General features: G+C 40.5%; 54 protein-coding genes (2 of these 54 only partly in view). 32 read left to right on the top strand and 22 right to left on the bottom strand.

The genetic code is table 11. The features are described 5' to 3' along the window. Positions 1–328 carry the final stretch of a M16 family metallopeptidase gene (locus BLR37_RS03500; protein ID WP_090764569.1) on the top strand. It extends 944 nt beyond the left edge of the window, so 328 of the gene's 1,272 nt are visible here — the last part of the coding sequence; its start codon lies off the left edge, out of view; it ends in the stop codon at positions 326–328. Positions 329–430: 102 nt separating this feature from the next. On the opposite strand, the gene ppnP is transcribed toward BLR37_RS03500, so the two are convergent. Next, positions 431–712, bottom strand: a complete 282-nt coding sequence (gene ppnP / locus BLR37_RS03495; protein WP_090764566.1) for a pyrimidine/purine nucleoside phosphorylase — start codon at positions 710–712, stop codon at positions 431–433. Between the two features lie 266 nt (positions 713–978). Here ppnP and guaB point away from each other — a divergent pair, with 266 nt between their 5' ends. The 6 genes from guaB to BLR37_RS03460 all read left to right on the top strand — a co-directional run bounded on the left by guaB (position 979) and on the right by BLR37_RS03460 (position 7,595). Then, a complete protein-coding gene (guaB, locus tag BLR37_RS03490; protein ID WP_039476114.1) occupies positions 979–2,448 on the top strand; it encodes an IMP dehydrogenase in 1,470 nt (489 codons plus the stop codon). 302 nt (positions 2,449–2,750) lie between these two features. Then, positions 2,751–5,336: a TonB-dependent receptor gene (locus tag BLR37_RS03480; protein ID WP_090764560.1), complete on the top strand. Its 2,586-nt coding sequence runs from the start codon at positions 2,751–2,753 to the stop codon at positions 5,334–5,336. Between the two features lie 211 nt (positions 5,337–5,547). After that, positions 5,548–6,141: an LOG family protein gene (locus tag BLR37_RS03475; RefSeq protein ID WP_090764557.1), complete on the top strand. Its 594-nt coding sequence runs from the start codon at positions 5,548–5,550 to the stop codon at positions 6,139–6,141. Positions 6,142–6,219: 78 nt separating this feature from the next. After that, positions 6,220–6,369, top strand: coding sequence for a hypothetical protein (locus BLR37_RS03470; protein ID WP_208599586.1), 150 nt, complete (start codon positions 6,220–6,222; stop codon positions 6,367–6,369). Positions 6,370–6,521: 152 nt separating this feature from the next. After that, positions 6,522–6,983, top strand: a complete 462-nt coding sequence (locus BLR37_RS03465; protein WP_090764553.1) for a MaoC family dehydratase — start codon at positions 6,522–6,524, stop codon at positions 6,981–6,983. 63 nt (positions 6,984–7,046) lie between these two features. Continuing rightward, complete coding sequence (locus tag BLR37_RS03460; RefSeq protein ID WP_090764551.1) at positions 7,047–7,595, top strand: hypothetical protein; 549 nt, start codon at positions 7,047–7,049, stop codon at positions 7,593–7,595. On the opposite strand, the gene BLR37_RS03455 is transcribed toward BLR37_RS03460, so the two are convergent. Then, the gene (locus BLR37_RS03455; protein ID WP_090764548.1) at positions 7,592–8,035 is read right to left on the bottom strand and encodes a DUF2721 domain-containing protein; all 444 of its coding nucleotides are present in this window, start codon (positions 8,033–8,035) and stop codon (positions 7,592–7,594) included. The two genes, BLR37_RS03460 and BLR37_RS03455, sit on opposite strands and share 4 nt — an antisense overlap. A gap of 162 nt (positions 8,036–8,197) precedes the next feature. Between BLR37_RS03455 and BLR37_RS03450 the strand changes: the two genes are divergently transcribed. From BLR37_RS03450 to BLR37_RS03430, 5 genes are all read left to right on the top strand, one after another. Then, positions 8,198–9,826 (top strand): acyl-CoA carboxylase subunit beta, encoded by a 1,629-nt coding sequence (locus tag BLR37_RS03450; protein ID WP_090764544.1) that lies wholly within the window; start codon positions 8,198–8,200, stop codon positions 9,824–9,826. A 192-nt stretch (positions 9,827–10,018) separates the two neighbouring features. Continuing rightward, positions 10,019–10,975, top strand: coding sequence for a thioredoxin-disulfide reductase (trxB, locus tag BLR37_RS03445; RefSeq protein WP_039476095.1), 957 nt, complete (start codon positions 10,019–10,021; stop codon positions 10,973–10,975). A 231-nt stretch (positions 10,976–11,206) separates the two neighbouring features. Continuing rightward, the gene (locus BLR37_RS03440; RefSeq protein ID WP_090764542.1) at positions 11,207–13,117 is read left to right on the top strand and encodes a beta-N-acetylhexosaminidase; all 1,911 of its coding nucleotides are present in this window, start codon (positions 11,207–11,209) and stop codon (positions 13,115–13,117) included. 64 nt (positions 13,118–13,181) lie between these two features. Then, positions 13,182–13,808, top strand: a complete 627-nt coding sequence (locus BLR37_RS03435; RefSeq protein ID WP_090764539.1) for a hypothetical protein — start codon at positions 13,182–13,184, stop codon at positions 13,806–13,808. A gap of 318 nt (positions 13,809–14,126) precedes the next feature. Beyond that, positions 14,127–14,498, top strand: a complete 372-nt coding sequence (locus BLR37_RS03430) for a diacylglycerol kinase family protein (RefSeq protein ID WP_090764536.1) — start codon at positions 14,127–14,129, stop codon at positions 14,496–14,498. Here the strand turns inward: BLR37_RS03430 and BLR37_RS03425 are convergent. The 3 genes from BLR37_RS03425 to BLR37_RS03415 all read right to left on the bottom strand — a co-directional run bounded on the left by BLR37_RS03425 (position 14,487) and on the right by BLR37_RS03415 (position 16,249). Then, on the bottom strand, positions 14,487–15,053 hold the full coding sequence (locus tag BLR37_RS03425; RefSeq protein ID WP_167356542.1) for a DUF922 domain-containing protein: 567 nt from the start codon (positions 15,051–15,053) through the stop codon (positions 14,487–14,489). The two genes, BLR37_RS03430 and BLR37_RS03425, sit on opposite strands and share 12 nt — an antisense overlap. A 112-nt stretch (positions 15,054–15,165) precedes the next feature. Continuing rightward, positions 15,166–15,765, bottom strand: a complete 600-nt coding sequence (locus BLR37_RS03420; RefSeq protein WP_090764530.1) for a hypothetical protein — start codon at positions 15,763–15,765, stop codon at positions 15,166–15,168. Beyond that, positions 15,752–16,249: an RNA polymerase sigma factor gene (locus BLR37_RS03415; RefSeq protein ID WP_039476083.1), complete on the bottom strand. Its 498-nt coding sequence runs from the start codon at positions 16,247–16,249 to the stop codon at positions 15,752–15,754. The genes BLR37_RS03420 and BLR37_RS03415 overlap by 14 nt, the downstream gene beginning before the upstream one ends. A gap of 326 nt (positions 16,250–16,575) precedes the next feature. Between BLR37_RS03415 and BLR37_RS03410 the strand changes: the two genes are divergently transcribed. The 4 genes from BLR37_RS03410 (at position 16,576) to BLR37_RS03395 (ending at position 20,520) form a co-directional block, all read left to right on the top strand. Continuing rightward, positions 16,576–17,961: a dicarboxylate/amino acid:cation symporter gene (locus BLR37_RS03410; protein WP_039476080.1), complete on the top strand. Its 1,386-nt coding sequence runs from the start codon at positions 16,576–16,578 to the stop codon at positions 17,959–17,961. A gap of 101 nt (positions 17,962–18,062) precedes the next feature. Continuing rightward, positions 18,063–18,563: a hypothetical protein gene (locus tag BLR37_RS03405; protein ID WP_090764527.1), complete on the top strand. Its 501-nt coding sequence runs from the start codon at positions 18,063–18,065 to the stop codon at positions 18,561–18,563. A 98-nt stretch (positions 18,564–18,661) separates the two neighbouring features. Next, complete coding sequence (locus BLR37_RS03400; RefSeq protein WP_039476366.1) at positions 18,662–19,024, top strand: BlaI/MecI/CopY family transcriptional regulator; 363 nt, start codon at positions 18,662–18,664, stop codon at positions 19,022–19,024. A 5-nt stretch (positions 19,025–19,029) separates the two neighbouring features. Continuing rightward, positions 19,030–20,520, top strand: a complete 1,491-nt coding sequence (locus BLR37_RS03395; RefSeq protein ID WP_090764524.1) for a M56 family metallopeptidase — start codon at positions 19,030–19,032, stop codon at positions 20,518–20,520. Positions 20,521–20,845: 325 nt separating this feature from the next. Here BLR37_RS03395 and BLR37_RS03390 read toward each other — a convergent pair whose 3' ends face one another. After that, on the bottom strand, positions 20,846–23,506 hold the full coding sequence (locus BLR37_RS03390; RefSeq protein ID WP_090764519.1) for a TonB-dependent receptor: 2,661 nt from the start codon (positions 23,504–23,506) through the stop codon (positions 20,846–20,848). Continuing rightward, positions 23,503–24,459 carry a GLPGLI family protein gene (locus BLR37_RS03385; protein WP_090764516.1) on the bottom strand — a complete coding sequence of 319 codons (957 nt, stop codon included), beginning with the start codon at positions 24,457–24,459 and terminating at the stop codon, positions 23,503–23,505. The genes BLR37_RS03390 and BLR37_RS03385 overlap by 4 nt, the downstream gene beginning before the upstream one ends. 416 nt (positions 24,460–24,875) lie before the next feature. Between BLR37_RS03385 and rplU the strand changes: the two genes are divergently transcribed. The 3 genes from rplU (at position 24,876) to BLR37_RS25235 (ending at position 26,900) form a co-directional block, all read left to right on the top strand. Continuing rightward, positions 24,876–25,187, top strand: coding sequence for a 50S ribosomal protein L21 (gene rplU / locus BLR37_RS03375; protein WP_039476071.1), 312 nt, complete (start codon positions 24,876–24,878; stop codon positions 25,185–25,187). A gap of 51 nt (positions 25,188–25,238) precedes the next feature. Further along, positions 25,239–25,655 carry a 50S ribosomal protein L27 gene (rpmA, locus tag BLR37_RS03370; protein WP_090764510.1) on the top strand — a complete coding sequence of 139 codons (417 nt, stop codon included), beginning with the start codon at positions 25,239–25,241 and terminating at the stop codon, positions 25,653–25,655. A gap of 393 nt (positions 25,656–26,048) precedes the next feature. Continuing rightward, positions 26,049–26,900, top strand: coding sequence for a DOMON domain-containing protein (locus tag BLR37_RS25235; protein WP_167356541.1), 852 nt, complete (start codon positions 26,049–26,051; stop codon positions 26,898–26,900). Positions 26,901–27,081: 181 nt separating this feature from the next. Here the strand turns inward: BLR37_RS25235 and BLR37_RS03365 are convergent, their stop codons facing one another. The 6 genes from BLR37_RS03365 to BLR37_RS03340 form a co-directional block, all read right to left on the bottom strand. Further along, positions 27,082–28,056 carry a polyprenyl synthetase family protein gene (locus BLR37_RS03365; protein ID WP_167356540.1) on the bottom strand — a complete coding sequence of 325 codons (975 nt, stop codon included), beginning with the start codon at positions 28,054–28,056 and terminating at the stop codon, positions 27,082–27,084. Between the two features lie 44 nt (positions 28,057–28,100). Further along, positions 28,101–30,233 (bottom strand): ribonuclease R, encoded by a 2,133-nt coding sequence (gene rnr / locus BLR37_RS03360; RefSeq protein ID WP_090764504.1) that lies wholly within the window; start codon positions 30,231–30,233, stop codon positions 28,101–28,103. 139 nt (positions 30,234–30,372) lie between these two features. Then, positions 30,373–31,407 carry a sialidase family protein gene (locus tag BLR37_RS03355; protein ID WP_090764501.1) on the bottom strand — a complete coding sequence of 345 codons (1,035 nt, stop codon included), beginning with the start codon at positions 31,405–31,407 and terminating at the stop codon, positions 30,373–30,375. Positions 31,408–31,410: 3 nt separating this feature from the next. Continuing rightward, positions 31,411–33,117, bottom strand: a complete 1,707-nt coding sequence (locus BLR37_RS03350) for an ABC transporter ATP-binding protein (RefSeq protein WP_090764498.1) — start codon at positions 33,115–33,117, stop codon at positions 31,411–31,413. Next, complete coding sequence (locus tag BLR37_RS03345) at positions 33,117–33,377, bottom strand: Imm32 family immunity protein (protein WP_090764492.1); 261 nt, start codon at positions 33,375–33,377, stop codon at positions 33,117–33,119. Before BLR37_RS03345 ends, BLR37_RS03350 begins: the two co-directional genes overlap by 1 nt. Continuing rightward, positions 33,377–34,090, bottom strand: coding sequence for a 3'-5' exonuclease (locus tag BLR37_RS03340; RefSeq protein ID WP_090764489.1), 714 nt, complete (start codon positions 34,088–34,090; stop codon positions 33,377–33,379). The genes BLR37_RS03345 and BLR37_RS03340 overlap by 1 nt, the downstream gene beginning before the upstream one ends. A gap of 81 nt (positions 34,091–34,171) precedes the next feature. Between BLR37_RS03340 and BLR37_RS03335 the strand changes: the two genes are divergently transcribed. Then, the gene (locus BLR37_RS03335) at positions 34,172–34,669 is read left to right on the top strand and encodes a DUF1579 domain-containing protein (RefSeq protein ID WP_090764486.1); all 498 of its coding nucleotides are present in this window, start codon (positions 34,172–34,174) and stop codon (positions 34,667–34,669) included. 182 nt (positions 34,670–34,851) lie between these two features. Here BLR37_RS03335 and BLR37_RS03330 read toward each other — a convergent pair whose 3' ends face one another. The 7 genes from BLR37_RS03330 to BLR37_RS03300 form a co-directional block, all read right to left on the bottom strand. Then, entirely contained in the window at positions 34,852–35,742 is an 891-nt protein-coding gene (locus BLR37_RS03330; RefSeq protein ID WP_090764483.1) for a DUF72 domain-containing protein, read from the bottom strand. A 7-nt stretch (positions 35,743–35,749) separates the two neighbouring features. Continuing rightward, a complete protein-coding gene (locus BLR37_RS03325) occupies positions 35,750–36,109 on the bottom strand; it encodes a DUF5615 family PIN-like protein (protein WP_090764480.1) in 360 nt (119 codons plus the stop codon). Further along, positions 36,090–36,326, bottom strand: a complete 237-nt coding sequence (locus BLR37_RS03320; RefSeq protein ID WP_090764477.1) for a DUF433 domain-containing protein — start codon at positions 36,324–36,326, stop codon at positions 36,090–36,092. The genes BLR37_RS03325 and BLR37_RS03320 overlap by 20 nt, the downstream gene beginning before the upstream one ends. Positions 36,327–36,454: 128 nt before the next feature. After that, positions 36,455–37,843 carry an arginine decarboxylase gene (locus BLR37_RS03315; RefSeq protein ID WP_090764474.1) on the bottom strand — a complete coding sequence of 463 codons (1,389 nt, stop codon included), beginning with the start codon at positions 37,841–37,843 and terminating at the stop codon, positions 36,455–36,457. A gap of 486 nt (positions 37,844–38,329) precedes the next feature. Beyond that, positions 38,330–38,908, bottom strand: coding sequence for a PhnA domain-containing protein (locus tag BLR37_RS03310; RefSeq protein WP_090764471.1), 579 nt, complete (start codon positions 38,906–38,908; stop codon positions 38,330–38,332). A gap of 57 nt (positions 38,909–38,965) precedes the next feature. Next, on the bottom strand, positions 38,966–39,877 hold the full coding sequence (ctlX, locus tag BLR37_RS03305; RefSeq protein WP_090764468.1) for a citrulline utilization hydrolase CtlX: 912 nt from the start codon (positions 39,875–39,877) through the stop codon (positions 38,966–38,968). Positions 39,878–40,002: 125 nt separating this feature from the next. Next, on the bottom strand, positions 40,003–41,448 hold the full coding sequence (locus BLR37_RS03300) for an arginine deiminase family protein (RefSeq protein ID WP_090764464.1): 1,446 nt from the start codon (positions 41,446–41,448) through the stop codon (positions 40,003–40,005). Positions 41,449–41,761: 313 nt separating this feature from the next. Here BLR37_RS03300 and argS point away from each other — a divergent pair, with 313 nt between their 5' ends. Then, positions 41,762–43,528 (top strand): arginine--tRNA ligase, encoded by a 1,767-nt coding sequence (gene argS, locus BLR37_RS03295; protein ID WP_090764461.1) that lies wholly within the window; start codon positions 41,762–41,764, stop codon positions 43,526–43,528. A 63-nt stretch (positions 43,529–43,591) separates the two neighbouring features. Next, entirely contained in the window at positions 43,592–44,362 is a 771-nt protein-coding gene (locus BLR37_RS03290) for a sulfite exporter TauE/SafE family protein (RefSeq protein ID WP_090764458.1), read from the top strand. A gap of 191 nt (positions 44,363–44,553) precedes the next feature. Here BLR37_RS03290 and BLR37_RS03285 read toward each other — a convergent pair whose 3' ends face one another. Continuing rightward, positions 44,554–45,678, bottom strand: coding sequence for an AI-2E family transporter (locus BLR37_RS03285; RefSeq protein ID WP_090764455.1), 1,125 nt, complete (start codon positions 45,676–45,678; stop codon positions 44,554–44,556). A gap of 301 nt (positions 45,679–45,979) precedes the next feature. Between BLR37_RS03285 and mnmE the strand changes: the two genes are divergently transcribed. The 9 genes from mnmE (at position 45,980) to BLR37_RS03230 (ending at position 57,060) form a co-directional block, all read left to right on the top strand. Continuing rightward, positions 45,980–47,338 (top strand): tRNA uridine-5-carboxymethylaminomethyl(34) synthesis GTPase MnmE, encoded by a 1,359-nt coding sequence (gene mnmE / locus BLR37_RS03280; RefSeq protein WP_090764451.1) that lies wholly within the window; start codon positions 45,980–45,982, stop codon positions 47,336–47,338. Between the two features lie 245 nt (positions 47,339–47,583). Next, complete coding sequence (locus BLR37_RS03275) at positions 47,584–48,396, top strand: helix-turn-helix domain-containing protein (RefSeq protein WP_090764448.1); 813 nt, start codon at positions 47,584–47,586, stop codon at positions 48,394–48,396. A 45-nt stretch (positions 48,397–48,441) separates the two neighbouring features. Next, positions 48,442–48,645 carry a helix-turn-helix domain-containing protein gene (locus BLR37_RS03270; RefSeq protein ID WP_090764445.1) on the top strand — a complete coding sequence of 68 codons (204 nt, stop codon included), beginning with the start codon at positions 48,442–48,444 and terminating at the stop codon, positions 48,643–48,645. Between the two features lie 350 nt (positions 48,646–48,995). Continuing rightward, entirely contained in the window at positions 48,996–50,216 is a 1,221-nt protein-coding gene (locus tag BLR37_RS03265) for a tyrosine-type recombinase/integrase (protein ID WP_090764442.1), read from the top strand. A gap of 358 nt (positions 50,217–50,574) precedes the next feature. Further along, on the top strand, positions 50,575–53,220 hold the full coding sequence (locus BLR37_RS03260) for a hypothetical protein (protein ID WP_090764439.1): 2,646 nt from the start codon (positions 50,575–50,577) through the stop codon (positions 53,218–53,220). Positions 53,221–53,710: 490 nt separating this feature from the next. Beyond that, positions 53,711–54,379 (top strand): hypothetical protein, encoded by a 669-nt coding sequence (locus tag BLR37_RS03255; protein WP_090764436.1) that lies wholly within the window; start codon positions 53,711–53,713, stop codon positions 54,377–54,379. Between the two features lie 6 nt (positions 54,380–54,385). Continuing rightward, complete coding sequence (locus BLR37_RS03250) at positions 54,386–55,309, top strand: hypothetical protein (protein WP_090764433.1); 924 nt, start codon at positions 54,386–54,388, stop codon at positions 55,307–55,309. Between the two features lie 460 nt (positions 55,310–55,769). Continuing rightward, a complete protein-coding gene (locus BLR37_RS03235) occupies positions 55,770–56,222 on the top strand; it encodes a DUF6088 family protein (RefSeq protein ID WP_143009526.1) in 453 nt (150 codons plus the stop codon). Between the two features lie 55 nt (positions 56,223–56,277). After that, positions 56,278–57,060: an NHL repeat-containing protein gene (locus BLR37_RS03230; RefSeq protein WP_090764423.1), complete on the top strand. Its 783-nt coding sequence runs from the start codon at positions 56,278–56,280 to the stop codon at positions 57,058–57,060. 204 nt (positions 57,061–57,264) lie between these two features. Here the strand turns inward: BLR37_RS03230 and BLR37_RS25710 are convergent, their stop codons facing one another. Next, on the bottom strand, positions 57,265–57,489 hold the full coding sequence (locus BLR37_RS25710; protein WP_425262010.1) for a helix-turn-helix domain-containing protein: 225 nt from the start codon (positions 57,487–57,489) through the stop codon (positions 57,265–57,267). Positions 57,490–57,657: 168 nt separating this feature from the next. Here BLR37_RS25710 and BLR37_RS03220 point away from each other — a divergent pair, with 168 nt between their 5' ends. Beyond that, positions 57,658–57,671: the 5' portion of a hypothetical protein gene (locus BLR37_RS03220; RefSeq protein WP_090764417.1), read on the top strand. It continues 175 nt past the right edge of the window; the window shows 14 of its 189 coding nt (coding positions 1–14); it begins with the start codon at positions 57,658–57,660; the stop codon falls past the right edge of the window.

Below are 57,671 nucleotides of genomic sequence, written 5' to 3'. Positions count from 1 at the left end.
TATAGCGACCGAGGTTGGTGCCGATGTTTGTGGCGCTGCTTTAACCGAAATTTACAAAGAGATCGAAATACTGAGAACTACACTGATCGAAGAGGAAGAGCTTAATTTAGTGCGTAATTATATGCTGGGCTCCATGTTGGGCAGTTTAGAAAATGTTTTCTCGCATGCCGATAAGTTTAAGAATATTTATTTCGCCGGATTGGATTACGATTATTATACAAAATATATTAATACCGTAAAAACCATTACCGCCCAGGAATTGCTGGCCCTGGCCAATAAATACCTCACTACCGAAAGCTTTACCGAAGTGGTAATCGGTAAGAAGTAAGGAGAAACATTTAAGTTAAGAAGTCAGGTTTTCCAGCCACGTAAGAGATACTGAAACAAGTTCAGTATGACGAGTGGGTAAAAACCTGACTTCTTTTTTTGATTACCTGTATTGGCAAAGGTAAGCGGTTTGTACAGTAGCTTTTACTTTGAACGAAGCGTTGGCAGGTACTTCAAAGTGGTTTCCGGCTGCTATGCTTATCCATTCGATAGCATCTGGTAAAAGTGCTTCCAATTCGCCTTCCACAACGTGCATAATTTCCTGCTGCGCGGTACCGAAGGTATATTCGCCTGGATTAATAACTCCAACGGTTGATTTGCCTTCAGCTGTTTCGTATCCTAAAGATTTAACGTTACCGTCAAAATATTGGTTTTCAGTAATCATAGTCTAATTATAAAGTTTTTGCTAAAATAGCTTTTTGCTTATCAGCCTGATCATTTTTTTTATAAAATGCTATGTATTCCGCATATTTTTCAGAGGCATATTGTTTATGGTTTGGATGTGGCTGTATACAACTTTAAAATTTTTATAAGCAGGAAAGTCCAATTGTCAACAAAGCTTAATATTTAAGCAAATTCGCATTTACATTTTTATTTTCCTGGTTTTTCCTTATCTTTGCCTGGCAAATAATAAATCCTAATTTATTTGCTATGCAACTCGATTCCACAAAATTTATTGCCACAGGTTTGACGTATGACGATGTACTTTTAGTACCCGCATATTCCGAAATTCTGCCACGTGAAGTAAATACATCCACTTTTTTAACGAAAAAAATTAAACTCAATGTTCCGTTGATTTCTGCCGCAATGGATACTGTAACAGAAGCCGAGCTTGCCATTGCCATTGCGCAAAATGGGGGGATAGGCATGTTACATAAAAACATGACGATTGAAAGACAAGCCAGCGAAGTACGCAAAGTAAAGCGTTCTGAAAGTGGTATGATCCAGGATCCGGTTACTTTATTGGAATCAGCAGTGGTTGCCGATGCTTTCAAAATTATGAAAGAACATAAAATTGGCGGCATTCCGGTAGTAAGCAGCGATAATAAATTGGTAGGGATTATTACCAACAGGGATCTGCGTTTTCAAAAAGACATGAAAAGACCGGTTTCTGAAGTAATGACTAAAGAAAACCTGATTACTGCACCCGAAGGCACTACCTTGGTTCAGGCAGAAGAAATTCTACAGAACCATAAAATCGAAAAATTGCCTGTAGTAAGCAAAGATGGCTACTTAAGCGGCTTAATTACCTTTAAAGATATTTCGAAAGTTAAAAATTACCCTGTAGCTTGTAAAGATGAACGCGGACGTTTACGCGTTGGTGCTGCAGTTGGTGTAACTGCCGATACTTTACAACGTGTTGATGCACTGGTACATGCAGGTGTTGATGTAATTACTATCGATACTGCCCATGGCCATACCAAAGGGGTAGTAGATAAATTAAAAGAAGTTAAAGCCAAATATCCTGATTTACAGGTTATTGTTGGTAATATTGCTACAGGTGCAGCTGCAAAGTTTCTTGCAGAAGCAGGAGCAGATGCTGTTAAAGTAGGTATTGGTCCGGGGTCTATTTGTACCACCAGGATTATTGCTGGTGTAGGTGTACCGCAATTATATGCAGTTTATGAGTGTGCCAAAGCTTTAAAAGGTACTGGTGTACCGGTTATTGCCGATGGTGGTATTAAACACACAGGCGATATTGCCAAAGCAATTGCATCGGGTGCAAGTACCGTAATGGCAGGTTCGTTATTTGCCGGGGTAGAAGAATCACCGGGCGAAACCATTATTTACGAAGGCCGTAAATTTAAATCGTACCGCGGAATGGGATCAATCGAAGCGATGGAACAGGGATCGAAAGACCGTTATTTCCAGGATGTGGAAGACGATATTAAGAAACTCGTTCCAGAGGGTATTGTTGGTCGTGTACCATTTAAAGGTACTTTAGCAGAAGTAATGTACCAGTACATTGGTGGTTTGCGTGCAAGTATGGGCTATTGTGGAGCGGCCAATATCGAAGCATTGCAGGAAGCACAATTTGTACAAATTACAGCTGCGGGTATGCGCGAAAGCCACCCACACGATATTACTATTACTAAAGAAGCACCTAATTATACTAGGTAAGCTAAATTAAATAGAGAAATTAAACGGGGCGTCAGTAATGATCGCCCCATTTTTTTGTACTCGAATTTGTGGTTTTTTGCAGCTCGCACGTTTAAAAAAAATAAAAATTGCAAAATAAAATTTGGCAGCTGTATTTTTTTAATATATTTGTCGACTAAATCTATAGATTTAATATAAATTAAAATGAAAACCAAACAAAAACCACGTTCGTACTGCTGTTGCAGCTATTTTTCAAGACCTGTAAAATACCGCCGAACGGATACCTAATCAACAATAATTAAAATAAATACGAATAACCAATCATGAAAAAAAGCTTACCAATAATCTTTTTCTTACTATTTATAACAGGAGCCATTTTTGCTCAGAGCCCGGTAACCGGGATTATAAAAGGAGCTAATGGAGCCAAAATACCACATGCAACAGTAAAAATCAGAGGTACAAACACAGCCGTTGTTGCCGACGAAAATGGTGCTTTCAGCATCAATGCCAAACAAGAACTTCCTTTTTACATCCAGGTGAGCTCAGTTGGCTATAAACCTCAGGATTTTCAAATTATAAAATTACAGGATACACCAATTGAACTGGTGCTGGTTGAAAGTGACCTGTTAGACGAAATTGTAGTAACCTCCAGAAGACGCTCGGAAGTGTTGCAGGATGTGCCGATCCCCATCACAGTTATTGGCGGGCAAGCTGCCGAAAATTCTGGTGCTTTTAACGTAAACCGCTTAAAAGAGCTGGTGCCTTCGGTTCAGTTATATGCTTCAAATGCCAGAAATACTACGCTTAATATCCGCGGATTGGGTTCAACATTTGGTTTAACCAACGATGGTATCGATCCGGGTGTAGGTTTTTATGTGGATGGGGTTTATCACGCCCGTCCGGCTGCTACTTCTACCGACTTTCTGGATATTGAACAGATAGAGGTAATTCGCGGTCCGCAAGGTACTTTATTTGGTAAAAACACCACTGCAGGTGCATTTAACATTACCACTACGAAGCCAACGCAAACGCCAAGTGCTAAAGTAGAACTCAGCGTAGGTAACTACAATTTCCTGCAGGCCAAAACTTCTGTTTCGGGTGGTTTGGCTAAAAACCTGGCGGCAAAAATCTCTATCTCAGGTACACAACGTGATGGTACCATCTGGAATACCAGAGAAGAACGCAAATACAGCGGACAAAACAACCTGGGTTTCAAAAGTCAGTTATACTACACGCCTTCAGACAGGTTAAAGATCTTATTAAGTGGCGATGTAAGTGTACAGCACCCTGCCGGTTATCCGTTGGTAATTGCAGGTGTGGCCACTACCGAAAGAAGTGCTTACCGCCAATATGCTAAAATTGTTTCCGATTTAGGTTATCAGCAACCTAAAATTGATCCTTTTTCAAGAGAAATTAATACCAACACCCCATGGAGACATAATCAGTCAATTGGTGGTATCTCTTTAAACGTTGATTATAAAATTGGTAACGGAACCCTGACATCGACCACTGCGTGGAGATTCTGGAACTGGGATCCAACCAACGATCGCGACTTCTCTGAATTAGCGGCATTAACTAAGTCGCAGGGTAACTCGCGCCACGATCAGTATTCGCAGGAGGTAAGATATGCCGGTAACATTACCGATAAATTAAGTGGTGTAGTTGGTGTATTTGCATTGGCCCAAAATTTAAAAGGTTTGGCGCAAACCGAAGAAGTTGGTAAAGATCAATGGCGTTTTGTTCAAACCAGCAATACCGGCAGTCAGGCTTTATATTCGACCCCAGGCTTGCTGGATGGTTACGGTATTAAAACCAATTCGACCATCAAATCGTTAAGTGCTGCAGTTTTTGCACAGGTTGACTGGGAGTTCTTAACGCATTTTCACGTATTACCTGGATTGAGATATACTTACGATAAGAAAGATGTAGACTATGATAGGGTAACTTATGGTGGTTTACAAACCAACGATGCTGCTTTATTGGCGCTAAAAGCTGCCGTTTACAGCAATCAGCAATTTACTACAAGTGTAGATAACAATAATTTATCAGGTAACTTAACCGTTTCTTATCGTCCTAATGCCAACCTGAATGTTTATGGTACTTTCTCTACCGCTTACAAACCAGTTGGCGTTAACGTAGGTGGTTTACCAACTACTTCAACCGGTGCGGCAGATTTATCTGTTGCTGTAGTTAAACCCGAATACGTTCAGCATTACGAATTGGGTTTAAAAACCCGTCCGGTTAGAGGTGGATTATTAAATGTTACTGCTTTCGATACCGATATTAAAGATTACCAAACAAACGTGCAATCGCCACAGTTGGGTGTAAACAGGGGCTACCTGGCCAATGCAGAAAAAGTTAATGTAAAAGGACTGGAAATTGATGGAACTTATCAGCTAGAAAGATTTTTAACGCTTAATGCTGCTGTAGCCTATTTAGACGGTAAATATGTGAAATTCACCAATGCACCACTACCTTTAGAAGAAACCGGTCATACCGAAATTATTAACGGTACGGCAACGCAGGTAGCTTTTAAAGATGCATCGGGCGGCAGATTACCAGGTATTTCTAAATGGAACATTTCAGGAGGTTCGGAATTTAGCCTTCCGGGAACTTTAGCTACTAAAGCAGGTAGGTTCTTTATTGCTGCCGATGCCAGCTACCGTTCAGATTATTCTTCAAACCCAACACCATCAAATGTGTTAGTGGTTAAAGGATATGGATTGTTTAATGCACGTTTAGGCTTTAAATCGGATAAATTCTCTGTATTTGTTTGGAGCAGAAACATTGGCAACAGAAATTACTTCGAGCAATTACAGGCTGCTGCAGGTAACTCTGGCTTGTATGCTGGTGTACTTGGCGATCCGAGAACTTTTGGCGCAACCTTACGTTACGCATTCTCAAATTAAATCTTTTCTCTCTTATATTTGGTTAAAGGCGTCGGTTTATCCGGCGCTTTTTTGTTTTATGCCTATATAATGCTGCATAATATTTTGCAAAGCGCAGCTTTTTATATATCATTGTTTTGATGGCTATAAAGCTTCTCCTAAAAGGATTTTGTGAAGAATTAAATTTTACAGGGCGTATAGAAAAACTTAACTTCGGTAAAATTTAAACTAAATGAATAAGCTTAAAGCGGTTTGCGTGTATTGTGGCTCCAATTTCAATGGCGATTTAGAAGTGCGCAATGCGATAAAACAATTGGCCGAAACACTTGTGAAACAGGAAATCAAGTTGGTTTACGGAGGAGGAAGTGTAGGAATAATGGGTGTGTTGGCTAACGATGTACTCGACGCAGGTGGCGAGGTTATTGGCGTAATTCCGCAGTTTTTAATGGATAAAGAGGTGGGGCATACCGGTGTAACCGAAATGATAGTAACTGAAAATATGCACCAGCGGAAACAAAAAATGGCCGATTTAAGCGATGGATTTGTGATTTTGCCCGGCGGTTTCGGCACCCTTGAAGAGTTTTTTGAAGTGCTTACCTGGTTACAGTTAGGCTTGCACAATAAACCAATAGGCGTTTTAAATGTTAATGGGTTTTACGATCCGTTATTTGCCCAAATGGAAATGATGGTGCAGCACAGATTTTTAAAACCCGCCAACCGCGATCTCGTTTTTAACGAAGCCGATGCTACAATTTTAATCGATAAGATGGATCATTTCTCTGCCATACCCGATGAAGTCTGGTTCAGGGATAGGAATTTGAGCTAACAGGTGGTTAATGGTTTATAGTCAATAGTTCATGGTCGATAGCAGGATTAACGATTGAGCCATTAACTATCAACCCAAATGGAAATGATGGTGCAGCACAGATTTTTAAAACCCGCCAACCGCGATCTCGTTTTTAACGAAGCCGATGCTACAATTTTAATCGATAAGATGGATCATTTCTCTGCCATACCCGATGAAGTCTGGTTCAGGGATAGGAATTTGAGCTAACAGGTGGTTAATGGTTTATAGTCAATAGTTCATGGTCGATAGCAGGATTAACGATTGAGCCATTAACTATCAACTATTAGCCAAACTATAAACCATCAACTAAGAAATAAAACATTACGAAATACCTTATTAAAGGAACTAAAACTATAACAATGCAAATTATTACATCACACGCAGAATTTGAGCAATACCTGGATAAGGAATTGGGCGTTTCTTCATGGCATACCATTACACAAGAGCAGATTAACAAATTTGCTGATGCTACTTTAGATCATCAATGGATACACGTTGATGAAGAGCGGGCGCAAAACGAAGGACCATTTAAAGCTATCATTGCCCATGGCTATTTAACACTATCCTTAATTCCTTTTTTATGGAAACAGATTGTCGAAATCCGTAACCTGAAGATGGAGATTAACTACGGTATTGAAAATTTAAGGTTTGCGCAGGCAGTTACCGTAAATAGCAAAGTAAGGTTAAAGGCTAAACTGGCTTCAATTATTAACTTACGTGGCGTAACCAAGGTAAATATGGGCATCGAAATGGAAATCGAAGGACAGAAAAAGCCTGCTTTTAATGGTGAGGTTGTTTTCTTGTACCACTTTGAAAGTTAAATATTTAGCCGCTGTAGCGTTTTAATACTGGCTTGCGTTTGTGTAAGAAAATAAACTCTTCTCATGAAAAAAACTTACCTAAGCGCAAGCCTGATCTTAGCCCTTGTTACTTTACTCTTTATCGGTGCCTGTAAGAAAAATAAAAGTGAACAAGCTCCATCCGATTCATTCTTGCCTATGCAGGTTGGTAATCTGTGGTACCTGAATGCCGAGAATTACACAGAAATTAAGGAGAAAGTGATAATTAACAATAAACCTTATTTTCAGTTTTATTCTTTAATCGGAGGCGATGCAATCGCAATAGCTTATTTAAGGATTGATGAAAAGAACCGGCTAATTGAGAGCTATCCCGATGCGCCATTGAAAATCTTTTTGAGAGCTGATTTTAATGCCAGTGTGGGTGATAAATTTTTCACAACAGGAGACAAAGACTACAACGATAATGAAGTTACCGTTATTCAAAAAAGCGATACGGAGATGACTTTTTCTTTCGATGCGGTTTATCATCCCAACTTAAAAGGACATCCCCATCCGGTAAAATATATAAAAGGTAGAGGCTTTCCCGGAAACTGGAAAAAAGTAGTGATTAACGGTGTGGTTTATCAGAACTAGTCTTTTTCAAATTTTTGCTTAATTCTACCCACAAATGAAGGATCGTCATGCGTTTCCAGGCTACTCAGTTCCAGCTCGAGCGCCCTGGTGCTAATCTGTATTTCGATTAATGAAATAATTAACGAAATCATAAAAAAGATAAGGCTTAAGGCAAAAAGTATTTCTGCAACTGTATTCCATTCCAGATAAATAAAAAACATGCAAAAAAGACAGCAGGCAAAGCTGATTACGCCAAAAGCCTGCATGTTTTTAATCAGTTTTAAGCGGTAACGCAGATTTTCGATCTGTCCGTGCAGTGCCTTGTTTTTATCGCCATCTTCGTATTTAGATTTTAAACTCCTTACCAGACTGGCTAAAGCCAGAAAGCGGTTGGTATAGGCCAGCATAATTAAACTGATGGCAGGAAAAAGTAATGCAGGGATATTGATGGTTAGTTCCATTTTTGGCGTTTAACCAAAAATATCATTTTAAATGGATAATTTAATCACAGTCTCCATGTGCTTTCTGTTTTCTACCGTTTTCTCTGTGGTAAAAAATATGCCGTATACCAGAAACCAATTTGGTCAATACTGTTTTTGTAAAATTAAATTTAAATTGCCTTCATGAATATCGAATTCAATAAAAATGAGGATGTAAACAAGCAATTGGTGTACGAGTTGAAAACCAGACTCAAAAAGATATACCAGGGAGGAGGCGAAAAAAATGCAGCCAAACAAAAAGAAAAAGGTAAGTTACTCGCCCGCGAGCGTATTGCTTACCTGATTGATAAAGACTCCGAGTTTTTAGAAGTTGGTGCTTTTACAGCTGATGGAATGTATAAAGAGCAAGGCGGTTGCCCGGCAGCAGGTGTGGTTTGTGGTATTGGTTATGTAAGCGGCCGCCAGTGCATGATTGTGGCTAACGATGCAACCGTAAAAGCAGGTGCCTGGTTCCCGATGACGGCGAAAAAGAACCTTCGTGCACAGGAAATCGCTATGGAAAACCGTTTGCCGGTAATTTACCTGGTTGATAGTGCCGGCGTTTATCTGCCCATGCAGGATGAGATTTTTCCCGATAAAGAACATTTCGGCAGGATGTTTCGTAACAATGCGATCATGTCGGGAGAGGGGATTGTACAGATCTCAGCCATTATGGGTGCTTGTGTTGCCGGAGGCGCTTATTTGCCCATTATGAGCGATGAAGCCATGATTGTAGATAAAACAGGCTCGGTGTTTTTAGCAGGTTCTTATCTGGTTAAATCGGCCATAGGCGAAGATGTGGATAACGAAACCCTGGGCGGTGCTACTACACATTGCGAAATTTCGGGTGTTACCGATTATAAACATCCTAATGATGAGGCTTGCCTGGATTCGATCCGCAACATCATGAGCATGTTAGGTGCACCGGAAAATGCAGGTTTTGATCGTATTGCACCAGTAAAACCCAAAGAAAAAGAAGAAGAATTGTACGGTATATTGCCCGAAAACAGGGATAAACCTTACGAGATAATGGATATCATTAACCGCCTGGTTGATGGCTCTGAATTTGAAGAATATAAAAAAGGTTACGGACAAAGCATTGTTTGTGGCTTAGGCCGCATTGATGGCTGGGCGGTTGGTATTGTGGCCAATCAGCGTAAAGTAGTTAAATCGAAAAAAGGGGAGATGCAGTTTGGTGGGGTAATTTATTCCGATAGTGCCGACAAGGCAAGCCGTTTCATCATGAATTGCAATCAGAAAAAAATCCCCTTGGTTTTTCTGCAGGATGTTACCGGTTTTATGGTAGGGAGTCGGTCTGAACATGGTGGTATTATTAAAGATGGCGCCAAGATGGTTAATGCGGTGGCTAATTCGGTAGTGCCGAAGTTTACCATTGTTTTGGGGAACTCTTATGGTGCCGGTAATTACGCCATGTGTGGTAAGGCTTATGATCCAAGATTAATTTATGCCTGGCCGACAGCCAAAATTGCGGTTATGGGTGGCTCGCAGGCCGCTAAAACCCTGTTACAAATTCAGGAAGCCTCCTTAAAAGCCAAAGGCGAGGTAATTACCCCTGAAAAAGAGGCGAAATTGCTGAAAGAGATTACCGATAAGTATGATAGTCAAACTACACCGTATTATGCTGCATCCCGGCTTTGGGTAGATGGGATTATCGATCCGCTCGAAACCCGAAAGGTAATTTCAATGGGAATTGAAGCCGCCAACCAATCGCCGATAACCAAAAAGTTTAATGTTGGGGTAATTCAGACTTAGGTGCTGTCAGATCTTTTTCGTGTTGTCAGGCGTTACCACTTGACAGACAAATCAATCAAAGGCCAGCCGCTTTTCGCCCATTACTCAGCCCCTCTGTTAATAAGTAAACTATGTTGACAATGTGCGCTTGTTAACAATTATTTAAAGCACTAGATTTGCGCTACAATTAATGAATTTCAAATACATCATATAATGTCACAAGAAAACGAACACGTTCAGTGTTTAATTATAGGTTCTGGTCCTGCTGGTTACACTGCTGCTATTTATGCGGCCAGAGCCGATTTAAAACCAGTTATGTATACAGGTATGCAAGCTGGTGGTCAGTTAACGCAAACTACTGATGTAGAAAACTTCCCGGGTTACCCACAGGGAATTATGGGGCCTGAAATGATGGAAGATTTCCGCAAGCAGGCCGAGCGTTTCGGAACTGATATCCGTTTCGGTTATGTAAGTTCGGTAGATTTTTCTTCAGCACCGCATAAAGTAGTGGTTGATGAAATTAAAACCATTACTGCCGATACCGTAATTATTGCAACTGGTGCTACAGCAAAATGGTTGGGCTTGCCAAGCGAGCAACAATACAATGGCTTTGGTGTTTCTGCCTGTGCAGTTTGCGATGGTTTCTTCTTCAAAGGTCAGGATGTAGCTATTGTAGGTGCTGGTGATACCGCTGCCGAAGAAGCTACTTATTTAGCCAAGCTTTGTAAAACAGTGCATTTGTTGGTTCGCCGCGACGAGTTCAGGGCTTCTAAAGCCATGGTTAGCCGTGTATTAGCAACTCCTAATATTGTAGTGCACTACAATACCGAAACACAAGAGATTTTGGGTAACGGTAAAAATGTAACAGCAGTAAAAGTAATCAATAACAAAACAGGTGTAGAGTCTGATATCGCTGTTGAAGGTTTCTTTGTAGCTATCGGGCATAAACCTAATACCGATATTTTTAAAGGACAGTTAGATATGGATGAAACGGGTTATTTAACCACTAAACCAGGTTCTACTTTAACCAATATCGAAGGTGTTTTTGCTTGTGGCGATGTGCAGGATATGTATTACCGTCAGGCAGTAACTGCTGCGGGTTCTGGTTGTATGGCTGCACTTGATGCCGAAAGATACCTGGCTGCAAAAGAGCATCCGGTAGAGGCTTAAGCAACTTAAATCTTATTTTAAAAGAGAAATCAGCAATGGTTTCTCTTTTTTTATGGGCTAATGTTTGATAAAGCATCGGACAGATCTTTTTACCCTTAAAATTTATATGCCCGGTGCAATAAAATCAAACGTTTGATCTGTATTGTAACAAGAATGTGGGATTAAGAATCTTGCTACAATCTTTATCTTGGTCATGCTAAAACAAAAAATTAACCTTAAACTAAAACACAAATGAACAAAACATTATCGGTTTTTATTGGCGTCTTAATGGGCACAAGTGCGTTTGCCCAGAGCGATACCAATTTAGGTATTATCCCAGCCCCGGTATCCATTACCAAAAATGCCGGAACCTTTATTTTAGACAAAACAGCTGTATTGGTGCATAACGATGCGGACGGCCAAAAGATGGGCGATCTTTTAAACGCATTTATTGTGAGTAAAGGGGGCTTTGCCTTAAGAGAAGTGAAAACTGCTCCAGCAGGTCAAAAAGCTATTGTATTAACTTCAGCAGGTGCCGATAAGTTGCCTAATGAAGGTTACAACATTAATATCTCAGCTAAACAAATCACCGTAGTAGGTAAAGGCGCAGGCTTATTTTACGCTGTTGAATCGCTGATGCAAATGATGCCGGACAAAACTGGCGATAAAATTACTTTACCGCTGGTATCAATTAAAGATTATCCACGTTTCTCTTACCGTGGAGCCATGCTGGATGTTTGCCGTCACTTTTTCCCGGTTTCCTTTATCAAAAAGTATATCGATCAGTTAGCCTATTACAAAATCAACACCTTTCACTGGCATTTAACTGATGATCAGGGCTGGAGAATGGAAATTAAAAAATATCCAAAGCTTACTGAAGTAGGTTCTTCACGTAATGGCTCTATTATCGGAAACTATCCAGGAAACGGCAATTATCTTACACCGGTAAAAGGTTTCTACACCCAGGAAGAGGCTAAAGAAGTAGTTCGTTATGCCGCTTCAAAATACATTACCGTAATTCCTGAAATCGAATTGCCTGGCCATGCTTCAGCGGCCATTGCAGCCTATCCGGAGTTAAGCTGTTTCCCTGATCGCGATACCTTTATCAGCGATAAAACTCCATGGGCAGGTAGCCGGAAAGGTAAGCAGGTACAACAAACCTGGGGCGTTTTTGACGATATTTTTGTGCCTTCGGCCAATACTTTTACGATGTTGAACAACATTTTGGATGAAGTTATTGCTATTTTCCCTTCAAAATATATCCATATCGGAGGAGATGAAGCGCCTAAAACCTATTGGAAAGAATCACCGTTTTGCCAGGCTTTAATGAAAGAAAAAGGCTTAAAAGATGAGCATGAGTTGCAAAGCTATTTTATCCAGACGATCGAGAAACATGTAAATGGCAAAGGCCGTTCTATTATTGGATGGGATGAGATTTTAGAAGGTGGTTTAGCGCCAAATGCTACCGTAATGAGCTGGAGAGGCGAAGATGGTGGTATTGCTGCCGCACAACAAAATCACGATGTAATTATGACTCCAGGTTCGATGGGTTTATATATCGATCACAAACAATCTAATTCTCCTGATGAGCCGGTTACTATTGGTGGTTTTGCCCCTTATCAGAAAATATATGCTTACGATCCGATTCCGAAGGTGTTAACTGCCGATCAGCGTAAGTATATTAAAGGTGTGCAGGCCAACATGTGGACTGAGTACATTAAAACCCCTGAAAAAGCAGAAAACCACGCTTACCCACGTATATTGGCTTTATCAGAAATTGCCTGGTCGCCGGTTGAACGTAAAGATTTGAAAAACTTTAGCGAAGAGCGTTTACCTGTGCATTTAGCACGCTTAGATAAAATGGGCGTTAACTTTTGGGTACCAACACCAATTGGTCAGAGCGATAAACCTTTAACAGGTGGCGAATTTACTATCGATTTAAAAGTGCCGGTTAAGGGTGGCAAAATCTATTATTCGATTGATTTATCGCGCCCTTCAGAAAATGCTTTCTTGTACACTGGCCCGGTAAAAATTACTGTTCCGCAAGGCGAGAAAAGAGTATTAAAAACCATTGTAATTGCGCCAAGTGGTAGAAGAAGTGTAACTACCGAAACGGTTTTAAATAATGGTGCACCTGATGTTAAAGCAGACGCCAAGAAATAAAAAATAATTGCTTTGATAGGCTAAAATCATTAATTTGGGACAACCAAAAATGTCCCGAATTAAAATGAAACTACAGAAATATACATTACAGCATCTCTTGTGCATAACAGGGATGCTGTTTTGTTTGGCATGCACCGAAGAGAAACCTAAAGAAGTTGCTATAGCACCAGTTAAAGCCAGTAAAAATCCTTTTCCTTTTTATAAAGATATTGAAGTAAAACCCGGATTAAACTTCGAAATTATAAGCTGGGGTAAAGGGGTTGATTCTATTGGTGGTTACCAGATTTTAATGTCCGATTCTATCCGCAATAATTACCGTTCAGCTGCGGTAGACCGTAAAGGTATCATTACCGACGCCTGGAACATGGATTTGGATAACGACGGAAATCCGGAATTATACATTCAGTTGCTAAGCAAGAAAAATGTTTCCGACCTGAATGTTTTTGAATATGCAGGTGGCGATTTTAATAAAATCAGTTTTCCTTCTTTAAACGATAAGCAAAAGAAAGGTTATACCGGTAACGATAAGTTTTTTATCAAAAATGGCGATCTTTTTCGCTCATTTCCGGTAAAAGATACAGCTGATAGCACTAAAACGGTTACCAAAACTTTGCAGTACAGGTTAAGTGGTAATAGTTTTTCTGCCAGTGAAGTAAAGCCTGCAGAAGAAGATACCAAAGCCAAGAAGTAAGAGATTTATTATAGATATTCGTCATTCCCAGCTCGACTGGGAATCTTAATAATTTTAGCGTGTTAGCCTATTAAGATTCCCGCTTTCGCGGGAATGACGATCTGGTTAGGTAAAAGTAGATCCCTCGTCATTACGAGGTACGATGTAAACCTATTCCAGTAGCCGTCATTTCAAGCGAAGTGAAAGAAAGTCGAGAAGTCTATCTCGAGGAAAGTCCTTTTGATTTAGATCTCTCCACGCCTGTACGGGCAGGCATTCCTGCTGCGCTTCAGACGAGATAACGACTATCTTTATTGCTATTAGTATAAATTTAAAACAATGGATAATCGGAAATTTTCAATTGTAGATCGCATTAAAAGTTTTAAATATGCTTTTCATGGCTTAAACCTGTTTTTTATAAACGATCATAACGGGAGGGTTCATCTTTTCGCGGCAATTATCGCTATTGGTCTTTCTTTTTACCTTAAACTTTCTGCTTTAGAGTGGATTGCTATTTTAGGCGTTATCTCTGCGGTTATTGTCGCCGAAATTTTAAATGCTGCGATCGAAAAGCTGGCTGATGTAGTTTCGCCTGCCATTCATCCTAAAATTAAAATAGTAAAAGATCTGGCTGCAGCTGCGGTTCTGGTTGCTGCATTTTTAGCAGTAGCCGTTGGTGCGATTATATTTATCCCGAAATTATTTTTGTGAGGCCAGTGTAGCCGTTCTCGATTCTTCCATTTTATCCTCGATAATGCGATCCCAGCGCGCCTGCATTTTGTGGTTGCTACCATGCTCGGTTTCTTCGTCGTAATTACGCTGCATCGTATCGAAATACTCACTAATCTGGTTAGCCAGTTCCGATATTTGCGCTTTATAATTGTTAACCGAATAATTGCGGTTTTTGAGTACCCTTTCGGCCTCAGAAAGTAAAATGTACTGGATATTTACGTGGCCCTGTTCGTGGTGCAATAAGCTGGCCCTGATTTCGGGATCTTTAATTTTATCCCATTTTACCCAGGAGCGGGTTTTATCTATCCGTACTTCATTTTTAAGATTAATCACCACCCGGTTGCGATACACTGTACTGTTGTAGCTGTACTCCCAGGTCATGGCTGTTAGCGCATAAAATGGCGAACGTTCATCGGCTTTGCCTTTAAAATAGGTTTCCCAGTTCAGTTGTACGGGCTGCGTAAAATCTTGCTTAAAGGCAAAAGAAAAGGGGAGCGCCAGCAGTAATAATATCGGTATGATTAGTTTTTTCAATGTCGTCATTTTTTTCAACGGTGTCGTAACCCGATTATTTGCTGCCTTAGGGGCTGGTCAAATCATCAGGTTTTGTGTGTTGAATTTTACAACGAAAAAACCGTGCCTAAAATTACTCCGGGGTAGAAATCTGTCCTCTAATGCGCTCAAATTTTTCGATCAGCAAGGCAATCCGCTCTTTTTCTCTTTTCATTACGGCTTTACGTAAAATAGTCGAGCAGAAGATCATCCACAATGCGGTTAAACCTACGGCAATTACTTTTTGGGCGGTGTTAAAATGTGCCAGTATTTCGACGAAATAAAATATCAGACCCAAAGAAAGTGCAATTACGTAAAACCAGTAAAGCGAGTTGTACAATTTGTAACGGTTTAACTGGTAGGTTTTTAAGTTGTTTAAAAACTCGTTTGGATGGGCGGTGAAATCGTTTTTCGCAATTAGACGATAATCGCGGTAAAGGATTAAAGTATACACACCAATGGCAATAATGGTAATGCTAATGCCTACGTGTGTGGTCCACGATTCGAAATGGAAAAATATCCATAAAGCGGCAATGGCAATAAAAGACAGCAGCATACCCCCAATGTTTAAGGCCGATTTCAGCTTCAAACCATTTACCTCTTTCTTAGCTTGTTGCAGCATTTCATCGGCAGAAACCTTAACTTCAACCTCGTGCTTTTGCCACAATTCCTGTATTTGATCAAACGCTTGCATACTGGCTATATAATTCTGTTAATTTTTGTTTAATACGGTGAATTTTTACCCTCAAATTGCCTTCGCTTATGCCCGATATATCGGCAATTTCGTGGTATGGAAGCTCATCAAGTACCATGGTTATAATTAAACGGTCATTCTCTTCAAGTTTAGAAATACATTTATAAAGCAGGGCTACCTGTTCGTTCTTCTCCGAAAATTCTTCTACTTTATTTTCAATGATGTTATCCGTTAATTCGTCTTTAGCCTGTCTCTTTTCCGATCTCAGGTAAGTTAAACAGGTGTTTACTGCGATGCGATAAATCCACGTAGAAATCAAAGATTTGTTGCGGAACTTATCCAGATTCTGCCAGACCTTTAAAAAAGTTTCCTGTAAAAGATCATTTGCAGCGTCGGTATCACCGGTATAACCATAACATAAATGGAATATTTTTTTGGAATTCGAATCGAAGATCTGCTTAAATAACTTGTCTTTTTGTTCCATTTAGGGAATTATAGTTGCGTTTTAGATGATGGTGCACTTTTTTTGTTACACGAGAATGCGAAAATAATATATTTTTTAATGCCTTTGAGTTAAAAGTTATAACCACACCTGCCCAGCCGGTCAGGAGGGAAGGTACACAGATAAACAAAGATTTTTATATCTGTGTGCATCCTTTTTATCTGTGGTTAAATTATTTCTGCTTGCTTAGACGGACTTAACTCAACGACATTGATCTATTTTTTTAACACCTCCCGATATCAAAATTTGTTACAAGCGGTAAATATCGTAGTTTTACCGAATTAAGAGTGCCACAAACTTTTTTATTCATGAAGAAAAACAAACTCACGCTTTTTATTTTTATAGCGCTGATTGCAGGTATTGCACTGGGCTATATTTTAAACGTAAACTCCATCAATGTTTACAACCAGAATATCCTGAATGCTGATGCGAAGGTTAAGAGTATAGAGGTAAGCATTGCCAAAACAACCGATACTACTACCGCAATTTATACCCAACTTAAAGCAGATAAAAAAGCTGCCGCCAAAATCAAAAAGGAAAACGAGGGAATAAGAGAGAAAAAACTGGAGTTTTTTACCCTGTTGAGCGATATTTTTCTACGCCTGATTAAAATGATTGTTGCGCCACTGGTATTTACTACCCTTGTTGTCGGGGTAGCCAAAGTAGGCGATATTAAAGCTGTAGGGCGTATTGGTGGTAAAACACTGGGCTGGTTTTTAACTATGTCGCTCATGTCACTCGTGTTAGGAATGATTCTGGTGAATTTGTTTGAGCCTGGTAAACACATGAAATTATCGTTGCCCGATCATCTGGTTGATACCGGTATCCAAAAGGCGGCCATGAGTGTTAAAGATTTTATTGCACACGTGTTTCCAAAAAGTATTGCCGAATCAATGGCTACCAACGAGATTTTGCAAATTGTGGTATTCTCCTTGTTTTTTGGCGTAGCTACGGCAGCCATTGGCGATATGGGGCAGATCGTAATCAAAGCTTTTGATGCCATTGCACACGTAATTTTAAAAATGACAGGCTATGTAATGAATTTTGCTCCGCTTGCTGTTTTTGGCGCCATGACGGCCATTATTGCCAAGCAGGGTTTAAGTGTTTTAAACACCTATGCCATTTTTATCGGCGAGTTTTATTTTGGCTTGGCCATTCTCTGGGGACTATTAATCTTCCTGGGCTTCCTGGTGCTTAAAAAACGTATTTTCCGTCTCGTAAACGATATGAAAGAGCCTGCAGTACTGGCTTTTAGTACAGCAAGTAGCGAAGCGGCTTATCCTAAAACGATGTTATTGTTAGAGCGTTTTGGCTGTAAAGATAAAATTGTAAGTTTTGTGCTGCCATTGGGTTACTCGTTTAACCTGGATGGATCGATGATGTACATGACCTTTGCCTCGTTGTTTATTGCGCAGGCTTATGGTATCCATTTAGGTTTTGAACAGCAAATTTCGATGCTTTTAATCCTGATGTTAACCAGTAAAGGTATTGCGGGTGTGCCAAGGGCATCGTTGGTGGTTATTGCCGGTACCATTGCCAGTTTCAATATCCCTGAAGCAGGTTTGGCACTGTTAATCGGTATTGATCCGCTTTTGGATATGGGCCGTTCGGCAACCAATGTGGTGGGTAACAGTATCGCAACCGCAGTGGTAAGTAAGTGGGAAGGCGAACTTAAGGATGTTCAGGAAGCTTAGATTGATTGCTTTGAGTCAAAAACATGCAATCATTCGAAAAAACGGTAGCCCTTTCACTAAATAATTCAGTAATTCGTCCATTCAATAATTAAATATAAAAAGTGTCAAGCAGAGGAAAAAAAATATTCTTAGCCATTACCATCATCGTGCCGATGATTATTTATTGTTATATCTATTATAAGCCGATTATCCAGAATGCGCCTTTCCGAAAAAAGGATTTTGTATCTATGGAGTACAAATGGGGCATAAAAGATACCCTTGAAAATCATTATAACTCAGCCACTGGCGAATACCAGTATGTTAATGGGGCCGATTCGGTTATTAAGAAGAAAATCTTTTTAAAGAGCGACGATATTCTTTACATGCACGGTAAAGCCAATGAAATTGGGCTTTGGAATTTCCCGGATACCATTGGTAAGAAAAGCGAAAAATCGATGACAGTGCCACGTTATGATTTGCTGTTTAAATACAAGGAAAAAACAAAACATGTGGTAATTTATGGCGACTTTGATGGCAACCCGAAATTATTGGATGCTGCGGTACAAATGCGTAAAGTGATCGATCAAACCTTGCTGCAGGCCGAAAAAAGAAGCGCAAAATAAAATATTGATTTAATATCAGATGGAAAGACCTTGATCTAAGCAGATTAAGGTCTTTTTTGTTTAGGATGTTTTCGTATATTTACGATATATTCGTAAATATGGAAAAATTAACATTGCAGGAAGAAGAAGCGATGCTGGCTGTTTGGCAGGTTGGAAAAGGCTTTATTAAGGATTTTATGGATGTACTGCCCGAGCCTAAACCACCATACACTACGCTGGCTTCAACGATAAAAAATCTCGAACGTAAAGGTTATCTGGTAAGCGAGCGTTTTGCCAATGCCAACCGCTACAGTGCAAAGGTTAAGGAAGTGGAGTATAAAAAGCGTTTTATGAGTGGTTTTGTTAATAATTATTTCCAAAGTTCCTATAAAGAGCTGGTTGCTTTTTTTGCGAAGGATAAAAAGATCAGTGCCGAAGAACTTAAAGAGATTATAAACTTAATAGAGAACCCTGAAAAGTAAAGGCTATGCCACATTTCTTTCTCATTTTATTGAAAATTAACCTGGTGCTGATTTTATTTTCGGCTACCTACTACCTGGTGTTGCGCAGGCTTACTTTTTATTCGCTTAACCGGGCTTTTCTGGTATTTGGAATTATCTTTTCTTCTGCGTACCCTTTTATCAACCTTACCGGGTTTTTGGCTGACCATAAAGCTATACCTGCGTTTGTTCCCGGGCTGAACCAGCAGGTAAGCCAGCTGGTAAAACAAGATGCCGTTCCGCTAGTGTGGCAAGTACTTACCCTACTTTTTTATGCGGGCGTGGTGCTGATGGCGCTGCGTTTACTGGTGCAGTTTATTTCCCTGTACCGTATGCACCAAAGTTCTTCGCCCGATAGTTTGAATCAGTATTCGGTAAGGATATTGAGTGAAGAGGTGAGTCCATTCAGTTTCTGGCAAACCATTTACATTAATCCGGGGCTGCACAAGCAGGAAGATTTGCCGAACATTTTGGCACATGAGAAAGTGCATGTAGAACAATGGCATACGTTAGATATTATCCTGGCCGAAATTTGTGTGGTTTTTTACTGGTTTAACCCAGGTGTTTGGCTGATGAAAAAAGCCGTACGCGAAAATATTGAGTTTATTACCGATGCCCGCATTTTAAGAAAAGGAATTGATAAAAAGGCCTATCAGTATAGTTTGCTTGATGTAGGTACGCTACAACCTTCAGTTGCTATTGTGAACAATTTTAGTTTGTCTGATTTGAAAAAACGGATTAAAATGATGAATGTCAAACGCTCATCTAGAATGAATTTAACGCGTTACATGCTTGCTTTTCCTGTTTTATTGTGTGTTACGCTGGCTTTTACTATCGATAAAAAAGCCGTTCATAAAAGTTTTGCCCCTTTAACTAAAATGGTGGTAAATGTGATCCCGCATAAGGAAGCTGAAACTATTGCGGAAGCCAAAATAAAATCAAAAATCAACAAGAAAAGAAAGACTGCATTGCCGCTGGTTAAAAAGGACACGGCTACCAGATTTACCTTTGTTTTTAGGTCTAACGATCAGGCAGGCGATACTGTACCGCATCGGGTGGCCGAAGTGCTGAAAAAAATGACAGGCAATGTTAAATTCGATTTTAAAACAGATGGAAATTTAAGTAAGCGAACTTTTGTGAAACATTTTACTTTAACCGATTCAGTGCCAACCAACGAGAAAATTGAACAGATGATGCTTGCTGACCAGGCCAGCATGGGTTTTGGAAATGTTGCTGATACCAAAGGAAAAAAAGTTACTGCCGTTTTTATCATGAAATCGACTGTGAATACGAAAGAAAACAATGAAGGCGGAAAAGATAAACCAGCAGCAAAAGAATCATCGGTTACCAGTATGAGTTATTATCTGAACGGAAATAAGGTGAGCAAAGCAGAACTTGATAAGTTGAATCCCGATATGATTATGGATTTGAAAATGGATCAGAAAGGACAGTTTATCCAGATTAATACCAAGCCTTAATAATTCGCCTTTTTCTCCCTCAGATTTCGCTGATTCGATTAATATTTATTTGCGTTAATCGCCTTAAATCTGCGGGAAATAATAGTCTGTTGCTTCTTTCTCCCGCAGATTCCACAGATTTCGCTGATAGGTAAATGCTTTGAATAATAATATTCTGCGTTAATTTTCTTCAATCAGCGGGAAAAATAATTAATAGGGTGCCTTGTTTCTCCCGCAGATCCCACAGATTTCGCTGATCGGTAAATGCTTTGATTGATAATAATCTGTATTGATCATCTTAAATCAGCGGGAAACAATATCATGTATCACTTCCCGCTAATCAAACCTAGAAATTAAACGTAGCCTTTAGCATCGCTACCCGCCCCGGGATAGCATAAGTGCCTGTGGTTAGGGAGTTTGCCGAAATGTAAATGGCATCAAAGCTTTTAATATTGGTTAGGTTGCTTATCCCAAATTCAATATCGGTCTTCATTTTTAACCACTTGTAACGCATATTCGCATCCGCAAAAAGGTACTTCAAATCAGGTTGCGAAGATTGCCGGGTTAAAAGGTGCTCGGCTGATAAATTTAAATACAGATTTCTAACCGTGGTAATGGCTAAAGCAGACTGTTGTCTCAACTGTTTGAAATTGGTTTTTATCCCATCCGCTACCGTGGCTTTGTTGTCGGTAATGGCAAAATTGGCAGCGTACGACCAGTTAATGAAGTTGGTAAGCTTCGCTTCAATACCAACTTTGTAAGCCACTGTTTGTGTGTTAAACGGTAAAAGTGCATCGTTCTGCAGCTGGCTGTATTTGCTTTGCGCAAAACTTACCCCGGCATTTACTGTACTTTTTAAGCTAAACAGGTATTTGCTTGCATTTGCGGTTAAAGAGATACTGCGGATGTGATTGTTTAGCGGCAGTACAATTTTCTGCTGAATGTTGTTGCTTAAGTTGTAAGCCGAAATGGTGCTCAGCTCAGTATCACTGTAATTAGCCGTTACGTTCGCAAACAACATCTGCATGGCTTTTCTAAAATTAAAACCTGCCCCAATATTATGCGATTTTGATTCGGCAATGGGTGCATCGTTCGAAAATAACGAGCGATAATTCTTTAAGATGGTACCCCGGTAAACATCGTTAATACCGCCCAGGTCGTTTCTGAAATTATAATTCGCCGTAACGTAATTTTCGGTACTGGTTTGGTATTTTATATTAAGCCCGGGGTTGATAAACAGTTTATTCAGACCGTTATCCAATTGATTGAGTGCATCACTATAGTTAATATGGTTGTAGCTTAATGGCAAGCTCAAACCAGCCTTTAACTTATCGTTGGTATACTCGTAAGTGGCTTCGGTGTAAAGTTTGGTTTTAAGCCAGTCGAGATCATTTACTGTGCTGCCGGTAACTGGCTCTGTTTGCTGGTTGTTTTGTGTGCGGTAGAGTTCCGAGTTAAGCTGCTGTTGCTGTACATTGAAACCTGCCTTATACGTTTGCACAAAATTGTTTTTTACAAAAGCGAACGATACATAATTGTTGGTGTACCAGGTGGGGAGTTTAATGTACTGCGTTAAACCCAGATAGCTGTTCCCATTATTCAAAATGTCGGCATTTAAGCCGGGGGTAATATTTAACGTTTCTGGTTGTGTGGTGCGGTTTAAGTAGGAGTAGAGGTTAATCACATCCTCCGATTTTAACTTTTTGCGGTAATTAAATTCGTTCGACAAATCGAAGGTTTCCTGTTTAAGCACCTGGTTGGCGGCTACGTTATTCATTACAAAACCCGAAGTAGTTTTAAAAGGCGCATATTCCACTACCAAGTTATTGTTCAGGTAATATTGTTCTGCATTGCCGTTTAAGTTAAACTGCGCCCTCAGCTTTTGCGGATTAATGCCATTGTTTTGCGTTTCGGCATAACGGATAGTTTGACCGGGAAGATAAGTTTCCGAAAATTTATTGTATTCCTGGCGCCGCTCGTCGTATAAATAGGAAATATTAGCCCTTAACTGAAGGTCTTGATTAAACTTGTACAAATTGTTCAGGTTAATCAATCCGGCTTTGTTAAAAAGATACCTGCTTTGCGGCAACGATGGTACTCCGGCGGCACCCGTTGAGAGGAGCCCGCTAGGTTTATCGTTATCCAGTTTCTTTAAATAATCAGAAAAATTGTGCGCAATAAGGTCTCCACCCGGATCGCTGCCAATGTTATTGCCCTTAATGTTGTTAATAAACTTTAGCTTTTTATTAAACAGCATGGCGGTCAGGTTTTCGTCAAAACGATTGGGCATGCCTGCGCCCGCAGTAGCATCGCCCATTACTTTAAGTTTGGCTTCATCTTTAATCACCAGGTTCAGGGCAACATCATCGCTCATGTTATTTTTGCGCATCATTTTAATGGGCTGATCATTTTGGATTACCTGTACCTTATCAACTGCCCCATGCGGGATACTTTTGGTGCCAATATTGTATTTATCGTCTAACAAATTGTCGCCATCCACATAAAGGTTCGAAATCGATTTCCCGTTATAGCTGATCTTACCATCTTCGGCAACCTCCACACCGGGCATTTTTTTCAGCACATCGCCAATGCTTCGGTCTTGTTTATCCGCAAAATCAGCTGTACGGTAATTTAAAGTATCGCCACGGGCAGTTAGCGATGGCCGGTTTTTAACGTTAACTGTTTCCAATGTGGTTTCGCTGGGCTGTAAAGTCAGGTCGTAGTTTTTAGCCACATCAGTTACCGTGGTAATCAGTTTTTTATAACCAATGCTCGAAGCTTCAATTTTGTAACCGGCAATCTGGTCGTTTTTGAGCTCCATGCTAAAAGCGCCGTTTTTGTTTGTATGCGTAAAATTAATGATGTTACCTTTGGCATCCTTTAAAGTTACATTAACCGATTCGACCCCTTTACCACTGGCATCTTTTACCTGGCCTTTAAGGGGCTTTTGGGCAAAAACAGAAAAAGCTGCCAGCAAAAGCCAGCAGGTTAAAATGAGCTTTTTCATTTTTTGTTTTCAAGTTCTATCGGATTGTTAACTTCGGTTTTAACTGCAGCTGCACCTGAAGGACGTGGTGCCTGATTCATTCTGAACGAGCCCTGCATACCATTCGCTGCCATTTGTGCCTGCATAAAACCTTGCGGATCCTTATCGCGGGCAGCTTTAAGTTTATCTAGCTCTTTCCGGGTGGTTTTTATCGCATCGGTTGGTAACTTAATTTCGGCTCCCAGATAGCTTGTGTTTACATCTATGCCCATAATTTTTACCGAGCCCACTCCGCCATTTGGAGCTACAATTTTAACATCGCCCTCAGCGTTGGTAGTGGCAGCTGCTTCTTTTACATTTTCGAGTCCCGCAAATTCAAATTTCACTTCTTTTTTATCGTCGTAAGCTTCTATAATTAAGCCGGGCAGGCCGTTTAATTTCCACGGACCGCTTTGAAACGGAATCTCTGTTGCAAACCAGGCAATCCAGTTGCGGCCTTTAAACCGCGCTGTTGCTTTCTGGCAAGCTACGCCCGAAAAACTCATGGTATCTTTTAGTATTTTCCAGTCAATGGTAGCGGCAGGTTCTTCAACCAGATAATTGTTAAACAAGCGTTCTTTGGTAATCATTTTGTGCTCATTGGCAAAAAAGAAATAATCTTCCTGGGTAGGTTGTGTTTTCATTTCGCTTTTCAGCTCAATTTTCATGTTCCCGTTACCGCTTTGGTTCTTAATTTGTTCCTGTAGCTGTTGTTGCATTTTAAGTGCCTGGTTCAGTTTATCGTAACTCGTATAAACCGATGCATTTTTACCGGTTACCAGCAGCATATTTTCTACTTTAGGTTGGTCTCTTTGGGTGGTATCTCTCACGTGTGTAAAAGTATAGCGCACTCTGGCCAGTGCTTTATCGGCTTCCTGTGCCTTTGCTGAAAATAAAATGGCCGTAGCCAGGCAGGTAGTTAAAATTCGTTTCATGGTATTGGGATTTAGTGGTCTATTTAATTTTCGTAAAACTACGAAATTTTCGTAATAAGATTACGGTTTAACATTTTTTAACAGATGGCTGTTTTTTATTCAGAAAAGGAGTGGGGGGAAGTATTTGGCTGCTTGTAGTCCCGCTATTCATTACAAGCACCGCTGAAAAAGCGGAGGCTTTCCATTGCTATCGGGTTTATAAACAAAGCGAGTGTAGGATACATGAGGACGCTAAAATGTTTATCTTTACCCTTCTGAAAACTAAAGTTGGGGTGGGTAAACGGATATGGAAGGAGAGGTAGCGATGGGCGGAATGTTTTATCGAAAAATATTTTCGATATCTATTTGTGTGTTAATTGAAATTGTTCTATATTTGCACCTCGTTAAATAAAAATTAAAAAACTAATATTTAAACAATGTACGCAATAGTAAATATAGCAGGGCAGCAATTTAAAGTTGCTAAAGACCAGCACCTTTTTGTACACAGATTGCAAGGAGATGAAGGCGCTAGTATTGAATTTGATAATGTATTGTTGGTTGATAACGGTGGTGCAATTACTGTAGGTGCTCCTGCAGTTAAAGGTGCTAAAGTTTCAGCTAAGATCGTATCTCATTTAAAAGGTGATAAAGTAATCGTTTTCCACAAAAAACGTAGAAAAGGTTACAAAAAGAAAAACGGTCACCGCCAGTTTTTCACTAAGATTCAGATCTCTGACATCACGTTATAATTAATTGTTAACCCAATAATCCGCTTTTAGCGGGTTACAAAATATAAAATCATGGCACACAAAAAAGGAGCCGGTAGTTCGAAAAACGGACGTGAATCGCATAGTAAGCGTTTAGGTATTAAAGTTTTCGGTGGTCAGTTAGCTATCGCAGGAAACATTTTAGTACGTCAACGTGGTACAAAACACCATCCTGATAAAGGCGTGGGTATTGGTAAAGACCATACTTTATTCGCTTTAGTTGATGGTACGGTTGTTTTCAAAAAGAAACAAGATAACAAATCATATGTTTCTATTCTTCCTATCACTGATGCAGAGATCGAAGCAGCAATCGCTAAACCAGCTGCTAAAAAAGCAACTGCAAAGAAAGAAGTTGTAGCTGAAGTTGAAGCAGCACCTGCTAAAAAAGCACCAGCAAAAAAAGCAGCTAAAAAAGACGAAGCTACTGAAGAAGCTGCATCTGCAGAATAATTAGTACGAAATAAAATATAAAAAAGGTTCTGATGCAAATCAGGACCTTTTTTGCGTTTATAGCTTTGCTATTCGGTTAACTGGTTAATCGGTTAACTGTTTAAATCGGTTAATTGGTTAACTGCGAACTACCAACTGGATACTGGTTATTAGTTCATTGGTCATTAGTTTATTGGTTTATAGTCAATAGTTCATAGTCTAATTCAACTGAAAATTGAAAACTGATAACTGTAAACTGATAACTGAACATCAATTCATTCCATCTTTTAGCTGACCTCCAGACTCCCGACCCCGGACTTCCGACTCCCGACTAAATTGTTAAACCCTGTTAAATAACAAAAATTAACATTTCAGGCCTTTAGATTAGGGTATTGATTTTAAAACAAATCCCCCATGAATCTGAAGAAAATATCCTTATTAATTCCATTACTTATTTCAGGCAGTTTATTATATGCACAAGATGTAGAAGAGAACATCCGCATGGTAAAGCCTTTTAAAGCCGATGGTATATCGAACGAATGGAACGAACCGCTTAACCAGTATAACGATGCCACCCGGCTGGCTTTTGCGCTGGCAAATGATGATCAAAATCTTTACCTCATTATCGAATCTTTAGACCCCCAGACTACCTTTAGCGTGTTAAGCGGGGGCATTACCTTAAACATTAATACTGCAGGTAAGAAGAAAGACGGGATTAAATTAACCTTTCCTCTGATGGAAAGACCACCTATGGACAAAGATGTAGATGTACCACCAGATCACCATACACCACATACTGATAGAGATACGGGATTGATGCACGATCCTTCAGCAATGAATAAAAGTATCCGTGTTTCGGGTTTTAAAAATATTGCTGATGGCGATTTACCTGCCGATAACCAGAGTGGCATTGAAACCGGTATGAGCATTCACCCCAATAAAGATTTGATTTACGAATTGCGTATTCCGCTGGCGCAACTTGCTGTGAATTTAGATATGAAAAAACCACTGGTGTACAACATCAAAATTAACCAGCCGAATAAAACTGCAATGCACAGAGCAGGTAAGCCGGAAGGCGGTGGAAGAGCAGGTGGTTTCGGCGGTGGTGGCGGAAAAGGCATGGGCGGCGGCCGCGGTGGTATGAGTGGAGGAAGATCAGGAGGTGGTATGCGAGGTGGAGGCGGTGGTGAAAGACCCCAGCAAGGCGGAGAATCTGCAGCTAAATCAGCCGATTTTTGGATTAAATATAAGTTGGTTAAGGCTTAGCTTTTCGTCATTGCGAGAAGGCTTTTTCAGCCGCCGAAGTAATCTTTATGCGAACACTTGGCTGTAGCGACCGTTGTAAGATTGCCTGCCTGCTGCAGGCAGGCTTCGTTTCTCGCAATGACGCCTAGAGGAGGGGGATCATCAATTAACCACCAAACTTAAAGCAATTAAACCTCCTTTTTTAATACTCCCTGGCCATTAACTGGTTGGTAAGTGTTAGCAGGTTTGCTTTTCTTTCCTCGCTCACATTTATCTGCGCAAATAAGGCCAGCGCTTTATCGCGGTAATGGTTCATGTGTTCTTTAGCAATCTGTTGTATGTCCAGTGTATCGTAAACAGCCCTAACGGTTTCTACCTTTTCTTGCGCGTTAAACGCTTTAGCGGCAGTCCAGGTATTTAAAGCAGCTTTGGTATCACCTTCTGCGAGTTCAAAGGCTTTTAACAGCAGGAAAGTCTTTTTATTCGCAATAATATCACCACCAACCTGTTTGCCAAATTTTTCCGGATCGGCATATACATCTAAAATATCATCCTGCAGTTGAAAAGCAATACCAATATTTTCGCCGAATTGCTCAATCAGGTCGGCATCTTTTGTTGATGCACCGGCAATAATAGCACCTAATTTCAGCGCACCACCCAATAATACAGCAGTTTTGAGCCTGATCATGTTGATGTACTCTTCAATACTTACATCATCACGTCCTTCAAATTCCATATCTAATTGCTGTCCTTCGCAAACACCCTGAGCGGTAGCATTGAAAGTATCGAGCACATCTTTAAGAAAAACCGGATTTACTTTAGCGAGGTTTTTATTGGCTTCTACCATCATCACATCGCCACTCAAAATAGCCACATTGGTACTCCATTTTTCGTGTACCGTTGCCTGGCCTCTGCGTAATGGCGCATTATCCATAATATCATCGTGTACGAGGGTAAAATTATGGAAAATCTCTATAGCCATTGCAGCATGAACAGATTCGTTGGCATCAGCACCAAACAGTTCTGTGGCCATAAGTACCAATAAGGGCCTTACCCGTTTGCCACCCAGGTTAATGATATAGCTTATCGGATCATAAAGTTGCTTCGGGTGATCTGGAAACTTTAAATTTTGTATTGTGGTATCTAAAATTTGCTGTAATTGTTCTGTAGTCTGCATGTTTTGTTTAAACACTGTGTTTCGGGCACAAATGTCTTAATTTTTTAATCAGGAATTAGGGTGAAATCGATTTGGCGCTTAGAAAGATCAACTTTTTTTACACGTATCATCACTTCATCGCCCAGTTGATATTTTTTCTTCTTTCTTTGGCCTACAATACAGTAGTTTTTTTCATCAAGTACATAAAAATCGTCAGATATGTCGCGCAGGCGGATCATACCTTCACATTTATTTTCTTCAATTTCTACATACATGCCCCATTCGGTAACGCCCGAAATAATGCCTTTGTAGGCTGTACCGATATTATTTTCTAGATATTCGGCTTGTTTGTATTTAATCGAAGCTCTTTCGGCATCAGCAGCCCGTTTTTCCATCGCAGAAGAATGCACGGAAGCAACTTCGTAAAACTCCATATCGGCCGATTTGCCACCATCTAAATAGGTTTGCAGTAAACGGTGTGCCATTACATCGGGATAACGACGGATAGGCGAAGTGAAGTGGGTGTAATACTCGAAAGCCAGGCCGTAATGGCTGGTTTTTTTAGTGGTATAAATGGCTTTGGCCATAGAACGGATGGCCAGCGAAGTTAAAATATTCTGCTCTTTTTTGCCCTCTACATCAGCCATTAAATGGTTTAGCGATTTGGCAATTTCCTTATCTGATTTGGTATTGATTTTATAGCCAAAGCGGGAAGCAAAGTTGGCAAAAGTATTTAAAGTTTCCATGTTGGGCGAATCGTGCACCCGGTAAACAAAGGTTAATTTTTGTTTACCCTTGCTCTTTTTTGCAATAAATTCGGCTACTTTACGGTTGGCCAAAAGCATGTAATCTTCAATCAGTTTATGGGCATCTTTACGCTCTTTTACGTAAACGCCTATAGGTTTGCCAGCTTCATCGAGTTTAAATTTAACTTCGGTACTTTCAAAGCTGATGGCGCCGTTTTTAAATTTACGGTCGCGCAGGATATAAGCAAGCTCATTCAGTTTTTGTATTTCGGTTGCGTAATCGCCGGTTTTACTTTCAATCACTTCCTGTGCTTCTTCGTAGGTGAATCTGCGATCGGAGTGGATGATTGTGCGGCCATACCATTCATTCTGGATGTTGGCTTGCTCATCGAGCTCAAAAACAGCTGTAAAACACAATTTATCTTCGTGCGGGCGAAGCGAGCATACACCGTTACTTAAACGCTCCGGCAGCATCGGAATTACGCGGTCAACCAAATAAACCGAAGTAGCGCGGCTATATGCTTCTTTATCGAGTTCGCTTCCCTGGATTACGTAGTGTGAAACATCGGCAATGTGGATCCCGATTTCGTGGTTACCATTGGGTAATTCCTGGTAGGAGATGGCATCGTCAAAATCTTTGGCGTCGGCCGGATCGATGGTAAAGGTTAACACCTTTCTAAAATCCTTACGCTTAGCAATTTCTGCAGCCGGAATTTCTTCGGGAATGGCATTGGCTTCTCTTTCTACCTGAGGTGGGAACTCGAGTGGAAAGCCGTATTGGGCCAGAATGGCATTCATTTCGGTATTGTTTTCGCCCTGGTTGCCCAACACATGTTTCACAATACCTATTGGGTTTTTAGCACTCTCAGGCCAGTCGGATAGCGTTACCAAAACCCTTTGACCACTTTTTGCACCATGCGTATCGGCTAATGGTACAAAAATATCGTGCATCATTTTTTTATCGTCGGCAATTACGAAGGCAAAGCGATCTGATATTTTAATCACACCGGTAAAGTCTGATTTTGCCCTTTTAATGATTTCGATTACTTCTCCATCATTTTTACGGCCGCTCTTTTTGGCAAAAACATAAGCTTTTACGGTATCGCCATGCAGGGCATTTTTAAGTTTGCGGGGTGCAACAAAAATATCTTTCTCAAACTCATCTTCGGGCACGATATAAGCCGAACCATCGGCAGTCATATCTACAGTACCAATAATGAAGTTCTGCAGTTCTTTAAGTTTAAATTTCCCTTTTTGGGGTTCTAAGAAAATACCGTTGTTTTTTCCTTCCTTTAATATCTCTAAAATCGTTTCTCTTGATTCCTGATCGTTTAGGTTCAATTTGGCCGAAACCTGTTTGTAATTGAGAAGCTGATTATTGTTTTTTTCAAAAATATCACTAACCAGTTGATTCAGAACCAATTTTATATTTGCCGATTTTTTCTTTGCCATACGCTAAACTGAATTTACCGAAGATACAGAAAAGATAGGGAAGTGACGGGATTTGGGGCGTAAAATGTATGGTAGATGTGGGATATGAGATATGAGATGTGAGACTTGAGATATGAGATAGGGGATTTTGATTTACAAGTTACTGTTCTGCCAACTTCAGTTCAACATAGGTGATGTTTTTGCGCTCGGCGGTATAACTGATATGGATATTCCCATTTTGATCCTGAATAATGGCCGGGTAGCTATATTCGCCTTTTTGGTGGTTTTCGAGGGTATAAATATCTTTCCAGTTTTCGCCATCGGTTGATATGGCCAGTTTTAATAGCGAGCGACCTTCCCACCAGTTTTTACCCGCAGTTAATGGGTTATAAACAAGCATTTGCCTGCCATCTTTTAAGGTTACCGCATCACTGCCCGAATTGGGATTGGGCAGTTGGGTAGGTTTTAGTTTCGACCAGTTTTCGCCTCCATCAACCGACCAACTTTCTACAATTACATTTTGCCGGCTCCTGCAAAGCAGTTGTAATTTGCCTTTGGGATGAATGAGAATTGATGGCTGGATTACGCCAAAGGTATCGCAGTTGATCTTGATTTTTATCCAGTTTTTACCGTCGGCATCCGATTTTTCAATATGAATATTCCATGTTTTTTCGTCAAGGCTTTCGGTGCTCGAAGGGTAGAGGATGGTTCCGTTTGCCAGTTGAACGGGTTTATTTTTAATAGGACCTAAAAAATCTTTGGGTAATTTTTGCGCTTTAGACCAGGTTTTACCATTGTTAGCCGATGTTTTATATTCGGCCCACCACTCGCGTGGATTTAAACCCACTTTATAGTGTAAGAATAAAATGCCATTTTTTGCTTTAAACAATACCGGATTCCAGCAGGCTAAACGGCTGGTATCGCTTTGTATTCCGTTGGCAATTTCAACCGGCTGACTCCAGTTTGCACCATTTTTTACCGCCGACCAAATCACTACATCTTTGCTTCCTTCGTGTTTGCCACCAAACCAGGCTGCCATAATTTTTCCGTTTCCGAGATCAACGAGTGTTGAAGCATGACAGGCTTCGAAAGGCACTTGCTTAAAAATGGAGCCGGACTGTATAATTTCGACTTTTTGGGCGTAAGTGGTTGCGCAAAAGAACAGTATAGCAATAATGGAAAAGAATCTTTGCATAATTTATTGTTGGCCGGGAATCGCGGCGATAAGTTTTTGAGTATATTCGGCCTTAGGGGCATTAAATAATTCTTCTGGAAAACCTTCCTCTTCAATTTTACCTTTATTCATCACTAAAATACGGTCAGAAATATGCTTGATTACTGCTAAATCGTGTGAAATGAAGATATAAGTCAGGCCAAATTCTTCCTGTAGTGATTTGATAAGGTTAAGCACCTGCGCCTGTACCGATACATCGAGTGCCGATACGGACTCATCGCAAATGATGAATTTGGGTTGCAATGCCAAAGCCCGTGCAATTACCACACGCTGCCGCTGGCCGCCACTAAACTCGTGTGGATAGCGGTTAAAATGCTCGGCTTTTAAACCAACTTTATCCAGCAGTTCTAATACCTTTTGTTTGCGTTCGGCATCATTTTGATACAGCTGATGTACCTGCAAAGGTTCTAATATGGATTGGCCGATGCTTAGTTTAGGGTTTAGCGAGGCATAGGGATCCTGAAAAATAATCTGGATATCTTTTCTGAGCTTTCGCATTTCGTTTTTGCCCAGGTGGGTAATGTCTTGTCCGTTAAATACAATGCTACCTGACGTTGGCTGTATAAGCCTTATAATGGTACGGCCTAAGGTTGTTTTTCCGCAACCCGATTCGCCTACGAGGCCGAGGGTTTCACCCGGAAAAACCTCAAAGTTAATTTCATCCACCGCTTTAACATAATCGGTAGTTTTACCAAATAAGCCGCTACGGATAGGATACCAGGTGCATAGCGCTTTAATTTGCAATAACGGTTTTTGCTGGTACAAGGATTGCCGCCTTTGGGCAATTTCAGTTGTGGTTAACTGGTTTGCCGGCTGTAAATAGGCTGGTGCATCACCGGTTTGGTTGTTTAAAAAATCGGCTACAACCGGTAATTTTTTTAATTGTAAGTTGGGTGATGGCCTGCAGGCGAGTAAGCCCTGGGTATAAGGATGTTGCGGATTTTCAAATACCGATTTTACTGGGCCCTGTTCTACAATTTCGCCTTTGTACATCACGGCAACTTCATCGGCAATTTCGTTTACCACGCCTAAATCGTGCGAGATAAAGATCATGGCCATGTTGCGCTCTGTTTTGAGCTTAAGGAGCAATTGCAGAATGGTTTTTTGAACAGTTACGTCTAAAGCAGTTGTAGGCTCGTCGGCAATGAGCAGTTTAGGGTTACAGCTTAAAGCCATAGCAATCATTACCCGCTGCTTTTGTCCACCCGAAATCTGGTGCGGATAACTTTCAAATATTTTTTCGGGTCGCGGAAGCTGAACTTCGTTAAACAGGGCAATGGTTTGTTTTTTTGCTTCGGCTTTATCTACCTTTTGGTGGAGGATAATGGCTTCGGCAACCTGATCGCCGCAAGTAAAAACAGGGTTCAGGGAAGTCATGGGTTCCTGAAAAATCATTGAAATCTGATTGCCCCTGATCTGCCTGATTTCGTTCGCATTTAAATTAAGCAGGCTGATGTCTTCAAAATCAATATCGCCGGTAATTTTAGCAAGGCGCTCGTCATGCAAACTCATAATGGAGAACGAAGTAACCGATTTACCCGAGCCCGATTCGCCAACTATGCCTAAAACAGTACCTTTTTTTACATTAAAGCTGATTTTTTTAACGGCTTTGAACCAGTTTTTATCTTCCTGGTTGTAGAAATCGATATTTAAATTTTCAACGTTTAACATTAAATTTTACAGATTACAATTTCTTTCGACCCTGTTTCTAAGCTGTTTAGTTCATCTAAATGATAATGGCAATTTACAGGCGTTTCATTTTGGGCAAGAAAAAGTAAATGTTTTGCCAAAGAAATTAAGCCTGCCCGGTTAGCTGAGATAATAATCTGATTATTTAAAACCTCACTTTTAATTACAAACCCTTCCTCCCAGATGGAAACAGTATCTTTTTCTTTAGTGTATTCGGGAATGTTTATTTTTAATTCTGCCATCAGGTTACAATGGTAATATTTTCTTCCGGAATTACCTCCATACCTTTAAATTTTAACAGTACCTGTGCTGTAGTAATTACATCTTTCTGGCAATAGGTAACAATCCGGGGCAGGTTTTTTTCTTCATAATATACCTGTTTTACCTGACTGCCGTTAATATCATCTTTTGGAGTAGGAATATCCAGAATGGCGGCAAGCAGGCTAAGGGAGGTGAAATGTTTGTGGTCGCCAAATTTCCAGAGCTCCATGGTATCGATGTGATTTACTTCCCATGGCTTTTTGCCTGCTAGCTGCAGCTGTACCGGAATTTCGATGTCATTAATTAAAAGTCTGCGGCAGAGGTAAGGGAAATCAAATTCTTTTCCGTTATGGGCGCAGAACATCAGACCAGGCGTTTGTTTATTCAACAAAGCTGAAAATTGCGAGAGTATTTCGTATTCATCATGACCTGAAAAAGATTTGATGCGCAATTTATTCGTTTTGTCTTCGGTATAGAAAATGCCGAGGCTGATGCAGATGATTTTGCCAAATTCGGCCATTATGCCTGCGCGTTCGTAAAATTCTTCTGCACTTTGGTCGTTATTGCGCTGGTAATGCGTTTTGTGTTCCCAAAGTTCCTGAAAATTGGGCGGTACATCCTGAAAAGAAGGGTATTGTGGAACGGTTTCAATATCGAGTACCATTACCTGATTGAGATCTAACGTTTTTAGCATATAGCAGATAGTTTTCTGTCAACAATTTACAGTTTTCCTTTTACAATTATAGCAGGTGGATTATATTTTATAAGTTTGGATATGGCGAAAAGTAAATTCGAGCAGTCTTTGGAAGATGGTGCTCATCAACAATTACAAAAACTGGTTGGCCGTTGGCAAGGCAGTACCAAAACCTGGTTTGAAAAAGATATCCTGGCAGATGAATCGCCATCTGAAGGTGAGATTACTTCCATTTTGGGTGCCCGTTTTATTTCTTTTGATTATCAGGGTAGTTTAGAAAGCAAACCTTTTGAAGGTAAAATGATTATTGGTTTCGATATTCCTTACCAAAAGTTCAGGATAAGCTGGATAGATAGTTTCCACATGGGAACGCAGATTATGCTTTCTGGCGGCGAGGCGACCGGAAATGGTTTTGCTGTTTTTGGTGAATATGGCAGTCCGGAATATGGAGAACAGTTATGGGGCTGGCGTACAGTTTTAGCAGTAAGCAATGCTGATGAATTCGTGCTAACAGCCTATAATGTTTCGCCAGAAGGGGAAGAAGCTAAAGCTACAGAAACGGTTTACAGGAGGGTTTAAACACAATGCGTTTATAGGAAAGAAAATGGTTCGTGGTTACACAAACCATTGGTGGATTAAAAATCCACAGTTCATACAGTCCGGATTTAAAATCCGGACTAACTGTGTAATCTTCTTTTAAGGTGGATTAAAAATCCAGCGTTTATGCAAGTCGGGATTACAAATCCCGACTAACGGTAAGTTTAAAACAATGTCGGCGTGGTGGTAGCCAATACCGGAATTTTTAAATCTGTTCCAATGGCCTTGTTTAATTTCTCGATAAAGTAAGCCGATAACAGGGGCGAGGCCAGCTCTACATTCTGGTGTACAAAGAAATACAGGTTTTCAAGTCCTTGTGCTTTCCATTGCACAATTCTTTCTACCCATTCATCTAAACGGGTATAATCGCTTTCGTGATTGGCACCTACATAACGTACAAAAGCAGTTGGGGTAGTTAGGCGCATATGCAGCATATCGCGGCGTCCGGCAGTATCGACAATGATATTGGCTACACCATTTTCTGCAAACAATTGGGCAAACTCGCTGGCAATAGCCTGGTTCGAGAACCATTCTTCGTTACGCACTTCTACACCCAATGGAATTACTTTCGGAAACTCGGTAATTACGGTTTTAAGTCGCTCAAAATCTTTTGGCTTAAAGTTGTCGTGCAGCTGAAGAAAAGCCATGCCCAATTTATCTTCAAAATTGCTAATGGCATCGCAAAACTGTTCTACGGGTTCTTTTACGTTAATCAGCCTTTTAAAGTGACTAATGGTATTGGTTAATTTCGGGAAGAATTTAAAATCTGCAGGCGTTTTTTGTGTCCAGGTGATTACCTGCTCGCTTGAAGGCATGCCATAAAAGGTTGCATTGAGTTCAATTGAATTAAATTGCGTAGCATAGTACGTTAACTCATCTTTAGTACCTTTTGGGTAAAAGCCTTTTAAATCGGCCTTATTCCATTTTGCACAGCCTACAGAAGCTTTGAAAGCCTGTTTGGATTTATTGGCTGCTAAAACTGCTGCAGTTTCGGGCGCATCAGCTGGGAGTTTAAAATCTATTATCGAGGGGTCTTCTACTTGGCCGAATTTCATGGTAATGTTATTTGATGTCAAATATATCTAAATCTCCATAGATTAGCTTGTCTATGGCATCGTAAATTTTAGCTTTTAGTTTTTCCCAGAATATTTTGTTGGAGCAATTTCCGAATTGGATTGAAATTAACTTTGGAGGTGGCCCTTTCCAGGCGACAAGTTCCCGATAATCTTCATCTTTCGAGATGATGATCACTTTTTCTTGATGGCGTGCGAGATGATAGATTTCAAGATCGGGAGTTTTGTTTAATTTCAGAAAATGAAATGAATTACATTTAATATTGATTTCATCCGTTAGCCATTTTGAAATGATAGGAGAAATATTCTCGTCAAGCCAAAATTCCCAATTATTCGTAAATGTAGTCATCCCTAAGTTGTTTAGCGCTAAAAAGCAGTGCAGCTTTTATATCTTCACTTTCGAGGATGGGATGCTCCTCTAAAATTTCTTCTTTCGTCATTCCTGACGATAATAATTCGAGAATATCGATCACAGTGAACCGATTACCTCTAATGGTAGGCTTACCACCCATTAATCCTGGGATAATGGTTATTCGTTCTAACAATTTCTTTTCTTCGTCTGCCATACTCAAATATAATAAAAACAAATTTCAATTAAGCAAAACTGTTACATACAAAAAAAGCGCTTAGAAAACCGAGCGCTTTAAATAAGTTATGCTAACTGCAAACTTCCAACTGAAAACTGTCAACTAAATTAATAGCCCAATATCTTCAGTACTTGCTTACTGTTTTGTTCTTCGCCAAAAACTTCAAAGTTGAAACTTTCATCGCGGTTTCTGCGAATCAACACATGTTTCGGACTAGGCAACAAGCAATGGTGTATACCGCCATATCCACTCAGTACTTCCTGGTATGCTCCGGTATGGAAGAAGCCCAAATACTGTACTTTACGGGTTTTAGGCATAAATACACTGTTCATGTGTGCTTCCTGGTTATAGTAATCCTGCCCATCGCAGGTAATACCTCCTAAGTTAACACGTTCGTATTCAGCATCCCAGTTATTAATTGGTAATAAGATGTATTTTTGGTTCAATGCCCAAACATCTGGTAAGTTGGTAATGAAAGAACCATCCAGCATTAACCAGCGTTCGCGGTCGTTTTGTTGTTTACGGCCCAAAACTTTATATAAAATACCCGAAGCCTCAGCAACAGTGTATTTACCAAATTCGGTAATGATATCTGGTTCCATCACTTCGTGAATGGCGCAGATTTCTTTAATCCTTTTTACAATTTCGTTTACCATGTATTCGTAATCGAAATCGAAAACCAGCGAATCTTTAAATGGCATACCACCACCAATATCGAGGGTATCCAGATCAGGGTTGATTTTCTTGAATTTGCAATAAAGGGTTACGTATTTCTCTAACTCGTTCCAGTAGTATGGCGAATCGGTAATACCTGAATTGATGAAGAAGTGCAACAGTTTTACCCTGAAATTAGGATTGTGTACAATTTTATTGTTGTAAAACTCAATTACATCTTCCATACGCACACCTAAACGCGAGGTATAGAATTGCGAATCTGGTTGCTCCTCAGCAGCGATACGAATACCCAGGTTACAAGGTGTATCGATATCTACCTCATCATCAAAAAGGTTAAATTCCTCTTTGTTATCTAAAACCGGAATAATATTGGTGTAACCATCGTGAAGCATATCGATGATATACTGTTTGTACTGGTAAGTTTTAAATCCGTTGCAGATAATGGTGGTATCTTTAGTTAAAGCACCTTTTTTCTCCAGCGCATCAACCATAGGCATATCAAAAGCCGAAGAAGTTTCCAGGTGGATGTTGTTCTTCAGCGCTTCTTCAACAATGTGCCTGAAGTGTGAGCTTTTGGTACAATAGCAATATTTATAATCGCCACGGTAGTTGTTTTTTAAAATGGCAGTCTGGAAAAGAATCTTCGCCTGTTGAATTTTCTTACTCACCATGGGTAAGTACGTGAAACGTAGGGGAGTACCGTAAGTTTCAATCATTTCCATCAGGTTTAAATCCTGAAAATATAATTCATCATCTATAACATCAAAGCCTTCCTGTGGAAAGCCAACGCTTAGATCGAGAAATTCTGAGTAACTCTGCATTTACTTTTAAATAATTTTTGCAAAAATGTAATTTTAAATCGAGAAATAAACGCTATTGATAATATTTTTACTGTAGAGAAACGCTTAGCCTAACGACAAAATTTGAATATGAAATATTTTTTAAAAAAAACAGAGCGGTTTTTTTATTTACCTGCTTGTAATTCAGTAATATAATTGGTTTGTTTTAGGAAAGCAAGTTCCTGTTTTTTATAGGTTTGGGTTGGGCCTGCTCTACACTTTACTCGTTGCACTCGTGTCCGTTACGATCAGGTTTAGGTGGCAGGGACCGTTCTGCTATTTAGGGTTTTATAGCGAGATGCCTTCATGCGAAGGCTTTTCCGTGTGTTCAGTGTTTCCGTGGCAAAAATACCATGTTTCACAGCTGCGAACCAAAGTGTAGCATATGGTTTATAACGATACAATCGTTAAGCTATTTAGGCACGCGTTAGAAACGCGCGCCAGCACTAATGAGATACGGTAGGTTGGTTAACCTTTCCTTAAATATTTTGTTAAAATCACAATGGTTTGTCCTTCTACCTTACCCTCAATCTGCTCGGTATTATCGTGCACCAGGCGGATGTTTTTTACCACTGTACCGAGTTTGGCACTGAGTGTTGAGCCTTTAACATCGAGTGTTTTAACCAACACTACGGTATCGCCTTCAAATAAACGGGCACCGTTGCTATCCTGATGAAATTCTACTGTGCCTTCCTGCTCGTGGTCGCCGGTTTTTTTAGCCCATTCTAAAGTTTCATCGTCGAGGTATAAAATGTCCAGGCTATCTGCAGCCCAACCTTCATTTCTCAGGCGACTTAACATACGCCAGGCTACCACCTGAACGGGCGCAAATTCCGACCACATGGTTTCTGTTAAAATTTTCCAGTGACCGGCATCAAGCTGCTCGCTTTTTTCAATCTGGTCTAAACAGGTTTTACAAACTAAAATGCTGTTATCGCCATTGGCATTGCTGGTTGGGGGCACTTCATAAACCGATAAGTTATTTTCGGCTGTGCATAATTCGCATTTATTTCCCGACCGGGTTTGTAATTGTTGTAGTAAAGACATCTGATTCAAAATTTTCGGCGAAAGTAATAAAACTTTTAGGAATAGCCTGTTTGGTTTTTACTTCTCTGGTAAATGGATTTCGGCCAGCATACACCTGGCGCTACCACCACCATTTTTTTCGATAGTGTAAAGTGGTGCGTAAATGATGCGGCTGTATTGCTCTAAGGCAACAATCTGCTCAGGATTAAGTGATAAATAAGCCTGCTCTGACATCACCAGTAAATTTTCGCCGGCAGCATTAGCAACCTGTAACATATTGCCCGCAAATTTATTCATTTGCCCCAGGTTGATTTCGATAATCTCTTTTCCACTTCCTTTTAAACTGATGCTTACCTGTAGCCGCTCTTCCGGGTTGCGGATGGAATCGAGACAGATTACAGCAAAACGATCGCCAATGCACATCATCACGTTGGTGTGGTAAATCGGGAAATTATCGCTATCTACTGCCTGGAAAGCCACGGGTTCATAACCGGTAAGCATGCAAAAGTTATCTAAAACTTCTTCATCTGTACGTACACTTAAACAAGCATAGGCAATTTTATTGGCGCGATCTAACACCATACTGCCTGTGCCTTCTAAAAAAGCATGCTGCATTTCGTAAAAGCTCAGGTCGCTTACATGGTTTACTTCAAAACGGGTATTCAGCCCATCCAATATTTCTTTTCGCCGCTCTAAACGGCGATTTTCAGAAAACATGGGGTAGAGGTAAACCGAGCCATCTTCGTGAAAAGAAACCCAGTTGTTCGGAAAAATAGAATCAGGGGTTTCTGGCTGCAGGGTATCGTCAACTACAGTAACATCCACATCGTTTTGCCTCAACAGTTCAACAAAACCATCAAACTCTTTTAAGGCTTGCGCCTGCACACCCTGTGTTTCGGATGCTACCTGAAATTTATTGTTCGCAGCGGTTTGCTCGTTAAACTTAAAGTCGACCGGGCGGATCATGAGGATATGGCTGGTAGTTTGCATTTTGAGGTATCAAGTATTCGTAATGGGTATCAAGTATTAGGTATCAAGTAACAAGTAATAGGTAATGAGTATAAAGATGAGATTATTTTGTTAACTATTTCCATCACCCATTACCATCTTACATTTTACAAATTGTCTCTTAAAACAGGTAAACTCATGCAGTGGAAACCGCCACGTGCGCGCGAAAGTTCTGCTGATGGCATTAAAATTAGCGTATCTGTAATGGTTTCGGTATTTACCTTGCCACTTTCAAGATCCTGGATTAAATCTTTTACATCAACCACATTAAAACCAGCTGCTTTAAAAGCCTCAACAGTTTTATCGTTCCTGTCGTAACCCAAAACTACCCCTTCTTTAATGGCCAGTAAGTTACAAGAATCGGTCCATTGTTCTCTCGAATCGTAAGGGAAAGTATTGTTACCGCTGTAAATAATCTTTGTGGGTTCGGTACTCTTTAAATCGTTCTGACTAATATCGTTCAGTAAAGCTTCTACATGCTCGAAATGTTTAGGCTCTTGCGGGTTGGCTTTAGTAAACTGAATGGCAGTAGTAGCTTCAAGCTTTTCGGGCTCTTTTAAGAAGTTGATCGGCTCGTAAGGATTGTATTTTGGCGAGTGCGCAATTGAATTTAAAATGACCCAGGTATTGCGTTTAACCTGCGTAAAAACGGTATCCAGGTGCATGTAATCGCGCTTACTCGGTATTTTTACTACGGTTACTTTTTCTACCACGTTCTGCTCAAACAAGAGTTTAATGGCTTCATTGGCTCCATGTTCTGATGTACGCTCGCTACAGCCAATTAATACGTGGTTGGGGCTCACCATCATCACGTCACCACCTTCAAGCGTAGTGCTGAAAGCAGGTTCATCGCCAGGGCGCAAAAAATGCATGGTTACATCCGGAATTTCGAGGATGTTATTGCGGTAGCTTTCAAACAGCGGGTGATTAAAGAAAATATAGCGCATTAAAAGCGTTTCGCGTACGCGGGCCTTTTTTGCCGGTTTATTTAACAGGATGTGGTTGTTAATGGTAGTGCCCACATCGCGCGTAAAAATCAGGTTGGGAATTGGCGCAAAAATCATGGTATCGTTGGCCAGTGTGCCCGAAATAAAAATCTCGGCCAATTCTTTAGCAGGCGTATTGGTTAGCGCGGTTTGCACTTTATAGGTACAGCCCTCAATGGCACAAACTGCCGCAACGAGTTTTTTCCGGATGGATTCATCCTCCAGCATTTCGCTCAATAAATTCTGGATTTCGATTACAGCAGTCGAGTTGTGAAAATCGGGATGGTTGGGTTTATAGAAATTTCTGTTGGCAGCTTCCGAATCAATTTCGGCCAGTTTGCCTTTTATCTTGCCGGGATCTAAAAAATACATCAGCAGTTTGATGTAATAATCGTATTCGCCCTTGCGGATGGTATCTAAATGTACAATATCTTCGAAAAGCCAGTCCTGCGCTTTTGAAGGTACCACTTTGCCCAAACCACTATCGGGGCTATGAATTAATAATTTACGCAACCTGCCGATTTCGGTGTTTACATTCACTTTAAAGTTTAGATTCTGCTCGCTCATAAATAAATTAGTTGTTACAAAGCTATCAGAAAAAATCAGATATGAGAATTGAGATGCCAGATTTGAGTAGGGGTGGCGCTTGCGGCCTTTTTTATTGCACAGAACCGACAACGATAAACCTCATTGAAGCGGCAGCTCCCGATTTTCGATTTTTCATCGAAATAATCGGGACTACAGCGTAAAGGAGGACTGAAATAACCGACTGGCACAACTGAACCTTTTCAAACTGAAAGTGATTGGTATTTTAGATATTGGTTAGCCGGCTTTAGTCTTTCTGCTTTGCCCTTTCCGCTTTAATCGCTATTTTTACGCCATGAATTTTATTATTACCGAGACACAGCAAGCTATTTTGGAGCTTTATAAAGAAGAAGTAGCTGAAAGTGTAATCAATATACAGGAAACCCGTAAAGAATTTGAAGGTCAGGCAACCATTGTAGTTTTTCCGATTACTAAAATCTCTAAAAAATCGCCTGAGCAAACGGCAACCGAAATTGGCGAATATTTAGTGGCCCATGTAGAGGATATTACCAAATTTAATGTAGTTAAAGGCTTTTTGAACCTCAGCATTGCCGAAAGTTATTTCTTAAAGCAGTTTAACGACGAAGTTTTAACGCCTGATTTTGGATTATACCCATCAAACGGGAAAAAGGTAATGGTAGAATATTCATCGCCCAATACCAACAAACCGCTTCACCTGGGGCACGTGCGCAATAACTTATTGGGTTATTCGGTTTCCGAATTGCTTAAAGCCTATGGTTACGATGTAGTAAAGGTAAACCTGGTTAACGACCGTGGTATTCACATTTGTAAATCGATGCTGGCCTGGCAGAAATGGGGCAATGGCGAAACTCCTGAAAGTACAGGCGAAAAGGGCGACCATTTGGTTGGCAGGTATTATGTAATATTTGATAAAGAATATAAAAAAGAGATTGATGCTTTAAAAGCTGAGGGGCAAACCGAAGAAGAAGCCAAGAAAAACGCGCCATTAATTAAAGAAGCACAACAAATGCTTTTAAAGTGGGAGCAGGGAGATGATGAAGTGGTTTCGCTTTGGAAAACCATGAACGAATGGGTTTATGCCGGTTTTAATATTACCTATAAAAACCTGGGGGTTGATTTTGATAAGTTTTACTACGAAAGCAATACTTACCTATTAGGAAAAGGTACGGTTGATGAAGGGCTGGCCAAAGGTGTTTTCTTTAAAAAGGAAGATGGCTCGGTATGGATTGATTTAACGGCCGATGGCCTGGACCAGAAACTGGTATTGCGTGCCGATGGTACTTCGGTTTACATTACCCAGGATTTGGGTACTGCCGAAATGAAACACGACGATTTTAATATGGATGAGTCGATTTACGTGGTAGGTAACGAACAGGATTACCATTTTAAGGTATTGTTCCTTATTTTAGAGAAACTGGGTAAAAGCTGGGCAAAAGGTTTATATCACTTATCGTACGGGATGGTAGATTTACCGAACGGAAAGATGAAAAGTCGTGAGGGAACTGTTGTAGATGCCGATGAATTGATTGAAAGCATGGTAACCACAGCACGCGAAAAAACTGAAGAATTGGGTAAAACCAACGATTTCCCTCAGGAAGATAAAGACGAGCTTTACAAAAACATCGGGTTAGGTGCTTTAAAGTATTTCTTACTAAAGGTGGAACCTAAAAAACGTTTGTTGTTCAATCCGGCAGAGAGTATCGATTTTCAGGGTAATACCGGTCCGTTTATTCAGTATACCCACGCCAGGATTAAATCTTTACTGGCGAAAGCTAATTACCAATTAACTGCAACAAAACCGGCTGAAATTTTGCCTGTAGAACTGGAAATGATTTTGCAACTGGCAAAATATCCTGCAGAAATTGCCATTGCTGCTAAAGCTTACAGCCCGGCGAGTTTAGCTAACTATTTATACGAATTAGCCAAATTGTTCAATAAGTTTTATCACGAGGTTCCGCATATCCTTAAAATGGAAGAAGGGGCAGAAAAACAATTCCGCTTAAACCTTTGTAAAAAAACTGCCGATATTATTTATGCCGGAATGCTGATTCTGGGCATCACCTCTCCGGAAAGAATGTAGTGTTACAATATACAACATGTAAAATGGAAGAGGTAAGATGGAAAAGGACTGACACGTTAGCAGATGGCAACTGAATTGATTTTACTTTGTACGGTTGCTTTTGCAGCCGGATTTATAGATGCTATAGTAGGTGGCGGAGGTTTATTACAAACTCCCGCCATTTTACTTATTTTGCCTAACTACCCTGTTGCTACACTTTTAGGAACGACCAAAATCCCATCGATAGCAGGTACCACGCTTGCTGCTTTTAAATATGCCAGGCAGGTTAAATTTAATTACCGGGTACTTGCCGCCTGTGCGGTAACCGCCTTTTTTGCTGCACTCTTAGGCGCCTATCTGGTTAGCCGGATTGATAATTCGGTTATTAAGCCCATTATTCTGGTCGTATTGGTTTTTGTGGCCCTGTATACTTATTTAAATAAACAATTTGGCATTCACCAGGAGAAAACATATGCGGTGGTAAAGCAGGTTTTACTGGCAGGTATATTCGGACTGATTATTGGTTTTTATGATGGCTTAATTGGTCCGGGTACAGGTTCTTTTCTGATTCTGGTTTTCATTGCTGTACTGGGTTTTGATTTTATTGGCGCCAGTGCACATGCCAAAATTGTAAACATAGCCACCAATCTGGCTGCCATTCTTTATTTTAGTTCTACCGGTCACATCTTGTTTCAGTACGCCATACCCATGGCTATCTTTAACCTCAGTGGTGCTTTTTTCGGTACAAAACTGGCCTTGTTGAAGGGGAATAAATTTGTAAGGGTGTTCTTTTTAATCGTGGTTTTCGGAACAATTTTGAGATTTGCTTACGATATTTTGAAAACGGGTGTATAGCATCAAGATGTAAAAAAGAGATTTGAGACAGGAGATGTGAGATTTGAGAAAAAGAGTTAATAGTGGCAAGTTTCTTATCACTTTCAACAAGGATTGTAAATAAAAAAGCATCGCCGGGATTAAACCTGCGATGCTTTTTCTTTTCCATACTATGGACTATGGACTATGGACTATGGACTATGGACTATTGACTATTTCCCTTCCAGTCCCGATTTCGTAGCCACAGGTTTCCTTTTCCTAAACGCGGGGAAAGACATAGGGCTTTTGGCTGGCCTTTCATCGCCCAATAAAACACCCCATTGTTTAAACGATTCGGTACGATCGAAGATAATTTTTAGTACTGCTACAATAGGTAAAGCGAGGAACATACCCGATACCCCTGCAATGCTACCGCCTATGAACACGCCTAAAATGGCAAATAAAGCATTGATTTTTACTTTAGAGCCCACAATGCGTGGCATTAGAATATTATTGTCTAGAAACTGTACAAATGCAATTACGCCCAATACAGTAATCACTGGCCAAAGCTCTTGCGAAGAGGTAAGTGTTAACAGTACCCCGATAATATTGCCAATTAAAGCGCCTACATAGGGGATAAGGTTTAAGATGGCGAAAATAACCCCAATTAGCAGAGCGTGTTTAATGCCGATTAACATTAATATGCCACCCAATAAAATGGTCATATAGGTGATCTGAATAAGCAAACCAATCAGGTAACTTTTAATGATAGATTCCGTTTCGTAAATGGCTTCTTTCACCTTTGGATGATCGTCTGTTTTAAACCACATAAAAATAAACCGGAGCAAAATGTCCTTGTAAAACAGCATCAGGTAGATATAAATGGGCAATAAGCCGATAAATACGAAAATGCCGCTAAGTGTTACAGCTGCACCACCTGCAAGCGAAGTACCCATGTTCATCAGGTCATCGCTTTTGGCCTGAATAAAGGCTTTTTGTTGTTTATCATCGTAATGGGTAATGCGGCTAATCCAGTCGCTGAGCGAATTAATATGCTGAGTTACATTGGCCTTAATTTGCGGAAAATCTTTAACCAGGATACCGATCTGATTGGAGAAAAACCAAACGATAAGCGCAACAAAGAGTGCTACCAGTATAATGGAAATGATAATGGCGAGCGATTCGGGTACTTTTTTTCTTTTTAAAAAGCGGTAAACCGGCAAGAGCATAATGCTGATGAAAAAGGCCATGAGTATGGGCATGATAATATCGCGCCCTACAACCATAACAGCAACAATGGCCATGAGGCCCAGTAATTCTATCGATCGTTTAACGGTTAGTGGTAAATTGTTAGTCATATATAGCTTATCTGATGGATGTTTAACAGCATTGTATCAAAAATGTTTTGATCAGGTAAAGTTAGTTAAGTTTTGCATTGTGATAAATTTAGAGCTAATGACCAAAAAACAATGACCAAATAGCAATAACCAAAACACAATAATAATAGATTACCTCAGCTCGTACCAGCCAGGTTTCTCAATGACAATTTGTTAATGAACCAATGATGAATAAACCATTGAACGAATTGTGAAAAAAATTACTTCCTGAACACCATATACCCGGGGATTAGGCTTATTTTTGCAGCTTTTACAATTGCACATGAACAATCAGGATACCATCATCGCATTATCTACCCCTCCCGGATCGGGCGCCATTGGCGTTATCCGTTTATCGGGACCAGAAGCCATTTCACTTACCAATGCCGTTTTTGCAGGTAAAGATCTGGAAAAGCAAGCTTCGCACACCTTGCATTTTGGCCTGGTTAAAGATGGTAACCAAATTATCGACGAGGTGGTAGCAGGTTTATACGTCGCACCGAAATCGTACACCAAAGAAAACGTGGTCGAAATTTCATGTCATGGCTCCAACTATATTATTCAGCAAATTATTAACCTGTTGATTAGCAAAGGAGCAAGGGCGGCCAAACCCGGCGAATTTACCTTGCGCGCTTTCTTAAACGGTGCTTTTGATTTAAGTCAGGCCGAAGCGGTAGCCGATTTAATTGCTTCTAATTCCAAAGCTTCGCATGATGTGGCCATGCAGCAGATGCGTGGTGGTTTTGCAAATGAGCTGAAGGGGCTACGCGAGCAACTGATCCATTTTGCTTCGATGATAGAGCTCGAACTCGATTTTGCTGAAGAAGATGTAGAATTTGCCAACCGTGAACAGTTGAAAAACCTGGTCAACAAAATTAATTATGTACTGCAGCGTCTCATTTCTTCTTTCGAGATGGGCAACGTAATTAAAAACGGCGTTCCGATTGTAATTGCCGGTAAGCCTAACGTGGGTAAATCGACCCTGCTAAATGCGTTGCTAAATGAAGAGCGCGCTATTGTATCTGACATTGCAGGTACCACACGCGACACCATTGAAGATGAACTGACCATTGGTGGTGTGGTTTTCCGTTTCATTGATACAGCCGGTATCCGAGATACAGCTGATATTATTGAGGCATTAGGGGTGGAGCGGACGCTCGAAAAAATGAAACAGGCCAAATTGATTATTTACATGGCCGATGCTGGCCAAAGCATTGCAGAAATTGAAGAGCAGTTACGCGGTCTCGAGCAGTTGGCTATTCCATATTTGATTCTGGTAAATAAAGCAGATCTGATGACCGAAGCGCAACGCAAGGCTTTCGAAAACCTGAATGTGGTATTTATTTCGGCTAAGGAAAAACAAGGTATCGAAGCCCTGAAAACAACTTTGCTTGAACAGGTAAATCTCCATCACATCAATACGAGCGAAACCCTGGTAACCAATATCCGTCACGTTGAGGCTTTGAAACAAACCGAACATGCTTTACAGCGCGTACTCGATAACGTTGATAACCCAGTTACTTCTGATTTTCTGGCTATGGACATTAAGCAGGCCTTACACTATTTGGGCGAGATTACTGGTACTGTAACTACAGATGATTTGCTGGAGAATATTTTTACTAAGTTTTGTATCGGCAAGTAATCCTATGGATTTAGTCGACTATTGACTAAAAACGACAAGTAAATCGCTAATTGTTAACTAATTAGCGATTTTTTTATTTCCGATATTTCTGTAATTTGCCCCTGTTACCCATAGTTTTGTTGCGTTTCTGTAGCTTTTTTTGGCAAGTGAAACTAGATAGTGCATTGTATGTTCGATGTGGAGTATTAACTGTACATAGAAGCACATGGAAGCACGATGAAGCACGGAAATGGGTGACTTAACTTATGAGCAGTAATCTGAAAATTTTAAGGAAATGTGAGTACTGTAACCAGACTTTCATCGCCAAAAAGACGGTGACGAGGTTCTGTGGCAAAGTATGTAATTCCAGGTACTATAAATCCAAAACCAGAGCGGATAAGGTACAGGCTTCTGATCTTGAAACTGTATCCCGGGGCTTTAAATACCAGGTTTCACATTTGGACAGGGAAGTGCTGTCGGTGGCTGAAGTTGCCGGGCTGCTTCGCTCGCACAGGGGAACGGTTTATGGAATGATCAATAGCGGGGCACTGAAGGCCGCAAAGATACACACGCGCAAAACTGTGGTGTTACGTGAAGATTTTCTCTCTCTTTTTGACCAGCAGATGTGGCTGAAAACTGTAGCTAAAAAGCCGGTTGAAACACAAAAGGGGGATGATGAATCCGCTGCGAGTTATTATACCACCGCCCAGGTCATTGCTTTATTTGGAAAATCCAGGGAAGCGGTCTATACCATGCTGCAGCGGAGCGGGATACAGAAGGTCAAAGTCGGCAAAGAGATTCTGATCCCAAAGGATGCGGTAGACAGGCTTTATAAACAGAAGTCGGCCCCAAGAGCAGATCCACTGGATGGAGAACGCAGAGCCAATCAGCGGCTGGCTTCGAAGCCGATCAGAATATCGGACTGCTATTCAATAGAAGAATGCGTTCAGCTCCTGGGAAAGGAGCGGGGACTTTTGTACGCCATCTTCAAGAGACGGAATGTGCCCAAATTGCGGGTGGGGCAATACGTGTACTATCTGAAACGGGCGATAGACAAAATCCCGAAAGATGCGCGCTGAATCCATTGTAATACCGAGTAAATTTTAATCTTAACCAAATATCTTATGAACAGTAATCCCAAAGACCAGGTCTTTAACGTACTGCAGGCAGCTAAATACCTGAGCTGCTCTAAAAATGCTATCTACAAATTAATTAAGGAAGGCAAACTCACCGTAATCAGGCCCTCACCAAAGAAAACAATCATCCTGAAAAGCTTCATCGATAAAATGTTTGAGGAGTGCCGCTACATTCCCGAAAGCAGCCATTAGCACGGAGCTGGAGAATTGTGGTAAATGGGAGAACTGTGCTTAATGAGCAATGAATGAAAATCACCGCTGAAAAGCAGTATGGTAATAACGGTAAAATTTGAATAATTACGGAGATAATGATTTGTTATTCAGTTACTTGTATGTGTATTTATGGCCGTTTTGCTTTGAAAATATATTTGCTTTTAGCATTTTTATGGCTCCACAAAATAACATTCCCGCTGGGAAACTGACCAGCCACCTTCTACCCATTCCGATGAATCAGATTTATCTTGATCAGTGGAAATATAAATGATTAAATAATATTTAAAGGCATCGAAAAAATGCCTGTCTAACCAATTATAAAACTAAATATGTCCAACGTAAAACTTAGAGCGAAAGCGCTCAGGAACAATAGACAGACCCTTTTTTTGGATTACTATCCACCGCTATTAAATCCGGCAACGGGAAAGAGCACCCGTTTTGTCTGTCTGAGATTATATCTTTTTACCAAACCCGAAAACGACTTCCAGCGGAAGCATAATAAGCAGACATTGATTACGGCCAATACCGTGTGTGCGCAGAGGCAGATCGAACTCCAGAACAGGCGCTTTGGGCTGGTATCGGAGCATGAAAGGGAAGCGAGTTTCATCGACGTGTACCGGCAGGTGGCCAGGCAAAGGAGGCAGGGTGTCCATGACCAGTGGGAAATGTCCCTGCGCTATTTTATTGCCTTTTGTGGAAGGGAGATCATACTGCCGGAACTGACCGATTATCTCTGTGAGGATTTTAAGAATTATTTGCTCAGTGGTCCGGGGATAGCGCGGTACGGCAGGCCGATCAAAAGAAATACGGCAGCGAGTTACTTTGCCAAATTCAGGGCGGTGCTGCGTGTGTTGTACAGAAAGCGCTTGATACCGATCGATCTGCACAGTATGGTAGATCCGATCAGGCCGAAGGAAACGCATAAAGAACGTTTGACAATGGAGGAGTTTAGGCTGTTGGCCAATACGCCTACTGATTCTGAACTGATGAAATGTGCGGCTATGTTTTCAGGATTGACGGGACTTCGCTGGTCGGATGTTTCGACGTTGAAATGGTTCAATATCAGGGGCAGGTTTGGGAGTTTTGAAATCCAGTTTTCACAGGAGAAGACCGAAAGCGCAGAGGTGCTTCCGATTTCTGATCAGGCTTATAGTTACCTGGGAGATAGAGGGGCTGGAGGAGAGTTGCTTTTTCCGGGGCTTGTTTACAGCAGGCTGAAGTCATTCTTTACCAAATGGCTTTCGGACGCGGGGATTGATAAGAATATCACTTTCCATAGTTTCCGGCACACCTTTGCGACATTGCAGCTCGAGGTAGGGACTGATATTTATACGGTATCTAAAATGCTGGGGCACCGGGTGCTGAAGAATACGGAGGTTTATGCGAAGATCGTGGATAAGTCAAAACGGATCGCTGCGGATAAAAACCTGCTTCTGGGTGATTCTGATGAAGAGGAAGATACGACTGGCGTCGGGGAAGGTGAAAGCCTGCAAGAAAGAAAAGGAATTTTTATTCTGCACAGGAATGAAGATAAGATTAGCGCAGGTTGATGGTCGTTAATTCAGCCTGTTTATCTCGATTTCTAAACTGCATCATTTGATTAGGGGGGATTAGATAGACTGATCAAAGTGGAAACTTCCTCTCTTCATTGCTGATGTGGTGAATGATCGCGTTATTCGCTGCAAAATTGCGGCGAAAATTCTAACATGCGGTAAATAATTGTTGTATTCACCGCATTTATGCGGTGAATAAATAAATTCATCAACTTAAAACTGTTCTGATCCCCTGGAATTTTGGAACATCAATTCGTCTTGGCTGATATTGAGAATTACCGGAAGGGTAAAATCTAGGAACGGGTAGAAATCTATTGGATTCGAAGTTAGGGAGAGCTTATTTGGAAATTATTTTATGATGGCAATAAATATTTTGTCAATTTGTTTTGGCAATAAATTTATTGTCATTATATTTGGCAATAAATATTTTGCTAAAATGTTAGAACATACGTTATATAATCCAGCGAGCCAATCCAAAAGTTCTCTTATTGATGCTTTTGTTGTTAGGACAAAAATTTTCAGTGAAATATTTGAAATTATTTCCAAGGAAGATTTGGTGGGGGATCAGCGCCATTATCTTTTGCAGGGGCAGCGGGGTATGGGTAAGACAACTCTTTTGCTTCGATTGAAATATGAAATCGAAAATACCGAATCGCTCAGAAGCTGGCTTTTGCCGATTTTTTTTAATGAGGAGTCTTATGATCTAACTTCGCTGTCAGGTCTTTGGGAGAAAATGCTAAAGTATCTTGACGAATATTGGGATACTAACGGACTTTATTATGGACATACCGAGCTCTTCTTAGATAGTGATGATTATGAAGAAAAATGTTTTAATTATCTTTTAGAGATTCTGACCACCCGTAAAAAGAAGCTTATCCTGTTCTTTGATAATTTTACCCAGCTTTTCCTTGATAATCTAACAGAAAAGGAAAAGAAACGCTTTGAGCAGATTTTGGGAAGCTGTGATATGATCCGGATTGTTGCCGCCTCAGCGATTGTTGTTACCAATCAGAAGAATTATGCCGAGCCACTGTTTAAACATTTCAGGATAATTCCATTGGTCGGTTTAACAAGGGAAGAAACACTGGAATTATTAAGTAGTCTTTCAGAGAAGGGAAATGTGAAAATCGATCTTGTAAAAAATAAAGCCAAGTTGGAGACGCTTGCTGTGCTCACAGGCGGGGTAATACGTACTTTGATGTTGGTTTATGAGGTTGTTTTGGCAGATCAGGATGGGTCGGCATTAACGGATTTGCAGCTGGTGCTGGACCGGGTTACGCCACTTTATAAACATCGTATAGAGGATTTGCCGGTCCAACAGCGCAGGATCATCGATGTGGTAGCTAAACAATGGGATGCGATGAGCACCAAGGATATTGCCGTTCATTTACGTGACGATGGGCGTTCGATTTCTACCAAATTGATATCGGCTCAGTTGCAGCAGTTGGAGAAAAATAATGTTATTGATAAGAAGGAAACTTCTACCAAAAATAATCTTTACCAGCTAAAGGAACGTTTCTTTAATATTTGGTACTTAATGCGGCATGGTGATCGTAAAGATCGGCGCAAAGTAATCTGGTTAACCAGATTTTTGGAATTATGGTATGAGGATGAGAAGGGTTTTGAGGTTTTTTTAAAACGTCATATCAAATTGCTGAAAAGCGGTAAATATCATGCGAAGTCGGCAATCTTATTAACAGAGGCACTTATTGGCTCCAAACATCTCGATATCTTAAGTCTCAATAAACTTTATGTGGCAACATCGGCTATCCTAACTGAAGAGCAGCGTAAGGAGTTGCCTGATCTGACTGGAAAGCAGCTTTTTGGAGCTATGGAGCTTTATAGAAATAAGGACTATAGCGGTGCGATCGATCTGTTGAATGCGATTGAGCATCCCGATCAGAGCAGGGATATTCTTTTGGCCTGGAATTACGCGGCTCTTGGAGACCGTGACAGGGCGTTCGGTGTAATTGAGAGCATAGAAACTGAAAATGAAACTCAAACGTTTTTGTTAAGTACTTTTTACCAGCTAGTGAATGACGATGAAAGGGCGCAAAAGTGCATAGATGATTTAGATCATACTCGTGACGATCGTGTGCTGGAAGCCAAAGCAAATTTCTATATTTCTTTAGATAAAGTTGAGAAAGCCAAAGCACTTTATATGGAACGCTTGAATGAAAAAGACTCTAATTCTATAGGGATGCTTGTTGACTTTTTAATGCAGCAGCAAGATTATGAAGAGGCCGAAAAATATATCCTTCTGGGAATGAAAGTGGACGATGGTTTTACTAGGCCCTTACTAGACCTTTATTTGATGAAAGATAATTCAGATGAAAGCAAGATTAAGGCTTTGACTATACTTAAAGAGAATGATGAAAAATTTAGTTCTGATCCTGAGTTTCTAGTATATAAGGGGCTTTCGAAGATATTTGCACCTAAAGATTATGACGAACATCTTTTAGGGGATTTCGATGAGATGCAGGTTCTTGAAGATGCCAGAAAAATGTTCGTAAAGGGCAACAAGCACGGATATGAATATTATCTGCTTTATTATTTTTTACTTATGCTTTATACCGAGATAAGGCCGAGTAAAAAGAAGGCAACCAGGTTAATTGAGGAAATTGATGACAGTGAGCATAATCCCTATTTTATCCTGAAAAATGCATTTATTCTAGCGTGGAATGGCAATTACTCGTCTTCGGTCGAAGTTTTCATAAAAAACCAGCGAAATGTTGACTTCGAAGGAGAAAATGATCAAAGGCTGGTGAGTGATGTCATAATGCTTTTGGTGTTGCGGGGTAGATATGAGGAGGTTGCTACAATCTTCGATTCGGTTAATAACTTGAAGGATATTCTCAAACCGTTATATTTTGCTTTTTTGGATTTAAGTGGGCAAAAAGATGCTAATGAGTATTTGAAAATGGGAAAGGAGCTTGAACAGCCAGTAAAAGATGTTATGGCGAAGATTGGCAAGATGGCTAAAACTTACAAATTGAACTAAAAAGATTAGCGATGTTATTGTGGATAACTCGTTAATACTAAGTATTTAAGAAACCTTAAATTTGCTTAGAATGATAGGAGTGGTTGATTAAAGACCTGAGTGCGACCAAACAGCTCAGGCCTTTATGATATCATTCGTGCCAATAGGGTTGGCAGGAATAGAGTTGTTATATTAATACGTGCAAAATTATAAAAAGTTGTTTTGCATACAAGTATTAATTCATTTTTCTTCCCTTCCCTTTTGGAACCATGAGGTTTCCAGTCATGCTATGCTTTTGGAAAATAATTAATCCCTTCACCACTAAATGGGTAAGGGTATTTATTGACTTAATTTTTTAAAAAGAAGATGGCAAAAAAAACATCTGAAGAATTTCTGGGGAGCGTTATCGTTCCCTGGAAACAATCCCGTTATGGAACGGTAGTGCTGAATGGCAGGGGAAGCTCATTCAGATTAAATCGATTATCTGAAGACAATCAAGGAGGAAATTGAGATGGCAATGTTTACCATATCGTTAAACCAGTTTATAGAAGCTGGGCAAGCAACCCCAAGGGGGAAAGCTAGAATTGTTGAACAGCAACTCAATGTAAATAAGCTACTCACGCCCTGGTATCAGCTGGCAAAGAATAGGATGAAAGTTTATTTTCGTGATGTGGCTAAAACCGGAGTTCTGAAGCAAGCGCTGGATGATCTTAAAAATAAGGTTCCAAAGGATGATAAAGCAAAAAATAATATAACCGTTTCTATCGAAGCTATTCATAAGGTGATGGAAATGGGCTTTGAACATATTTTGGTAAATGGTTATGAAGTGCTTTTTCCGGATCAGAAAAACATAGAGATTGAGGGCATTAATATCAACGTAAACCCCGAACTGGTTTACCGCTATGTTGAAGATGGGGTAGTAAAGATTGGCGCGTTAAAGTTTCATGTGTCCAAATCAAAACCATTTGGGCTGCAGCAATCAAAAAGCATTGCAAACATCCTTAGAATTTACCTTCAGGAAAAAGTCGTTGGGCCAGGTGAAGTCGTGGATTCCACCTTGTGCTGGGCTTATGATGTTTTCGGAGAACGTTTGGTTCACGCGGATGGTAATGTAATGGTTACAGCAGCAGAGGCCAAGGAATTATGTAAGGAACTGGCTAAGATTTACCACGAAATATAACTGATCATGGGAAGAATTATTAATGCAGAAAGCCATCTTAGAGATTTGCTTTCTGATGGTCAGGATTATTATATCGGTTTCGGTATTGATCAGATTACAGAAATAGGAAAAGACCACCTTGATCTCAATGACTTGATCAATGGTAAGACTGGCAGTTTTACCGTTTCAGGTAAAAAAGGTCCTTTAAAGGAGAACGTAAAAGGTAAATTTGTGCGCAAGCAACCGGAACGCAAAGAAACGATTGAAAAACACATCGAATATTACAGTAATTATCACGGTAAGATTATTGAATATGACCGTGAGTTTCATATTTGGGAAAAAGAAATGACCCACCGGTTTGAGCTGAAGTTATATAGACATATGTCTCCACAGCAAGAGATGATCATCCATTTCCCGTTGTTTAACATGGTTGATGATGAGACACATTTTCTTCGTGCGAAGGCAGCTATGAATATTTGTGTCATTCTTGGTGGCTACTACATGATCTATGACAGTAAATTTGAACCTGCTCTTCGCATCACCCAGCATCTGGGAAGAAAAGTACTCCAGTCCGGGATCGGGACCATGGCCGAGAAGATAGATGAAATAAAGGAGCGCCTGATCAGAGGGGATTATGGCTCCGACAATGGAGGGAACAGTTACCGATTTGCAGTGCTTGAAGATTATAATGCTTCGGATATAGCAGATGGGATAGGTGGTTTTAATGAGTACCTTCGTTTTGAATTCGAACAGGATGATATTGTTATTCTAGAGAATCTTAGGAGCGGAAATGCAACCTATGTTTTTAGACTTTCTCTTTTTGATAAGGATTTCGTGCTCGACAAGCAAACGGCGAGAAATCATAAGTCATTCCTCGACAGGGTAGTTCACCATAATGTTGCAGAGTGGGAAAGGATGATCGGGAGGTATCTTAAAAGGAAAGCAGCTTAAATCAAACGACGAAAGGGTACTCCACATGCCCTTTTGTTTTTTTATATTGGCAGTCAGTGATCTTCTGATGTTTGGCCGGCGCGCTGTTGCGCCCTGCCGGCTTCGCCCGGCCTTTGCTTATACGGGATTGAGTCTGTGTGTGCCTGGAGGTTCGGAGCAGTTCGAAAAATGCTGTGCTCTAAATCTTGATGATTTTCGAATGTTTTTGCACTGGTTGCTTCTGGAAGATCGGGCTGTTGGTGCATCTTTGTTTTATAGCTGCCGTCTGGAAAACTGTGAGAAATTTACCGTTAATAACGGGATTTATCTGTTACCTTTATTTTAAAAAAGGTAACATGTCAAGTGTTCATTTGGATGTAGAACCGCGCGTTAAACGGAAGAAAGCGGGTGCCTTGATTTTTCCTGCGGATTTTAGAGGGGCTGGAAGCGGGGCGGCTGTTAAAATGGCGCTGGGCAGATCATGCGGATCGGTCATGGCATTCATATTATTCCTAAAAAGGATCCGGTTTTTGGTGTGCTGATGCCGGCCCTGGAAGATATTGCCCAGGCGATTGCCAAAAAGGATAAAGTGAGGATCAAGCCTGCGGGGGCATATGCGCTACATCGGCTTGGGCTTACCACGCAGGTGCCAACCAAACTGGTATATCTCACTGACGGTCCTCCGCGCCAGGTCAAAGTGGGAAAATCGGTGATTAAGTTTAAGACCACTACGCCCAAAAAGCTTTCGATGAAGGGAGCGTACAGCAGTTTGATTATCCAGGCGTTGGAAGAAATCGGTATAGACAATATCAATCCTGTTACCCGGCAGAAGTTCAAGGAATTGCTATCACTGGAAAATGGGAAAGCCTTGATGGAGGATCTTAAAATCTGTCCGGTTAAAATCAATGATTATCTGGTGAAACTCATTCGTTAAAGCACGATAAAAAAAGGGGGAGATTAATCCGGGCTAAAAAACTTAACTTAACAACATGAAAATCCTGGTTACGCTCTTATTGCTCACGATCACTGTATCCCTAAAAGCCCAGAAGGATACTTCGCTGATCAAAGATTGGAAAAGCCACACATTTCCAGTGGATAAAGACACACTGCTAATTTATAATCACAGCAGTGATTACCGGGTTTATATCCAGGATAATCAGATTAAAACCGCGAAAGGAATTTATGGCAAAAAAAATGACCTTCCATTTAGTATCGAAGCCCAGGCCCCAAAAGAAGGCCAGGAGTTCTATAGCCCTTTTGCAGGTGTACGTACTACATTCAGGGTAGATGACGGTTATCTGATAGGCTTTAACAACGGGGAATTTGGCGGAAGTCTGAACTGGTTCTCCACTGATGGGAAGGAGTATTATCTGATCGGCCGTTTTAATCTGCAGCAGTTTATCTCTCGTGATGGGAAAGTCTATGCCATCCAGGGGCTATCACATATGTCGGTTAACGAGGGGACAATTCTCCAGATCGAAAAAAAAGCAGGAAAATGGACTGCAGGTGATTACCTGAGGTTGTCTTCGGCCCCAAGAGCGATAACCATCGATCGTAAAAACCGTTTTCTGATTGCCACGGCATCTGCACTGCTCCGGATAGATGAAAAGTCAGGTATTGAAAGCTTATATGAGAATGACAGCTGGTTATACTATCTCTCTCCAAACTCGGTCGTTTGCCATAACGCTGTAGTCTATGTAGGCATGAGGGGAGGAGTGTTTAGGTATGATCCTGATACCAAAAAACAGGAGTGGTTAAGACCAGATCATTAGCTTATGCGGATACACCGAGGCAGAATAAATAAATAGACCTTACCCTAAGAAAGCAAAATGATGATTATTTTAAAATCATAGGTGTCAATCGATGATCAAAAGACTTCTGCGTTAATCAAAAATGGCTTAATGTTCTGTTTTATTGTTGATTGCTGAAAATCTCATTATAGTTTTGATATCGCTTCCGGACACTTTAGTGCAAAATCAACCCATTCTAGTATAACTTAGTATATTTACTTTGGGTAGTTCTTTTAGTTCACTGATCAGTTCACTGGCGGTTTTACGCCTGGAACGATCTACCCAACTGCGGAGTTCGCGTTTGCTGAAGTATAACCGTTTGCCCGGTTTTCTGCCCGGTATCTCCAGTCTGCTCACTTTTGCATAAATCGCTTGTATGGAGACTTTCAGGTACTCTGCTGCCTGCTTGATGTTGAAGAGTTCATCATTATCCTCTTCGCTGGGATGAAGCTGTTCAACTATTGATTCGATGCGTTCAACCTTTTCGAAGAGTTGGCGGATGACTTCCGGTAGGTTGATTCTTTGATTTCATTGGTGGTGGTTTCTATCTGTTTTTATTATTTGCATATTTGTGGTATTATGAATAAACGTAT

This window comes from Pedobacter soli (genome assembly GCF_900101435.1).
GTDB lineage: Bacteria > Bacteroidota > Bacteroidia > Sphingobacteriales > Sphingobacteriaceae > Pedobacter > Pedobacter soli.
The sequence above is the reverse complement of the archived record's forward strand: the minus strand, read 5'-3'. Positions and strand labels throughout refer to the sequence as shown.

Coding starts and splice junctions, on each gene's coding strand:
- rplU (WP_039476071.1), top strand. CDS start 24,876: ATGTACGCAATAGTAAATATAGCAGGGCAGCAATTTAAAGTTGCTAAA.
- BLR37_RS03435 (WP_090764539.1), top strand. CDS start 13,182: ATGAAACTACAGAAATATACATTACAGCATCTCTTGTGCATAACAGGG.
- BLR37_RS03465 (WP_090764553.1), top strand. CDS start 6,522: ATGCAAATTATTACATCACACGCAGAATTTGAGCAATACCTGGATAAG.
- BLR37_RS03285 (WP_090764455.1), bottom strand. CDS start 45,678: ATGACTAACAATTTACCACTAACCGTTAAACGATCGATAGAATTACTG.
- BLR37_RS03470 (WP_208599586.1), top strand. CDS start 6,220: ATGGAAATGATGGTGCAGCACAGATTTTTAAAACCCGCCAACCGCGAT.
- BLR37_RS03335 (WP_090764486.1), top strand. CDS start 34,172: ATGGCGAAAAGTAAATTCGAGCAGTCTTTGGAAGATGGTGCTCATCAA.
- BLR37_RS03250 (WP_090764433.1), top strand. CDS start 54,386: ATGGGAAGAATTATTAATGCAGAAAGCCATCTTAGAGATTTGCTTTCT.
- BLR37_RS03430 (WP_090764536.1), top strand. CDS start 14,127: ATGGATAATCGGAAATTTTCAATTGTAGATCGCATTAAAAGTTTTAAA.
- BLR37_RS03270 (WP_090764445.1), top strand. CDS start 48,442: ATGAACAGTAATCCCAAAGACCAGGTCTTTAACGTACTGCAGGCAGCT.
- BLR37_RS03460 (WP_090764551.1), top strand. CDS start 7,047: ATGAAAAAAACTTACCTAAGCGCAAGCCTGATCTTAGCCCTTGTTACT.
- BLR37_RS03340 (WP_090764489.1), bottom strand. CDS start 34,090: ATGCTAAAAACGTTAGATCTCAATCAGGTAATGGTACTCGATATTGAA.
- BLR37_RS03355 (WP_090764501.1), bottom strand. CDS start 31,407: ATGCAAAGATTCTTTTCCATTATTGCTATACTGTTCTTTTGCGCAACC.
- BLR37_RS03440 (WP_090764542.1), top strand. CDS start 11,207: ATGAACAAAACATTATCGGTTTTTATTGGCGTCTTAATGGGCACAAGT.
- BLR37_RS03410 (WP_039476080.1), top strand. CDS start 16,576: ATGAAGAAAAACAAACTCACGCTTTTTATTTTTATAGCGCTGATTGCA.
- ppnP (WP_090764566.1), bottom strand. CDS start 712: ATGATTACTGAAAACCAATATTTTGACGGTAACGTTAAATCTTTAGGA.
- BLR37_RS03475 (WP_090764557.1), top strand. CDS start 5,548: ATGAATAAGCTTAAAGCGGTTTGCGTGTATTGTGGCTCCAATTTCAAT.
- ctlX (WP_090764468.1), bottom strand. CDS start 39,877: ATGCAAACTACCAGCCATATCCTCATGATCCGCCCGGTCGACTTTAAG.
- BLR37_RS03320 (WP_090764477.1), bottom strand. CDS start 36,326: ATGGCAGACGAAGAAAAGAAATTGTTAGAACGAATAACCATTATCCCA.
- BLR37_RS03310 (WP_090764471.1), bottom strand. CDS start 38,908: ATGTCTTTACTACAACAATTACAAACCCGGTCGGGAAATAAATGCGAA.
- BLR37_RS03480 (WP_090764560.1), top strand. CDS start 2,751: ATGAAAAAAAGCTTACCAATAATCTTTTTCTTACTATTTATAACAGGA.
- rnr (WP_090764504.1), bottom strand. CDS start 30,233: ATGGCAAAGAAAAAATCGGCAAATATAAAATTGGTTCTGAATCAACTG.
- BLR37_RS03415 (WP_039476083.1), bottom strand. CDS start 16,249: ATGGAACAAAAAGACAAGTTATTTAAGCAGATCTTCGATTCGAATTCC.
- BLR37_RS03260 (WP_090764439.1), top strand. CDS start 50,575: ATGATGGCAATAAATATTTTGTCAATTTGTTTTGGCAATAAATTTATT.
- BLR37_RS03450 (WP_090764544.1), top strand. CDS start 8,198: ATGAATATCGAATTCAATAAAAATGAGGATGTAAACAAGCAATTGGTG.
- BLR37_RS03275 (WP_090764448.1), top strand. CDS start 47,584: ATGAGCAGTAATCTGAAAATTTTAAGGAAATGTGAGTACTGTAACCAG.
- BLR37_RS03350 (WP_090764498.1), bottom strand. CDS start 33,117: ATGTTAAACGTTGAAAATTTAAATATCGATTTCTACAACCAGGAAGAT.
- BLR37_RS03230 (WP_090764423.1), top strand. CDS start 56,278: ATGAAAATCCTGGTTACGCTCTTATTGCTCACGATCACTGTATCCCTA.
- BLR37_RS03300 (WP_090764464.1), bottom strand. CDS start 41,448: ATGAGCGAGCAGAATCTAAACTTTAAAGTGAATGTAAACACCGAAATC.
- BLR37_RS03400 (WP_039476366.1), top strand. CDS start 18,662: ATGGAAAAATTAACATTGCAGGAAGAAGAAGCGATGCTGGCTGTTTGG.
- mnmE (WP_090764451.1), top strand. CDS start 45,980: ATGAACAATCAGGATACCATCATCGCATTATCTACCCCTCCCGGATCG.
- rpmA (WP_090764510.1), top strand. CDS start 25,239: ATGGCACACAAAAAAGGAGCCGGTAGTTCGAAAAACGGACGTGAATCG.
- BLR37_RS03385 (WP_090764516.1), bottom strand. CDS start 24,459: ATGAAACGAATTTTAACTACCTGCCTGGCTACGGCCATTTTATTTTCA.
- BLR37_RS03315 (WP_090764474.1), bottom strand. CDS start 37,843: ATGCAGAGTTACTCAGAATTTCTCGATCTAAGCGTTGGCTTTCCACAG.
- BLR37_RS03265 (WP_090764442.1), top strand. CDS start 48,996: ATGTCCAACGTAAAACTTAGAGCGAAAGCGCTCAGGAACAATAGACAG.
- BLR37_RS03325 (WP_090764480.1), bottom strand. CDS start 36,109: ATGACTACATTTACGAATAATTGGGAATTTTGGCTTGACGAGAATATT.
- BLR37_RS03255 (WP_090764436.1), top strand. CDS start 53,711: ATGGCAATGTTTACCATATCGTTAAACCAGTTTATAGAAGCTGGGCAA.
- BLR37_RS03455 (WP_090764548.1), bottom strand. CDS start 8,035: ATGGAACTAACCATCAATATCCCTGCATTACTTTTTCCTGCCATCAGT.
- BLR37_RS03420 (WP_090764530.1), bottom strand. CDS start 15,765: ATGCAAGCGTTTGATCAAATACAGGAATTGTGGCAAAAGCACGAGGTT.
- BLR37_RS03330 (WP_090764483.1), bottom strand. CDS start 35,742: ATGAAATTCGGCCAAGTAGAAGACCCCTCGATAATAGATTTTAAACTC.
- BLR37_RS03345 (WP_090764492.1), bottom strand. CDS start 33,377: ATGGCAGAATTAAAAATAAACATTCCCGAATACACTAAAGAAAAAGAT.
- BLR37_RS03290 (WP_090764458.1), top strand. CDS start 43,592: ATGGCAACTGAATTGATTTTACTTTGTACGGTTGCTTTTGCAGCCGGA.
- BLR37_RS03395 (WP_090764524.1), top strand. CDS start 19,030: ATGCCACATTTCTTTCTCATTTTATTGAAAATTAACCTGGTGCTGATT.
- BLR37_RS03235 (WP_143009526.1), top strand. CDS start 55,770: ATGCGGATCGGTCATGGCATTCATATTATTCCTAAAAAGGATCCGGTT.
- trxB (WP_039476095.1), top strand. CDS start 10,019: ATGTCACAAGAAAACGAACACGTTCAGTGTTTAATTATAGGTTCTGGT.
- argS (WP_090764461.1), top strand. CDS start 41,762: ATGAATTTTATTATTACCGAGACACAGCAAGCTATTTTGGAGCTTTAT.
- BLR37_RS03390 (WP_090764519.1), bottom strand. CDS start 23,506: ATGAAAAAGCTCATTTTAACCTGCTGGCTTTTGCTGGCAGCTTTTTCT.
- guaB (WP_039476114.1), top strand. CDS start 979: ATGCAACTCGATTCCACAAAATTTATTGCCACAGGTTTGACGTATGAC.
- BLR37_RS25235 (WP_167356541.1), top strand. CDS start 26,049: ATGAATCTGAAGAAAATATCCTTATTAATTCCATTACTTATTTCAGGC.
- BLR37_RS03365 (WP_167356540.1), bottom strand. CDS start 28,056: ATGCAGACTACAGAACAATTACAGCAAATTTTAGATACCACAATACAA.